54 protein-coding genes and 26 tRNA genes are annotated in these 55,930 nt (G+C 42.1%); 25 read left to right on the plus strand and 55 right to left on the minus strand.

Translation table 11 applies throughout. The annotated features are described in order from the left end of the window. Positions 1-157 precede the first annotated feature (157 nt). Positions 158-307: a hypothetical protein gene (locus V7K89_RS17460; RefSeq protein ID WP_335189260.1), complete on the plus strand. Its 150-nt coding sequence runs from the start codon at positions 158-160 to the stop codon at positions 305-307. A 94-nt stretch (positions 308-401) separates the two neighbouring features. On the opposite strand, the gene V7K89_RS17465 is transcribed toward V7K89_RS17460, so the two are convergent. Continuing rightward, positions 402-848 carry a Fur family transcriptional regulator gene (locus V7K89_RS17465; RefSeq protein ID WP_335189262.1) on the minus strand — a complete coding sequence of 149 codons (447 nt, stop codon included), beginning with the start codon at positions 846-848 and terminating at the stop codon, positions 402-404. 680 nt (positions 849-1,528) lie between these two features. Between V7K89_RS17465 and V7K89_RS17470 the strand changes: the two genes are divergently transcribed. Both V7K89_RS17470 and V7K89_RS17475 read left to right on the plus strand, forming a co-directional pair. Beyond that, the gene (locus V7K89_RS17470) at positions 1,529-1,999 is read left to right on the plus strand and encodes a CRR6 family NdhI maturation factor (protein ID WP_335189380.1); all 471 of its coding nucleotides are present in this window, start codon (positions 1,529-1,531) and stop codon (positions 1,997-1,999) included. A gap of 526 nt (positions 2,000-2,525) precedes the next feature. Beyond that, complete coding sequence (locus V7K89_RS17475) at positions 2,526-3,254, plus strand: class I SAM-dependent methyltransferase (RefSeq protein WP_335189264.1); 729 nt, start codon at positions 2,526-2,528, stop codon at positions 3,252-3,254. 505 nt (positions 3,255-3,759) lie between these two features. Here the strand turns inward: V7K89_RS17475 and V7K89_RS17480 are convergent. Continuing rightward, complete coding sequence (locus V7K89_RS17480) at positions 3,760-4,719, minus strand: glycosyltransferase family 9 protein (protein ID WP_335189266.1); 960 nt, start codon at positions 4,717-4,719, stop codon at positions 3,760-3,762. Positions 4,720-4,788: 69 nt separating this feature from the next. On the opposite strand from V7K89_RS17480, the gene ispD reads away from it, so the two are divergent. From ispD to V7K89_RS17495, 3 genes are all read left to right on the plus strand, one after another. Next, the gene (gene ispD / locus V7K89_RS17485) at positions 4,789-5,472 is read left to right on the plus strand and encodes a 2-C-methyl-D-erythritol 4-phosphate cytidylyltransferase (RefSeq protein ID WP_335189268.1); all 684 of its coding nucleotides are present in this window, start codon (positions 4,789-4,791) and stop codon (positions 5,470-5,472) included. A 305-nt stretch (positions 5,473-5,777) separates the two neighbouring features. Continuing rightward, positions 5,778-6,422 (plus strand): SMC-Scp complex subunit ScpB, encoded by a 645-nt coding sequence (scpB, locus tag V7K89_RS17490; protein WP_335189270.1) that lies wholly within the window; start codon positions 5,778-5,780, stop codon positions 6,420-6,422. Between the two features lie 183 nt (positions 6,423-6,605). Beyond that, positions 6,606-6,953 carry a DUF760 domain-containing protein gene (locus V7K89_RS17495; RefSeq protein WP_104908394.1) on the plus strand — a complete coding sequence of 116 codons (348 nt, stop codon included), beginning with the start codon at positions 6,606-6,608 and terminating at the stop codon, positions 6,951-6,953. A 231-nt stretch (positions 6,954-7,184) separates the two neighbouring features. On the opposite strand, the gene V7K89_RS17500 is transcribed toward V7K89_RS17495, so the two are convergent. Continuing rightward, positions 7,185-8,393 carry an HhoA/HhoB/HtrA family serine endopeptidase gene (locus V7K89_RS17500; RefSeq protein ID WP_335189382.1) on the minus strand — a complete coding sequence of 403 codons (1,209 nt, stop codon included), beginning with the start codon at positions 8,391-8,393 and terminating at the stop codon, positions 7,185-7,187. A gap of 247 nt (positions 8,394-8,640) precedes the next feature. On the opposite strand from V7K89_RS17500, the gene V7K89_RS17505 reads away from it, so the two are divergent. Then, positions 8,641-9,534: a LysM peptidoglycan-binding domain-containing M23 family metallopeptidase gene (locus V7K89_RS17505; RefSeq protein WP_335189272.1), complete on the plus strand. Its 894-nt coding sequence runs from the start codon at positions 8,641-8,643 to the stop codon at positions 9,532-9,534. Between the two features lie 60 nt (positions 9,535-9,594). Here V7K89_RS17505 and V7K89_RS17510 read toward each other — a convergent pair whose 3' ends face one another. Next, positions 9,595-10,629 (minus strand): isochorismatase, encoded by a 1,035-nt coding sequence (locus V7K89_RS17510; protein ID WP_335189274.1) that lies wholly within the window; start codon positions 10,627-10,629, stop codon positions 9,595-9,597. A 361-nt stretch (positions 10,630-10,990) separates the two neighbouring features. Then, entirely contained in the window at positions 10,991-11,143 is a 153-nt protein-coding gene (locus tag V7K89_RS17515) for a hypothetical protein (RefSeq protein WP_335189276.1), read from the minus strand. A gap of 105 nt (positions 11,144-11,248) precedes the next feature. Between V7K89_RS17515 and ispG the strand changes: the two genes are divergently transcribed. Both ispG and ctpC read left to right on the plus strand, forming a co-directional pair. Next, the gene (gene ispG, locus V7K89_RS17520; protein ID WP_335189278.1) at positions 11,249-12,475 is read left to right on the plus strand and encodes a (E)-4-hydroxy-3-methylbut-2-enyl-diphosphate synthase; all 1,227 of its coding nucleotides are present in this window, start codon (positions 11,249-11,251) and stop codon (positions 12,473-12,475) included. Between the two features lie 239 nt (positions 12,476-12,714). Beyond that, positions 12,715-13,998 carry a carboxyl-terminal processing protease CtpC gene (gene ctpC, locus V7K89_RS17525; protein ID WP_335189280.1) on the plus strand — a complete coding sequence of 428 codons (1,284 nt, stop codon included), beginning with the start codon at positions 12,715-12,717 and terminating at the stop codon, positions 13,996-13,998. A gap of 79 nt (positions 13,999-14,077) precedes the next feature. Here the strand turns inward: ctpC and V7K89_RS17530 are convergent, their stop codons facing one another. Then, positions 14,078-14,263 (minus strand): DDE transposase family protein, encoded by a 186-nt coding sequence (locus tag V7K89_RS17530; RefSeq protein WP_335189283.1) that lies wholly within the window; start codon positions 14,261-14,263, stop codon positions 14,078-14,080. 105 nt (positions 14,264-14,368) lie between these two features. Here V7K89_RS17530 and V7K89_RS17535 point away from each other — a divergent pair, with 105 nt between their 5' ends. Further along, on the plus strand, positions 14,369-14,572 hold the full coding sequence (locus tag V7K89_RS17535) for a DUF6887 family protein (protein ID WP_335189285.1): 204 nt from the start codon (positions 14,369-14,371) through the stop codon (positions 14,570-14,572). A 126-nt stretch (positions 14,573-14,698) separates the two neighbouring features. On the opposite strand, the gene V7K89_RS17540 is transcribed toward V7K89_RS17535, so the two are convergent. The 3 genes from V7K89_RS17540 to V7K89_RS17550 form a co-directional block, all read right to left on the minus strand. Next, positions 14,699-15,109, minus strand: coding sequence for a YbjN domain-containing protein (locus tag V7K89_RS17540; RefSeq protein WP_335189287.1), 411 nt, complete (start codon positions 15,107-15,109; stop codon positions 14,699-14,701). Between the two features lie 163 nt (positions 15,110-15,272). Continuing rightward, on the minus strand, positions 15,273-17,000 hold the full coding sequence (locus V7K89_RS17545; protein WP_335189289.1) for a succinate dehydrogenase/fumarate reductase flavoprotein subunit: 1,728 nt from the start codon (positions 16,998-17,000) through the stop codon (positions 15,273-15,275). 219 nt (positions 17,001-17,219) lie between these two features. Further along, a complete protein-coding gene (locus tag V7K89_RS17550; RefSeq protein ID WP_099102821.1) occupies positions 17,220-17,537 on the minus strand; it encodes a hypothetical protein in 318 nt (105 codons plus the stop codon). A 545-nt stretch (positions 17,538-18,082) separates the two neighbouring features. On the opposite strand from V7K89_RS17550, the gene V7K89_RS17555 reads away from it, so the two are divergent. Beyond that, the gene (locus tag V7K89_RS17555; RefSeq protein ID WP_335189291.1) at positions 18,083-18,928 is read left to right on the plus strand and encodes a hypothetical protein; all 846 of its coding nucleotides are present in this window, start codon (positions 18,083-18,085) and stop codon (positions 18,926-18,928) included. Positions 18,929-18,984: 56 nt separating this feature from the next. Here the strand turns inward: V7K89_RS17555 and V7K89_RS17560 are convergent, their stop codons facing one another. The 4 genes from V7K89_RS17560 to pds all read right to left on the minus strand — a co-directional run bounded on the left by V7K89_RS17560 (position 18,985) and on the right by pds (position 23,079). Further along, positions 18,985-20,304 carry an ABC transporter substrate-binding protein gene (locus V7K89_RS17560; RefSeq protein WP_335189293.1) on the minus strand — a complete coding sequence of 440 codons (1,320 nt, stop codon included), beginning with the start codon at positions 20,302-20,304 and terminating at the stop codon, positions 18,985-18,987. Positions 20,305-20,498: 194 nt separating this feature from the next. Next, positions 20,499-20,590, minus strand: a tRNA-Ser gene (locus tag V7K89_RS17565). 133 nt (positions 20,591-20,723) lie between these two features. After that, positions 20,724-21,656 (minus strand): 15-cis-phytoene synthase CrtB, encoded by a 933-nt coding sequence (gene crtB, locus V7K89_RS17570; RefSeq protein ID WP_335189296.1) that lies wholly within the window; start codon positions 21,654-21,656, stop codon positions 20,724-20,726. Beyond that, entirely contained in the window at positions 21,640-23,079 is a 1,440-nt protein-coding gene (gene pds / locus V7K89_RS17575) for a 15-cis-phytoene desaturase (protein WP_335189298.1), read from the minus strand. Before pds ends, crtB begins: the two co-directional genes overlap by 17 nt. Before the next feature lie 409 nt (positions 23,080-23,488). On the opposite strand from pds, the gene V7K89_RS35930 reads away from it, so the two are divergent. From V7K89_RS35930 to V7K89_RS17585, 3 genes are all read left to right on the plus strand, one after another. Next, on the plus strand, positions 23,489-23,947 hold the full coding sequence (locus tag V7K89_RS35930; protein ID WP_442941702.1) for a transposase: 459 nt from the start codon (positions 23,489-23,491) through the stop codon (positions 23,945-23,947). A 16-nt stretch (positions 23,948-23,963) separates the two neighbouring features. Further along, the gene (locus V7K89_RS17580) at positions 23,964-24,113 is read left to right on the plus strand and encodes a hypothetical protein (RefSeq protein ID WP_335189300.1); all 150 of its coding nucleotides are present in this window, start codon (positions 23,964-23,966) and stop codon (positions 24,111-24,113) included. Positions 24,114-24,424: 311 nt separating this feature from the next. Further along, complete coding sequence (locus V7K89_RS17585; RefSeq protein ID WP_335189302.1) at positions 24,425-25,513, plus strand: glycoside hydrolase family 3 protein; 1,089 nt, start codon at positions 24,425-24,427, stop codon at positions 25,511-25,513. A gap of 131 nt (positions 25,514-25,644) precedes the next feature. On the opposite strand, the gene V7K89_RS17590 is transcribed toward V7K89_RS17585, so the two are convergent. From V7K89_RS17590 to V7K89_RS17705, 24 genes are all read right to left on the minus strand, one after another. Further along, a tRNA-Lys gene (locus V7K89_RS17590) sits at positions 25,645-25,715 on the minus strand. A gap of 365 nt (positions 25,716-26,080) precedes the next feature. Further along, a tRNA-His gene (locus V7K89_RS17595) sits at positions 26,081-26,154 on the minus strand. A 6-nt stretch (positions 26,155-26,160) separates the two neighbouring features. Next, positions 26,161-26,234 (minus strand) — tRNA-Ala (locus V7K89_RS17600). A 79-nt stretch (positions 26,235-26,313) separates the two neighbouring features. Beyond that, positions 26,314-26,387, minus strand: a tRNA-Arg gene (locus V7K89_RS17605). 6 nt (positions 26,388-26,393) lie between these two features. After that, a tRNA-Val gene (locus V7K89_RS17610) sits at positions 26,394-26,469 on the minus strand. A 5-nt stretch (positions 26,470-26,474) separates the two neighbouring features. Continuing rightward, a tRNA-Gly gene (locus V7K89_RS17615) sits at positions 26,475-26,546 on the minus strand. A gap of 4 nt (positions 26,547-26,550) precedes the next feature. Then, positions 26,551-26,670, minus strand: a tRNA-Thr gene (locus V7K89_RS17620). 8 nt (positions 26,671-26,678) lie between these two features. After that, positions 26,679-26,755 (minus strand) — tRNA-Met (locus tag V7K89_RS17625). A 10-nt stretch (positions 26,756-26,765) separates the two neighbouring features. Then, positions 26,766-26,838, minus strand: a tRNA-Leu gene (locus V7K89_RS17630). Positions 26,839-27,175: 337 nt separating this feature from the next. After that, a tRNA-Pro gene (locus V7K89_RS17635) sits at positions 27,176-27,248 on the minus strand. Position 27,249: 1 nt separating this feature from the next. Further along, positions 27,250-27,327 (minus strand) — tRNA-Leu (locus V7K89_RS17640). 6 nt (positions 27,328-27,333) lie between these two features. Beyond that, positions 27,334-27,410 (minus strand) — tRNA-Leu (locus V7K89_RS17645). 6 nt (positions 27,411-27,416) lie between these two features. Beyond that, a tRNA-Gln gene (locus V7K89_RS17650) sits at positions 27,417-27,492 on the minus strand. Positions 27,493-27,495: 3 nt separating this feature from the next. Next, a tRNA-Gln gene (locus V7K89_RS17655) sits at positions 27,496-27,568 on the minus strand. 5 nt (positions 27,569-27,573) lie between these two features. Further along, positions 27,574-27,648, minus strand: a tRNA-Asn gene (locus tag V7K89_RS17660). A gap of 6 nt (positions 27,649-27,654) precedes the next feature. Further along, positions 27,655-27,729: transfer RNA gene (locus tag V7K89_RS17665), tRNA-Phe, on the minus strand. An 81-nt stretch (positions 27,730-27,810) separates the two neighbouring features. Then, positions 27,811-27,885 (minus strand) — tRNA-Arg (locus tag V7K89_RS17670). A gap of 4 nt (positions 27,886-27,889) precedes the next feature. Then, positions 27,890-27,979, minus strand: a tRNA-Ser gene (locus V7K89_RS17675). 4 nt (positions 27,980-27,983) lie between these two features. Further along, positions 27,984-28,066, minus strand: a tRNA-Tyr gene (locus V7K89_RS17680). A gap of 7 nt (positions 28,067-28,073) precedes the next feature. Beyond that, positions 28,074-28,145: transfer RNA gene (locus V7K89_RS17685), tRNA-Glu, on the minus strand. Between the two features lie 9 nt (positions 28,146-28,154). After that, positions 28,155-28,226: transfer RNA gene (locus V7K89_RS17690), tRNA-Trp, on the minus strand. A gap of 3 nt (positions 28,227-28,229) precedes the next feature. Then, positions 28,230-28,305, minus strand: a tRNA-Met gene (locus V7K89_RS17695). Between the two features lie 10 nt (positions 28,306-28,315). Further along, a tRNA-Cys gene (locus V7K89_RS17700) sits at positions 28,316-28,389 on the minus strand. A 129-nt stretch (positions 28,390-28,518) separates the two neighbouring features. Then, a tRNA-Asp gene (locus V7K89_RS17705) sits at positions 28,519-28,592 on the minus strand. Between the two features lie 517 nt (positions 28,593-29,109). On the opposite strand from V7K89_RS17705, the gene V7K89_RS17710 reads away from it, so the two are divergent. Further along, on the plus strand, positions 29,110-29,949 hold the full coding sequence (locus tag V7K89_RS17710) for a polysaccharide deacetylase family protein (RefSeq protein WP_335189304.1): 840 nt from the start codon (positions 29,110-29,112) through the stop codon (positions 29,947-29,949). Positions 29,950-29,983: 34 nt separating this feature from the next. On the opposite strand, the gene V7K89_RS17715 is transcribed toward V7K89_RS17710, so the two are convergent. The 3 genes from V7K89_RS17715 to V7K89_RS17725 all read right to left on the minus strand — a co-directional run bounded on the left by V7K89_RS17715 (position 29,984) and on the right by V7K89_RS17725 (position 31,262). After that, positions 29,984-30,373 carry an alr0857 family protein gene (locus V7K89_RS17715; RefSeq protein WP_335189306.1) on the minus strand — a complete coding sequence of 130 codons (390 nt, stop codon included), beginning with the start codon at positions 30,371-30,373 and terminating at the stop codon, positions 29,984-29,986. Continuing rightward, a complete protein-coding gene (locus tag V7K89_RS17720) occupies positions 30,351-30,896 on the minus strand; it encodes an HNH endonuclease (protein WP_335189384.1) in 546 nt (181 codons plus the stop codon). Before V7K89_RS17720 ends, V7K89_RS17715 begins: the two co-directional genes overlap by 23 nt. 114 nt (positions 30,897-31,010) lie before the next feature. Further along, positions 31,011-31,262: a hypothetical protein gene (locus tag V7K89_RS17725; RefSeq protein ID WP_335189308.1), complete on the minus strand. Its 252-nt coding sequence runs from the start codon at positions 31,260-31,262 to the stop codon at positions 31,011-31,013. 71 nt (positions 31,263-31,333) lie between these two features. Here V7K89_RS17725 and V7K89_RS17730 point away from each other — a divergent pair, with 71 nt between their 5' ends. The 3 genes from V7K89_RS17730 (at position 31,334) to V7K89_RS17740 (ending at position 35,108) form a co-directional block, all read left to right on the plus strand. Then, positions 31,334-31,669, plus strand: coding sequence for a hypothetical protein (locus V7K89_RS17730; RefSeq protein WP_094347436.1), 336 nt, complete (start codon positions 31,334-31,336; stop codon positions 31,667-31,669). 794 nt (positions 31,670-32,463) lie between these two features. Next, complete coding sequence (locus tag V7K89_RS17735) at positions 32,464-34,512, plus strand: sensor histidine kinase (protein WP_335189310.1); 2,049 nt, start codon at positions 32,464-32,466, stop codon at positions 34,510-34,512. A gap of 8 nt (positions 34,513-34,520) precedes the next feature. Next, positions 34,521-35,108 (plus strand): SRPBCC family protein, encoded by a 588-nt coding sequence (locus tag V7K89_RS17740; protein WP_335189312.1) that lies wholly within the window; start codon positions 34,521-34,523, stop codon positions 35,106-35,108. A gap of 165 nt (positions 35,109-35,273) precedes the next feature. Here V7K89_RS17740 and V7K89_RS17745 read toward each other — a convergent pair. Beyond that, positions 35,274-35,346, minus strand: a tRNA-Glu gene (locus tag V7K89_RS17745). Between the two features lie 327 nt (positions 35,347-35,673). Here V7K89_RS17745 and V7K89_RS17750 point away from each other — a divergent pair. Then, positions 35,674-37,593: a cation:proton antiporter gene (locus V7K89_RS17750; protein WP_335189314.1), complete on the plus strand. Its 1,920-nt coding sequence runs from the start codon at positions 35,674-35,676 to the stop codon at positions 37,591-37,593. A 59-nt stretch (positions 37,594-37,652) separates the two neighbouring features. Here V7K89_RS17750 and V7K89_RS17755 read toward each other — a convergent pair whose 3' ends face one another. After that, positions 37,653-38,285: a cytochrome b N-terminal domain-containing protein gene (locus V7K89_RS17755; protein ID WP_335189316.1), complete on the minus strand. Its 633-nt coding sequence runs from the start codon at positions 38,283-38,285 to the stop codon at positions 37,653-37,655. 100 nt (positions 38,286-38,385) lie between these two features. Continuing rightward, a complete protein-coding gene (locus tag V7K89_RS17760; protein WP_335189318.1) occupies positions 38,386-39,081 on the minus strand; it encodes an esterase/lipase family protein in 696 nt (231 codons plus the stop codon). A 598-nt stretch (positions 39,082-39,679) separates the two neighbouring features. Between V7K89_RS17760 and V7K89_RS17765 the strand changes: the two genes are divergently transcribed. Then, the gene (locus V7K89_RS17765; protein ID WP_335189320.1) at positions 39,680-41,194 is read left to right on the plus strand and encodes a hypothetical protein; all 1,515 of its coding nucleotides are present in this window, start codon (positions 39,680-39,682) and stop codon (positions 41,192-41,194) included. 582 nt (positions 41,195-41,776) lie between these two features. On the opposite strand, the gene petJ is transcribed toward V7K89_RS17765, so the two are convergent. The 6 genes from petJ to V7K89_RS17795 form a co-directional block, all read right to left on the minus strand. Next, the gene (gene petJ, locus V7K89_RS17770; protein WP_335189322.1) at positions 41,777-42,121 is read right to left on the minus strand and encodes a cytochrome c6 PetJ; all 345 of its coding nucleotides are present in this window, start codon (positions 42,119-42,121) and stop codon (positions 41,777-41,779) included. 248 nt (positions 42,122-42,369) lie between these two features. Further along, the gene (gene petE, locus V7K89_RS17775; protein WP_335189324.1) at positions 42,370-42,786 is read right to left on the minus strand and encodes a plastocyanin; all 417 of its coding nucleotides are present in this window, start codon (positions 42,784-42,786) and stop codon (positions 42,370-42,372) included. 244 nt (positions 42,787-43,030) lie between these two features. Next, entirely contained in the window at positions 43,031-43,522 is a 492-nt protein-coding gene (psbV, locus tag V7K89_RS17780) for a photosystem II cytochrome c-550 (protein WP_104908421.1), read from the minus strand. Positions 43,523-43,656: 134 nt separating this feature from the next. Then, the gene (locus V7K89_RS17785; RefSeq protein ID WP_104908422.1) at positions 43,657-43,872 is read right to left on the minus strand and encodes a hypothetical protein; all 216 of its coding nucleotides are present in this window, start codon (positions 43,870-43,872) and stop codon (positions 43,657-43,659) included. A gap of 162 nt (positions 43,873-44,034) precedes the next feature. After that, the gene (locus V7K89_RS17790) at positions 44,035-44,871 is read right to left on the minus strand and encodes a carbohydrate ABC transporter permease (RefSeq protein WP_335189326.1); all 837 of its coding nucleotides are present in this window, start codon (positions 44,869-44,871) and stop codon (positions 44,035-44,037) included. Then, the gene (locus V7K89_RS17795; protein ID WP_335189328.1) at positions 44,868-45,776 is read right to left on the minus strand and encodes a carbohydrate ABC transporter permease; all 909 of its coding nucleotides are present in this window, start codon (positions 45,774-45,776) and stop codon (positions 44,868-44,870) included. The genes V7K89_RS17790 and V7K89_RS17795 overlap by 4 nt, the downstream gene beginning before the upstream one ends. A 344-nt stretch (positions 45,777-46,120) precedes the next feature. Here V7K89_RS17795 and V7K89_RS17800 point away from each other — a divergent pair, with 344 nt between their 5' ends. Then, a complete protein-coding gene (locus tag V7K89_RS17800; RefSeq protein WP_335189330.1) occupies positions 46,121-46,771 on the plus strand; it encodes a hypothetical protein in 651 nt (216 codons plus the stop codon). A 140-nt stretch (positions 46,772-46,911) separates the two neighbouring features. Here the strand turns inward: V7K89_RS17800 and V7K89_RS17805 are convergent, their stop codons facing one another. Continuing rightward, the gene (locus tag V7K89_RS17805; RefSeq protein WP_335189332.1) at positions 46,912-47,802 is read right to left on the minus strand and encodes a proline iminopeptidase-family hydrolase; all 891 of its coding nucleotides are present in this window, start codon (positions 47,800-47,802) and stop codon (positions 46,912-46,914) included. Positions 47,803-47,858: 56 nt separating this feature from the next. On the opposite strand from V7K89_RS17805, the gene V7K89_RS17810 reads away from it, so the two are divergent. From V7K89_RS17810 to V7K89_RS17820, 3 genes are all read left to right on the plus strand, one after another. Continuing rightward, positions 47,859-49,235: a hypothetical protein gene (locus V7K89_RS17810; RefSeq protein WP_335189334.1), complete on the plus strand. Its 1,377-nt coding sequence runs from the start codon at positions 47,859-47,861 to the stop codon at positions 49,233-49,235. Between the two features lie 12 nt (positions 49,236-49,247). Next, on the plus strand, positions 49,248-49,508 hold the full coding sequence (locus V7K89_RS17815) for a hypothetical protein (RefSeq protein ID WP_335189336.1): 261 nt from the start codon (positions 49,248-49,250) through the stop codon (positions 49,506-49,508). A gap of 155 nt (positions 49,509-49,663) precedes the next feature. After that, positions 49,664-50,017: a hypothetical protein gene (locus tag V7K89_RS17820; protein WP_335189338.1), complete on the plus strand. Its 354-nt coding sequence runs from the start codon at positions 49,664-49,666 to the stop codon at positions 50,015-50,017. A gap of 56 nt (positions 50,018-50,073) precedes the next feature. Here V7K89_RS17820 and V7K89_RS17825 read toward each other — a convergent pair whose 3' ends face one another. Next, positions 50,074-51,294, minus strand: coding sequence for an ABC transporter substrate-binding protein (locus V7K89_RS17825; protein WP_335189386.1), 1,221 nt, complete (start codon positions 51,292-51,294; stop codon positions 50,074-50,076). 222 nt (positions 51,295-51,516) lie between these two features. Between V7K89_RS17825 and V7K89_RS17830 the strand changes: the two genes are divergently transcribed. Beyond that, a complete protein-coding gene (locus V7K89_RS17830; RefSeq protein ID WP_335189340.1) occupies positions 51,517-52,941 on the plus strand; it encodes an MFS transporter in 1,425 nt (474 codons plus the stop codon). A gap of 170 nt (positions 52,942-53,111) precedes the next feature. On the opposite strand, the gene accD is transcribed toward V7K89_RS17830, so the two are convergent. The 4 genes from accD to V7K89_RS17850 form a co-directional block, all read right to left on the minus strand. Then, positions 53,112-54,062: an acetyl-CoA carboxylase, carboxyltransferase subunit beta gene (gene accD, locus V7K89_RS17835; RefSeq protein ID WP_335189342.1), complete on the minus strand. Its 951-nt coding sequence runs from the start codon at positions 54,060-54,062 to the stop codon at positions 53,112-53,114. A 213-nt stretch (positions 54,063-54,275) separates the two neighbouring features. Beyond that, positions 54,276-54,512 carry a hypothetical protein gene (locus V7K89_RS17840; protein WP_335189344.1) on the minus strand — a complete coding sequence of 79 codons (237 nt, stop codon included), beginning with the start codon at positions 54,510-54,512 and terminating at the stop codon, positions 54,276-54,278. 194 nt (positions 54,513-54,706) lie between these two features. Then, on the minus strand, positions 54,707-55,534 hold the full coding sequence (locus V7K89_RS17845) for a prepilin peptidase (RefSeq protein ID WP_335189346.1): 828 nt from the start codon (positions 55,532-55,534) through the stop codon (positions 54,707-54,709). 96 nt (positions 55,535-55,630) lie between these two features. Beyond that, positions 55,631-55,891 (minus strand): hypothetical protein, encoded by a 261-nt coding sequence (locus V7K89_RS17850; protein ID WP_104908437.1) that lies wholly within the window; start codon positions 55,889-55,891, stop codon positions 55,631-55,633. Positions 55,892-55,930: the final 39 nt, after the last annotated feature.

Here is a 55,930-nt window from a genome sequence, read left to right on the forward strand (position 1 = left end):
ATGCTGAAGTATTCAATTCGATTATTACTTCATTACTTGAAGTACGGGAAAATACCCGTGTTAACCTGATTCATCCCGCACTTATGCAACGCCGTTCTCTAAAGAGTCATTTAAAAGACTGAAACATTTGCGCTCGCAGCAACCCTTCTTAAACACCGTGAAAATCACGCCAAACACAAACGTTAATTGGAACAAAACCCCTGCGATTGGGCTAATTGAAAGCTGTGAAGGCGCAATTTTATCAGTAGATTTAGATGATGATACCGATGACGAGACAGTTTTTGGCAATAATTCAATTGGGGAATAGGGCATTGGGCACAAGAAGCAAAGGTGCAAAGGGACAGCAGAGGGGAAAAATTTACTGCAACTTCTCCCAATCCCTAATCCCTAGTCCCCAATCCCTAACCCTCCTGCGGATTGCGGTAGCCAAAAAAGTTAATACTGTACTCAGTAATCTGCACTCCTGTTTCTTCTTCAATTTTGCGGATCAAATCTTCTGGTAGTTCCACATGAACATCAAGAATTTGATTTGTATCCACACAGTTGATATGACTGTGAGAGTCACTAATGTTGCCGTACAAACGCCCATCACAGCGTTCAATACACTCAATGATGCCTTGACTGGATAATGCTTCTAGATTTTGATAAACAGAGGTATGACCGATTTCTTTACCTTCGTGGTTCAAGCGATCATAAATCTCTCTTGCAGCAAGATGTTCATTTGCTTGCCAAAGTAATTCCAGAATAAAGCGGCGCTGACGACTGACGCGCATACCCAGGATTTGACAGCGCTCAAGTGCATCTTCTAAGGAACGAATTGGTTTTGTAGTAATTGTTTGTTTTTGCATATTACAGCTTGTTAAATGTTGGGGGAATTTTCCTATCTAAACGTTTATTGGTTATTTAATATATGCAATGATATTGCACACCACTGTTTCACCCACACTTATATTTTGGCTTTTGATACTGTGAAAGTGACAGGATGACGATAATGATTTTTTTGCTTGTTGACGGCTACTTTGTCAGACCTTAATCTAAAACAAACTCATTACAACTTTAACTTAAAATTGCTGTAAATGTCCACCTTGGGGCAGGCATTACCTTACCCAAGTAGGTTGATTTTAATGGCGTATCATATTAATCGTGTAGTAATTATTTATAAGATGCGAGTAATTATAGCAATGATAAAAGTAACATTGAATTTTAGTAATCGGTGAAGTGAGTCGCGTAGGCGAGCATTTACCGCAGGCATCGCCAGTGGCTCATATCAAGGCTATTAATGGATGTATATTTGTTATAACCAGCGAAAATTAACTAAAAGTATCAAATAAATTTGAGCAAGGTCAGACTTGTGTTTAAACCTTGTACGGGTTGACGAAATTATCAGCAAAAAAGCATCAGTAAATACTAATTGATTTATGAAGAAGACTTTGTGCTAGCAAAAGTTAATCTAGCGTCAATCCCTGAAAGCTGCTACTGTATATTCTCGATCCTACAGTTGAGCATCAAGAAAGTGGCTGCTGAATCAATGACAATCGCGATCGCACTCAATAATGACTTCATTAACAATCTGGATCTGTCCCCTGCATCAACGGTGATTGAAAAACTGCTGCAAGATGGGGTTGTATCCCACGAACAGCAGCTACGCTTTGATGTCAATTACGATCTCGAACCTGGCGATCCACGGGAACTTTCAGAAATTCCAGAGGTGCGGCTGTGGTTTGTGCGTCTAGATGCCAAATATCCCTGGTTGCCATTTTTACTAGATTGGAAAACTGGAGAATTTGCCCGTTATGCTGCAATGCTTGTACCACATCAGTTTAGTCCCCAAGAAGGTATTCAGTATAATCCCGAAGCATTAGAGATATTTTTGATGCACAAAATCTTTATTTTAGGTGATTGGCTTAAACAGCAAGATATCCCCAGCCTCTCGCGGCTGAAGTCTATGGCGCAAATTCTAGGTTATGAATTAGATGATGCTTTTTTTGAAATATTTTAAATAGCTAATAGGTGATAGAATTTTGAGAAAATTTTCTTCGTCTTAGTGGACTGTGTGAGGTTATTCTTCTTAGATTGCAATATCGTTCAGTTAAGCCCTAAATCCTCTCTAGAGAAGTGTTAGCACATCGACACGAAGTATAATTTCGCGCCTCTATAGCAATCCTAAATGAGTCGTGAAAATCTCTGATTGCTCTCTCTGCGCCTCTGCGGTTAATTTATTTTTACAAATGATTTAGGACTTGCTATATTTGCCGAAATCAATACCAAAAACTTAACTGAATCGTATTGATATATACTATATTTTGCGATATTTCAAACATCCTCTAGGGATGAAATTTTTATCTATCTAAAAAGATATTTTTTAAATTAACTATAGCAAATATGCTGATATAGAAACCTATTTCTTATATACGAAAGAAAACAGGTTACATTTTATACTTTTTTCAGAGCGCTTTCAGTAGTTCGCAAGATCCTGAAAGAGCAATTTTGTAATCAAACAAGTTTGAGAAAATGAGGGTTTTGAAATGAAAAATTTAGTACCTGAGCGTGCAACATCTGAAGAAGAACGTTTCCAAGATGACTATTATTCTTACTTTGAATCCCCGGAGAATGTCACCCGATACACACCTACAGGTGGTTTTTTAAGTAACGCTTTTCCTGAAAAATCATTCTCTTTATTAGATTTAGGATGCGGTAATGGGGCTTTAAGCAAATATCTTCCAGCTCGATGTGACTATCTAGGAGTCGATCACAGTGAATTAGCTATTGAACAATGTTTAAAACTCTACCCAAATAGAAAGTTTGTTACCAAAGATTTATCGCTTTTCTTGTCTGAACTTGTTGAAGAGAATCAAAAATTTGATGCAGTTGTACTAGCGGGTTTGTTATTTCACAGCATTAACAAAGATACCCAAGAAAAAAAAGATGATCAAGAAATTATTCAATTTTGCCTGAATAAAATACTAAACGAGAAAGGATATCTTGTTCTCATTGTACCTTTTTGCTACGGCGATCATCCATCTCATACTTTGTTTGTTCGAGCAGAGTGGCTACAAAAGTCAATAGAGAAAATGCTAGAAATTGCTAATGCAAAAATTGTTCACGAGAATATATCTTTACAAATTGGTTTGGAAAAGAGGGTTCGACAGCAGAAAGCGACTCCTGACTGGTTTGTTTCCGATAGTAATGCTGATTATCCCAGTATATTTGTGGGAACATATATGGCAAGCTGGACATTTATTGCTTGCCTCTAATTAATACCATTTTGGATTTGAGATGGAGAATTTGACCTCGATCTGTGGAGATGCAAAATTGTACTTAATCTTGCTGGGCTAACGCATATCTAAGGATTTTGGGTTTAAATGAACGGTACTGGGCTAAGTAGGAGAGGTTCGTTGAACTCACGTTAAGTTAAGAGATTCCCAATTAAAAAATCCAACTTTTTAGGGTGTATTAGTGATGGGGTAATATCATTTCACGAAATATCTGATACAGATAAATAGGTAGGGGCGTACATCTGTATGCCCCTACAGCCAATTAATATGTTGCAAATATTTTTGCAAATGTTATAACGCACTAGAATAGCTCGATTTGTCTAAATAAAAACTGAAAGCCGTTCCCTACTTGTGACAACGGCTGAGTGATAAATTATAGAGCTTTTAATTTGTATGCAATATACATTCACCTCTCTCCTGTAAAGAGAGAGGTTTTGAGACTTACTCTCTGTTCTAGGTATCTAAGTTTGGGAAAACTACTGGTTTAGCCACCCCAAATTTTCTCTAAAACTGTGTTTGGTGAAATATCCGCTGTTTTTCCCGTGAGGGATTCAATAGCCAAGAATTTGTCGTTTTTTGGCAACAACTTAGCTGGATTGCTGGGGCCAAATACGGTAATGGTATAGGTTTGAACTGCAACACTCAGTTGTAGTGCCGCGCTATCAGTAGATAACATCAAATTTGCTCCAGCAATTATGGCAGTTAACTTACCAATATCATCTGGGGCAGTCACCTTGATTTCTGGAGAAGACTCCAGAAGCGATCGCACAAACAGCTCATCATCAAGTCCTTTAATAACCACCACAGGCAGATCGGGCTGCTTTTGTTGGAAGGCTTGAATAATTTGCTGCCAATTCTCGACAGGGTAGATTTTATCTAGTTCTTTAGCCTGTAATAACTGACCAGAACCGCCATGAATCAAGATATAGCCTGTTTCATGAACCCCTAAACGTTTTTGTTCCTTTTGTGCCCACTCAATATCTGGTTTTGGCACATTTGCTGCTAACTCTGGGACAGGGCTATTTATTTCCAACGGTTGCAGCAAGTCGTGATATACTGCTGCCACATATTGGGATGGTTTGAACGGCACAGTATGGGTAAGAAAACCCGATCCTTTGCCTTGGTAGCCAATACGTATAGGAATTCCCGTCAACCAGAGTAAAAGACCTACCAACCAATTTTGCCCAACAGCAATGGCAACGTCGTATTCGCGATCGCGAATTGTTCCTACTAAATTACCCCAATCTGCCAGACTGTTACGGTCATTAAAATCAAAGTACAGCACCTCGTGAACTGACTTGCTCACTCGGTAGGCAGCCTTTGACCGGGGTTCAACAACGACATCTATTTGAGCGTCAGGGTAATGGCGCTTCAGGTCATCTAGAGTCGGAAAGAAGAGAATTTGGTCGCCAATTCCGCCAGGTACAAGGGCTACTACTCGCATAATATTTATTGACGCTTACTCGCTCCCTATTTTAGGGGAAAATATATAGCTTAAAGATTGAGGAATTCTGTGTATTTACTAATTCCAGCTGCGGGAATCGGAAAAAGAATGGGTAGTAACCGCAATAAACTCCTGCTACTCGTGCGATCGCAACCAATTATTGCTTGGACTTTATTAGCCGCAGAAGCCGCCAGTACAATCAGTTGGATCGGGATTATTTCTCAGTCTAGCGATTGGCCAGAGTTAAAAGCTATTATTGCCGATCTGAAGCTGACTAAACCAGTAGAATTGATTCAAGGCGGCTCCACCCGCCAGGAATCTGTTTACAATGGCTTGCAATCTCTGCCAATAGCCGCAGAACAAGTGTTGATTCACGATGGTGCTAGATGCCTAGCCACACCAGATTTATTTAACTCTTGTGCCGAGGCCATTCGCCACTGTCCCGGTTTAATTGCTGGTGTACCCGTCAAAGACACTATCAAAGTTGTTGACGAGCAAGGCATAATTCAAGATACACCCGACAGACGACAACTATGGGCGGCACAAACTCCTCAAGGATTTGATGTCAAGTTGTTGAAACAGTGCCATGCTGAAGGAGTTCGTCAAGGTTGGGAAGTAACAGACGATGCTGCTTTATTTGAAAAGTGCGGCATCGAAGTCCGAATTGTTGAGGGAGAGGAGACAAATTTAAAACTGACCACTCCACAAGATTTAGCGATCGCAGAATTTATTCTTACAAATAGAGGCTTTTGAGGGAGCGTAGAAGGGAATAGGGTAAAGATTATTCCCTCTCACCTGTCACCTCTTTCCTAATCCCAATGCCTAATTTGAAAGTTTTAAAAAATACTTTGACAATTTACGATATAATGCCACACACTTGTTGATTGTTAGTTGTCATGTACTAATGACCAATGACTAATAACCCTTTGGGTGACGCTCCTACGTCGCTACCGCTTCGCTAACGCCAGTTGCTCATGGGGGAAACCCCCATCGCCTTTGGCGTCTCCCCTTGGGAGAAGACCGCACTGGCTCACCAATGACTAACGACTAATGACTAAATGATTACAGCCACAGCGACGAAGATAGAAGCAATTCTCTATTTAAAGGGTAAACCCTTGTCGCTCGGCGAAATCGCCGAGTATGCCGCGTGCGATCGCGCCACTGTCAAAGAAGGCATAATTGAACTTATGGACAACTATGCCCACCGAGATAGCGCCCTAGAGGTAATAGAAACTCCAGATGGTTACAGTTTGCAACTACGGTCTGACTTTCATGATTTAGTGCAAACGATGATACCAGTAGAATTGGGTGTAGGTGCATTGCGAACTTTGGCAGCGATCGCCCTCAATAGTCCCATACTCCAAAGCGACTTAATTAACCTGCGCGGTTCGGGAGTATATCAACACGTTCCAGAACTTGTTGAACTTGGTTTCATCCGCAAGCGCCGAGACAGCGATTCTCGCTCCTACTCACTCCAAGTAACACCGAAATTTCATCAGTATTTCCAAATTGAACAACTTCCGCAAATACTCTCTACCACTCAAAAGGAAGAACAACTAGAACTAGAACTAGAACTAAATGGAGTGGAGCATAGGGCATGGGACATAGGGCATGGGGAAAATGAGGGAAATGAGAAGACAAGGAAGCAACAAAGCAGGAGAGTAGAGGAACAGGGAGGACAAGGGAACAAGGTAACAAGGTGACTAAAGTTAGAACTTGCAACAAGTCTTTCCCTTGCCCTTGTCCCCAATTCTCCTTGTCCCCAGGTATCTTCCCAATGCCTAATTCCCAATTCCCCCTCCTCTTGACTTATACCTGTGGTGAATGCGCTACCCTTGTACTATGGTTTAGAGTAGAGTTAGCAATTAAGCTAAATAAAACTGCCAATGGTGTTTAATCCTGACTTTTTGAATGACAACTCCGAGGAACACCCTAATCAACTTCTTTCCGACCACTCTGAGGAATACCCTAATCAGTTACTCAAATATCTACAGCATCAGTCTCCTGATGTTTTAGCTAGGATTGCTCAGTCCGCCAGCCCCGAAATTAAACAAATCATCTCGCAAAATGTCCAAGGGCTAGTGGGAATGCTCCCGGCAGAAAATTTCAACGTGCAAATCACAACAGATCGGGAGAATTTAGCTGGACTTCTAGCGTCTGCTATGATGACGGGTTATTTTCTGCGCCAGATGGAACAGAGAATGCAGTTAGAACATTTGTCTAATGGTCAATAATTAATAGTCAGTAATCAAACATTCTAGTTCGTAATTCGTAATTAAAAAAGGTATAGCAACCGATACTGAATCAAAAATTCAGCGGTCAACAAGACATTGATGGAAAGTTCAATCTTCCACATATAGCGCAGCTTTAGCAAATCTGCGTACTCCTACGGAAAGGCAAGCTACGTGCAGCATCTCGTAGAGAGCATCTTGTAAGTAAGAATTACGAATTACGAATTATTTTGATTACTTCTTTTCAGGATAAACTCCTGATTGGACTTTAAAGGTTTGAATTTTACCACTGCGGTTGACTTCGATCGTTAAAACCTCTCCAACTTTGCTAGACTCTACCAGCCTTTGAACTTGGGCTGAAGTTTTGACTGGTTTACCGTTAAATTTTTGAATCACGTCTCCAGGAAGCAGTCCTCCACGCTTGGCTGGGGAATCATCTGTAACTCCTTTAATCACAATTCCAGCATTCTGCTGAATGTTCAGTTGATTTTCTTGATTAATCTGCTGCTTTCTGATGGGAGAAAGGTCTGCCATTTCAATACCCAAGAAAGGATGTTCCACACGCCCTTTAGTAAAAAGTTCATCGGCAATGCGGGCGGCGGTTTCAATGGGGATGGCAAAACCGAGTCCTTGAGCATCAGCGCGGATGGCAGTGTTAATACCAATCACTTCGCCTTGGGCGTTCAATAAGGGGCCACCAGAATTACCAGGATTAATTGCGGCATCAGTTTGGATAAAGCTGACTCGCTTATCTGGGACACCAACTTGAGTGCTAGTGCGATCAGTAGCGCTGATAATGCCTATAGTAACAGTATTATCTAAACCCAGAGGATTGCCAATAGCGATCGCCCATTGTCCTGGGATCAGGTTTTGCGAATTACCCAGTTTTACCGTCGGCAAATCATTCGCTTTTATTTTTACCACCGCCACATCTGTTACAGAATCAACTCCTACTACCTTCCCCTCTAGACTCCGACCATCCTTGAGGGTAACTTGTACTATATCTGTATCTGCCACTACATGAGCGTTAGTGAGTAATTCTCCATCTTCGCTCAAAATAAATCCCGATCCTGTACCGCGTTCAATGCGTTCTTGAGGAATTGGTTGATCGTCTTCTCCAAAGAATCGCCGCAATATGGGATTTTTCAAAGCATCAGAGATAGGATTGGCTACTTTGCGAGTGGCATTAATTCGCACTACAGCCGGACCAACTTTTTGCACTGCCGTCGCAATAAAATTCACGTTATCGCCACCAGTAGCCCCAATAGCTCCGTTAGGAGAATTCGGAACTACGGATTCTGGAGGCGAAGCCATTGTGACATTTTTTAGCTGTTGGAACGAGCGATTTTGTGGTATGAGATAGTGACTCCCAAACAAACCTGCACCACCGCCAATTACCAGTAAAAATACATAAACCGCCAGTTGCTTTAAGGATAACTTCATAATTGTTTTGCTCATGAACAGCAATGCAGTTGCTAATTTCTAAGTGTAGTCAAGCTAACGGCAAGTGGACAGATCAATTTACGAGAAATTGGGGATTGGGCATGGGGCATTTGTCATTTGTCATTGGGTATTGGGCATTGGGTATGAGTTATTAATTTTTGTCCCTTACTTCTCCTACCTCCCCTGCTCCCCAATTCCCATTCTTCCCATCTAAAATCTAAAGTTAATGCGCTATTGACCTGTATACATGACTTTACCCTTTCGTCAACTGTTTCTCTGTAGCTTAGTTAGCACCTTGGGTCTAGTAAGCATACTGCCATACTCAAACAGTGCTAAGGCTGCTGTGGGTGGTTGCTCAACTCCAGCCCTATCTCGCTTCCAACGCCATAAAGTTGTTCGTGGCGAAACTTTGGAGAGCATAGCGCAGCGCTATAATCTCATTTCGACAACTATCATCGGTATGAATCCAGCTTTGCAGAATGGTGCAGCTGCCGCCGTTGGTAGTGTGCTTCAAATTCCTCCTTACAATGGGATTGTAGTCGAAGTGCCTCGCGGTCAAACTTGGCGACAAGTGGCGGCACAATACAAAGTTCGTGCTGATAGCCTGTTTGAGGTGAATGGCTGCCAACAAAACCCCAGAATCGTGTTTGTTCCGGGGGTAAATTGGTCGCCCAATGGTGTTGTAACTAAGTCCCCTTTGCCTAGTGATGCAGGTACACCAAACCGTGGATCCTTGTCTGGATATCCCTTAGCACAAGTGGCAACTGTGGGATTAGCTTATGGCTGGCAAATTAATCCTGCAACAGGTGAAGTTTTCTTCCACAGTGGTGTTGACTTATTATCATCAGTTGGCACTAATGTGCTGGCGATCGCACCTGGAACTGTAGCTTTTGCTAACGATCAAGGTTCTTATGGCAAATTAGTCATTATTAACCACAGTGGCGGGCTTCAAAGCCGCTACGCCCAGCTTGACAGTATCAAGGTTACTGTCGGTCAACAAGTGAAAAAAGGAGACTTACTAGGAACAGTAGGTACTAGTGGAAAACCAACATCCACTCAACCGCATCTCCATTTTGAAGTGCGTTCTAGCTCATCCCTGGGTTGGGTAGCAGAAGATCCAAAGGGTTATTTAAAAAAATGAGGAAATGGGGAATAGCGAATAAGGGACAAGGCAGACTACTAAACACCAATGCCCCATACCCTATGCCCAATTCCCAATTTCGCTAGATTTGACGATGTGCATTCCTGCCTCTGCAAATCTTGTAAATGCTGCATCTGCCTGTTCTGTATAGTCCACAACACCGGGGACAACAACAGGGGAAGTGCAATCTTCTAGTAGATAGATTTTTTTCGTCAGAGTAGCATCTACCTGTTTAATTTCTGTTAATAAATCGTCAATTGTCCAAGCGACGCAGTGACTTTTAGCTTGACCACCAATAATTACTGCATCATATTCTAAAAGTTGTTTAATCAGCAGCGTGTTCTTTTGAGCAAGTGGACGTTGTTCAAAATCTTCCAACACTTCTGGACGTAGGATGGAATAGTTTTCTGTTAAAGGATTTTCACCTTTGATTTCAAATTGCGTTTGACTCTGACGCGCAATGCCGTGAAAAAATATCGCTTCTTCTATCGATGAAACTAGAGCATGACCGATACCACCCAACATAGAATGATAAGGCCAAACAGTAAGGGGATACTTACCATCTTGACTGAGTTTTTTAAGGTAATGGTAAGCGTGTTTTTCTAATAATTCATAATCCCCATTAGTAACACTGTTAGCAACTGCTGGATTGACTTTCCAGATACCTTGTTGAATATCTGCTGGTGTGATGCTAGTTGCTGCTGGAGTGGGATGTTCTCCCGCAGCGTTCACCCAAAAGATTGGATGGAAAATTTGCGTTGCGGTGTGAGTATCTAGAGTTGGTACAATTTTCGTAATTATTCCCAAGTTTCGATAGATAAACTCAGATAATCTGACGTTATCATCCACCGCTGCATTCCTGGATTTTCCACCTACAAATAATTCAAATCCGGGAATGCAGAAGGTATTTTGGACATCAATTAATAGTAGGCAAATACGAGTTTTATCTAAAGATGCTGGTTTTATATCGTGTTGTTTTGCCCAAATTTCAGCTTCAGCGGCACGTTCTTGATAAGGTACGCGCCAGACTTTTCCCACTCCTTCAGGGTTAAAGTGTGGGGGAATTAGTAGTTGGGGTGTTATTTGGGTGTTCATAATTACAGTCGCTTTTATTCTGTAATAACATCTACAATTTCAATGCCCAAATTTTCTCAAGTCTAAACTCAATAGTATATTTGTATTATAAGAACATAAATTTAGCGATCGCTCTTATCCCTCTTCTATCACTTTGGGGAAAGAAAAATAAATGTAGCTTGGGTTGAACAAAGTAAAACCCAACTTTTCTAAGGTCTTTGGGTGTTAGGTTTCGTTCCTCAACTCAACCTACGTCTAAATTGATAAAAGTCGTGAGAAATAAGGGTTTTAGATTTTTCTCTATTAATAGTGATTAAAGAGGGATTACAGATATTGCAGTTAGGTCATATAATTATAAACCACTGGTAGTATTTATAACTCATTAATAAGGCATTGCTTCCTTAAGCTTTCCTGTAGAACCTGCGCGATCGCTACTCAAGCTAATCATTATAAAAGAATTTTTCAGCAATATATCTTTATAAATGAGCAAAACCTTTGAATTGCTCTTTATTTCTTTGCCTGTCTCATTCTCCATTTTTTTCTATAGAATCACCAAAAGAGCCACCACCTGTGGCAATCTGGGAAACAGAGATTTATCAAATCTGATATTTTAACGACAACAAATTTACCTAATTAGGTTATGCAAACTCTGCCCATAATAGATACTTCAAACACTACAGCTAGTCAACCTACCTTTGATACAACTATCAAGCGACGTAAAACCCGCCCTGTAAAGGTAGGAAATGTCACCATTGGCGGTGGCTACCCCGTTGTAGTACAGTCAATGATTAACGAAGACACTCTTGATATTGATGGTTCCGTAGCTGCTATTCGTCGTCTGCACCAAATAGGCTGCGAAATTGTCCGCGTCACAGTGCCGAGTATGGCTCATGCTAAAGCTTTAGGGGAAATTAAACAGAAATTAATAAAAACATACCAAGACGTGCCCATTGTGGCTGATGTCCATCACAACGGGCTAAAAATTGCTGTGGAAGTCGCCAAGCACATAGAGAAAGTACGAATTAATCCAGGCTTGTATGTGTTTGAAAAACCAAACATTAATCGCACTGAATACACTAAAAGCGAATTTGACGAAATTGGCGATAAAATCCGCGAAACCTTAGAACCTCTAGTAGTTTCTTTGCGTGATCAAGGGAAATCGATGCGAATTGGGGTAAATCACGGTTCTCTCGCAGAAAGGATGCTATTTACCTACGGTGACACCCCCGAAGGAATGGTGGAATCTGCCATAGAATTTATCCGCATTTGTGAATCTTTGGATTTCCGCAACCTGGTAATTTCCATGAAAGCCTCACGAGTTCCGGTGATGGTAGCCGCCTATCGCCTCATCGCCAAGCGCATGGATGAACTGGGTATGGATTATCCGCTACATTTAGGCGTTACAGAAGCTGGTGATGGCGAATATGGGCGAATTAAATCCACGGCTGGGATTGCTACGTTACTTGCTGATGGCATTGGCGATACAATTCGCGTCTCACTTACAGAAGCACCAGAAAAAGAAATCCCTGTCTGCTATAGCATTCTCCAAGCTTTGGGATTGCGAAAAACGATGGTGGAATACGTCGCTTGTCCTTCCTGTGGACGCACTTTGTTTAATCTAGAGGAAGTGCTGCACAAAGTCCGGGAAGCTACTAAACATTTAACTGGGCTAGACATTGCAGTTATGGGTTGTATTGTCAACGGCCCCGGAGAAATGGCAGATGCTGACTATGGCTATGTTGGCAAAACACCTGGTTATATTTCTTTGTATCGTGGTCGAGAAGAAATAAAAAAAGTCCCAGAAGATAAAGGTGTAGAGGAATTAATTAACCTCATTAAGGCAGATGAACGTTGGGTAGAACCTTAAACGGAGCAGAGGGGCAGAGGGGCAGAGGAAGCAGTGGGGAGATGAAGAAGACAAAGAGAATAACCAATGCCCAATGCCCAATGCCCAATGCCCAAAAACTTTATAGCTCTTAATCACTAAGGTTGTCTGATTGTCAAGTATTTTGTTTAAATTAAGAATACATAGTTGGTCTGTAAGTGGTAGCCTGTGTTAGATTGAGCATACTGACTATAAATTTTCCCTCTGACGCAGCTGTCATTATGGTGATTACAAAAAGTAGGCTTGTTTTGGGTGCTACGGCAGTTACACTCTCCACGATCGCTGTTACTAGCCTTGGCATTCACTCACGAGGTCAGGCTTTATTTAAAGCAAGTCCCAAAGAATTAGTAGATGAAGTTTGGCAAATTGTTCAGCGCCAATATGTAGACGGTACTTTTAATCAAGTAGATTGGCAGGCTGTTCGTAAGGAATACTTAAGCAAGTCCTACAATAATCCGCAGGATGCCTATAAGTCCATTCGGGAAATGCTGAAAAAGCTAGATGACCCTTATACGCGATTTATGGATCCATCGGAATTCAAGAATATGCAGGTGGATACCTCTGGAGAATTGACAGGGATTGGGATCACCATTAGTCAAGATGAAAAAACCAAGCAATTGGTTGTAATTGCGCCAATCGAGGATACACCAGCCTTTAAAGCTGGTGTTTTGGCAAAAGATATCATCCTCAAAATCAACGGCAAAGATACCAAGGGGATGGATACCAATCAGGCAGTATCCTTAATTAGGGGTGAAGCAGGATCGAAAGTCAGCTTGACTATTCAGCGCGACAAGCAGATAAAACAATTTGATATTACACGGGCGCGAATTGAAATCCATCCAGTTAAGTTTTCTGAAAAGAAAACCCCAGCAGGCAATCTTGGTTACATTCGCTTGAACCAGTTTAGTGCCAATGCTGGTAAAGAAATGCAAACCGCGATCAAAAATTTAGAAAGCAAAAAGGTAGCTGGATATATTCTCGATCTGCGTGGTAATCCAGGCGGCTTACTTTTCTCCAGCGTAGATATTGCCCGGATGTGGATAGATAAAGGTAAGATTGTCTCCACTGTTGAACGTCAAGGAGAGGCAGAAAAAGAAGAAGCAAACGGACGAGCCTTGACCAATAAACCATTGGTAGTGTTGGTAGATAAAGGTTCAGCTAGTGCCAGTGAAATCCTTTCAGGGGCTTTGCAGGATAATAAGCGTGCTACTTTGGTCGGTACTCAAACCTTTGGTAAGGGACTAGTACAATCGGTGCGTCCCCTGGAAGATGGTTCAGGACTGGCGGTGACAATTGCTCATTACTATACCCCCAATGGTACAGATATCAATCACAAAGGCATTTCACCAGATGTGAAGGTGGATTTGAGCAAGAAACAAATGGAGGATTTGTGGCTCCATGAACGTGACAAACTAGCTACTTTAGCAGACCCTCAATTTGCTAAAGCGGTGGAAGAAATAGGTAAAAAAATTGCTGTTAAAGGAACACCTACAGCAGAAAAATGAAGAATTAGGAATGAAAGTTAGGAGTGAATCGTAAGGAGTTAGGAATAAAGAGCGTCACTGTCAACTCCTAACTCCTAGCTTAAACTGGTTGACACTTCCCAGCCCTAATAAGTCCGATACGTCGAGCGATCGCTTCTTCTTGCGAACTAAAAGGGCCCCACTGTTCTATAATTTCTAAATTATCGTCGCCAACTTGGTCGCTAGGGATAATTTCACAGTTTTCACTAGAACGCTTGACAATATACCAAGTTTGTGGGTCGCTCATATTTAAATAAAAATTTTGTTTTTATAGTAAGAATTTTACGGTATACAGAAAATATCTTCGCACTTACTGCTAAAACCTACATTCTGTAGGTGCGATAGTAAAACTATGAATAAGGTAAACTATGCAGCAATGAGCGACCAAGAGCTAAAGAGTTACTTTATCACTCACAAGGATGATAAGGAAGCCTTTTATGCCTACATGGATAGACGAAAATATCGTCATCGTGATGCTCCAATAAAATTAAACGATCCGGCTTGGGAAGAAAAGATAATAGCTATGATTCAGAAACAATTAGGTTCTGATTGTTGAAGAAGTCAGAATTCAGGAGTCAGAATCAAGACGCTTGATTAATTTTTCTTTTAGAGCTTAACCTACTTGAGAGCTAGTTAAAGGTGGGTGATACCCACCTTCTGCTTACCAAATCCAATATCTCTCTTACTGCAAATATTCTCGTGTTAACTTGTTATTACCAAAAATTTCCATGTCGTATTCAATATTATCTAGAAGAATTGAGAAGTTTGTTCTGTCATAGTCTCCTTCACAGAAAGTTTCGATGCACAGATCATTGTCTTCATCAATATATACCTTCATAAATAAGAACTCCGAATTCAATTGGTTCATATATTCCAAGAGGTCTATTCTCTTAACATTTGGCTCAAGAGAATAAATAATTCTAACTAATACTCCTCTACCTGAAATAAATTTAACAAATAAATTTTGCTTTCTAGGATGACGGCATACAAGTAAATCATCCCCTTCTTCAATATGATATCCATTAAACTCCAAATGATTACGATATCTTGCTAAGGAATGGGCTACAGAATCACTTATACTGATTTCTGACATGGTTTTAAGCCTCACAAATTTTTTAGAATAATAGGTGAACTAAACTTATTATTCCCACCCAATCTATAATTTGATCAGCACTAACACCAAAACTCATATTTTCCTTGTGTCTTTGTATCTTAGGGATTAAGAAAAGCATTTTTTAACCCCTAAGTCCCAATAATTAATACTTCCGCTCTTTTGGCTCAAACATAGTAATCGCCACCGGTCGATACTGAATCTCAATTCCGGCTGGTGAGTAGTAAACCATTGTGTGTTTGAGAAAGTTTGTATCATCTCGCTGGGAATAATCTTCGCGGAAATGAGCGCCACGACTTTCTTGACGATTTAGGGCTGATGCTAAAATGGTCTGCCCTACTACCATCAAACTTCGCAATTCTAAGGCTTCTACGAGTTCCGTATTCCAGCAACTACCTTTGTCATCTAAATAAATTTGAGAATATTGCTGTTGTATTTCTTCTAGTTTCTGCAAACCTTCAGTCATTAGTGCCTCAGTGCGGAAAACACCGCAGTACTCAGTCATACAATCCTGAAAAGCTTCACGGACTTGGTGAATACGGTACTGTCCTGGTTGTTCTAGCAAAGCTTGAATTTGTTGCTGGGCTTCTGTTACATACCGTTGCTCATCTACAGAGGGTAACTTACGTTTTTGCACAAATTTGGCGATCGCAGCTCCAGTTCTCTTGCCATAAACGACACATTCCAGCAGAGAATTACTGCCCAAACGATTCGCCCCATGTACGGAAACACAAGATGTTTCACCAGCAGCAAAGAAAGCATCAACAAAACCATCGCCACTACTACGAACTTGACCATCAGTGTCCACTGGGATACCACCCATACAATAGTGAATTGTCGGGCGGACTGGCATCGGTTGAGTTACTGCGTCAACACCTACTAAACGATGGGCTTCTTCCCAACAGAAGGGAACGCGACTCATAATTTTTTCTTTGCCTAAATGGCGTAGATCCAGATAGACAAAGGGGCCTCCAGCACTTCCATTGAGATGAACACCACGTCCAGCGCGAATTTCGTAAGCGATCGCTCGTGAGGTAATATCACGAGGAGCTAGTTCCATGCGACTGGGTGCATAATTCGCCATAAAGCGATCGCCTTCACTATTAATCAAATACGCCCCTTCTCCCCGTACCGCTTCTGAAATTAGTACACCTACCGGATATAAACCAGTGGGATGAAACTGGACAAATTCCATATCTTCCAGGGGTAAACCTGCGATCGCAGTCATTGCCAAACCATCGCCTGAAGAAGCGTAATCATTAGAGGTAGTATTATAAACGCGACCATAACCCCCGGTGGCAAACATTACCGCCTTAGCCCGTACCACCTCAATATGTCCATCCAAAAGATGGAACATTACCACACCCTTCGCCTCATTTTCTTCTAAAATAAGACGCATTACGTACCACTCTTCGTAAACTTGCACCCCATAACGCCGCAAATTGTTAACCAATTCGTGCAAAATCGCATGACCTGTTTTGTCAGCAGCGTAACAAGTGCGGTTATGAGAATGTCCGCCAAAAGCCCTTTGGGCAATGCGCCCATCCGGTAAGCGAGAGAACAAAACGCCGAGATGTTCCAAGTCAATCACCACATCTGGCGCTTCTTGGGCGAGAATCGCCACAGCATCTTGGTCTGCCAAGTAGTCAGAACCCTTGACAGTATCAAAAGCATGTGCTTGCCAACTATCTTCGGAATCAACATTTTTCAGCGACGCAGCCATACCACCTTGAGCCGCAACTGAGTGAGAACGAATTGGGTGGGTTTTTGCAACCACAGCAATATTTAAACTAGGGTCAGTGCGGGCAATTTCTACAGCAGCACGACATCCCGCTAATCCACCCCCAACAATAATCACATCGTGTTTTAGCATAATTAGCCCTCTGATTGCAAACCACTGCTGTTCTATTGTAGAGACGTGATTAATCAGCTAGTTCATTGTAACAATCGCATTTTTACAAAAAAATCCCTGCTTATGGACAGGGACGTTATAAAAATTTTGAAATTAGGAGTGAAAAGTTAAAAACAAAGAGTTATGGCACAGATAAAGTGACTTATAACTCATAACTCATAACTTATGACTCCTAACTCTTTAGCTAGTTGCTTGTACAGGTTGTTGCTGAGACACATTACCTGGTATAGGTTCCATTTTGGTTCCCGGCCCTACGGGACTGACTTCAATATGATTTAACAAGGTAGTGACAAACGCAAACAACAAGAAAGGTAGCGATAGCAGAACGACAAGACCCGCTGTTGCTAAAGCGTACACGGGCCGCTTGGCACCCATCAGCGCTAAAGCTGATGCCAAACTTAGGGTAATTGTAATCAACCAAACAATTATTTGACCGTAGATATCACCGAAAGTCAGGGTACAGACAAACCGATACTTTTGAATATTATTTTCGCTCATCACATTTGCCTCAAGTCTCTCCTAATAGGTTCTACGTTAGAACTATGTTTGACTTGTAGGCAATTTCTAAATATTTTTGCAAGCTTTGTAATATCACTTCACAATTTAACTGCTTTTGGCAGCAAAGCAGTTATACTAAAAAACTTCTTCTTTTCATACGAGAGGTCGCAATTGCGTTGGCGCAGCCCGCCGTAGGCATCGCCTCCTTAAAAAATACTATCTTAGTTTTAGGCAAAGAGGCTATTTGTCATCTGTCAAATTCAGTATATTCAAAATAAATATATAGCAATTCTATTTAATTTCTGAAAATTGCAACCCACAAATTCACAACTGAGTAAAAGTTGTCGGGCGTCTTGTTTCTCATGAATGATTCAAGATTGCTATAGTATTTAGTTTTTTGCTAGTAAATATTAACTAGAGAAATCAAGTAAAGTGCTTGATGTCAAACCGATTTTTTGATGTTAAATTTTGAGTATTGCCCGAACTTGTTGACTAAATCAACAAAAACCTTTATTTTTCGTGGCAACATTGTTTTAGGAGTGAATGTGAATACTATTTTTCTTCGTAAAGGTGTTTTTTGGTTGCCAAGTTTAGCTGCTCTTGCATTCCTAAGTAGCGGTTTATCTGCTGCAAGTGCCCAGACAGTACACAAGGTGAGTAGTCAGCCATTAACTGAACCTTCTGCAACCGTAACGTCTCCCAACGAGTTTAATCCAGAAATAGACACTGAAAGCCAAAATCTCTCTACAGAAATAACTAAAACTTTTACTGTCACAAATTTAACTAAGGTAGAGCAGTTGCCCAACACTGCGATACAAGAAAACGCTAGTGTCACACCGACACCTGTTCCAGGCACAGTGGCGACTTCATCTGCGACACTTACCTCTGAATTTGTACAACCGACTTCTAAAGCTACTGCTCAACCATCTGCTACCAAAGTGGCGCAATCGGATATTGATTTAGGTAGAACTACGAATGGTGGTAGTAGCTATCTTGGGATCGCTGCTAACATTGGTTTGAGCGGTGGTGATACGTCTCTGGGCGACGGTAACTTTGCAGTAGTTAGCAAAATCGGACTGACAAATTCTATATCAGTACGACCCTCAGCCATATTTGGGGATAACACCACAATTTTACTTCCGATCACCTATGATTTTACTTTCAAACCAGCAGATGCTTTTAGCGAACCATTAGCGATCGCACCTTACGTCGGAGTAGGTGCAGCTTACAAAACTGGTGATGATTCGCAATTTGCCTTTTTGGCATCTGCTGGCATTGATGTGCCTTTAACTTCTCAATTTACAGCAACGGCTGCTATAAATGCCGGATTTTTCGATGAAACTGATGTGGGCTTATTGTTAGGAGTTGGTTACAACTTCAGTGGGCTTTAAGAATTAGGAGTTAGGAGTTATTAAGATTAAATTCATAACTTATAACTCCTTAGTTTTTATTTAGGGGTAACTTTGTCAATCACCTTGATTGTGCCATCATCTCCTACTGTCCAAACATCGTATACACCAACGACATCGCCATTAGCATCGACATCTACGTTGCCGCTAGCTCCTTGGTAGTTAATCTTTTTACCATCTTTAAGTAACTTCAGTCCCTCGCAGACATCAGTAACTTCTATGCCAGGTCCATCAGCAACTTCCCGGATTTTGCTAGCTATGCCAACGCCTGTATTTTGTTTAGCAGCTTGTGCTGCCAATGTCAATAAAGCAGTCGCATCCCAAGCTTGAGGAGCGTATTCCCCTGGCGCACCACCCTTTTTATCCTTCCACAGTTTGTTGAAAGCTTCTAATGCTTTACCATCGGAACCTGGTACTGTACCGATCGCTCCAGTTAAAATAAATTTATCACCATCTTTGCCAACTTGTTCTGGGAAAGTAGGTGATTTGACGCCATCTGTCAGCAGAATCTGTACTCCCTTCGTCACACCTTGCTGATAGGCAGCTTTTAAGAACAGACTGCCAGTTTCGGCGTAGAGTACAGCTAGGACTGCATCTGGCTTACCAGCAAAAGCAGCAGCCGCCTCTGTATCAAATGTCTGGGCTTTCGGGTCGTAACGCACAGGCTTATCTTTATTAACTATCGTTCCACCTGATTTTTCAAAAGTTTGCACAAATGCTTTTTCAAAGCCTACACCATAGTCGTTATTAATTACGACTGTAGAAACTCGCTTAAAACCTTTTTTTCTGGCAAGTTGGGCTAAAGCTAGCGCTTGATATGTATCAGGGGGGGCTGTACGTGCCCAAAAGCCTTTATAGTCGCCTTTTTGAGCTTTTTCGGTAAATACGGGACTGGTACTACCAGGGGAAACTAGCATGACTTTATTTGGCGTAGCAATGGAGACTGCTGCACTAGAAACGCTACTGGCAAAGGAACCAACTACACCTGCAACTTTATCTAAAGTTGCTAGTTTAGTCATACCGGCAGCTCCAGCTCTTGGGTCGGTTTGGTCGTCTACTTGCACCAAGGTAACAGGTTCGCCATTCACCCCACCGCAAGCGTTGACCGTATCGATCAGTAAAGGAACAGAACCTAGCATCTGCTGTCCTACAGAAGCCAAGTCGCCTGTTGTCGGTAGCAGGGAACCAATTTTTAGTCCTTTAGCACTGCTTGTTGTAGTTGAGTTTGCTGCTGGAGTAGCAGTACTTCCGTTATTCGCTGTACTGTTGGGAGTACTGTTATCACCACAAGCCCCAACTAGAAATCCAGTTGCTAAGGTAGCTATACTCAAGGCTAAGGCGGTACTAATTTTTTTCATAAATTACTCTTACTCCTCAAAATATTTAGGAGCTTAAAAACAAAATCCAAACTATATTTGTAACTTAGCTGGATCTTATCAAGACTCCAAAGGATAAATCATATCATCCATTTTTGAGAGTAGAAGTACTTACTCTGATCATTAATATTTATTTTTTTACACAGAATATACTCCGTGTATCAAAGACTGAAAAACGGAGAGGGAGGGATTCGAACCCTCGGTACGGAGTTGCCTGCCGTACAACAGATTAGCAATCTGCCGCTTTCGACCACTCAGCCACCTCTCCTGACTCACGAATAATAAGGATAGCAGGTTTGTTGGCAAGAGTCAATAGTCATTTGTTATTTGTCATTGGTCATTGCTTATTGGTTATTTATAAAATACTGAGGACCAAGGACTAGGAAGTAATGACTAATTTTTTAAAGGACTTGCGATCGCATCCAAGCTATGGGCAAGGTGCGTAACTTTTTCCACTGGGGAACAAAAGCCCTCTGACTGAATACATCGTAAGCGTTGCGTTCAATCGCCTCCAAAATTTGACCGTACAGCATTGATGCTGCCCAAACCGGCCAACGGGCATCGGCTGCTAAATAAGTAATTCCCCGGTCAGATGTAGTGTAAAATTGGCGGGCGCGGTCAATTTGAAACCGCATCAATGCCTGCCAGCGCTCATCTACCACACCATTAAAGAAGTCTTGCTCAGTATAGTTGAATTTTGCCAAGTCCTCAAGAGGAATGTAGATCCGCCCCCGTTTGGCATCTTCTCCCACATCCCGCAGGATGTTGGTGAGTTGATTGGCAATTCCCAGAGCGATCGCTTCTTCTGTGGGAATATAAGGTTGGATGTTTTGCTGCCACGGTGCTGCATATATGGTGTTATCCACACCCATAACTGATGTTGACATTAAGCCAACAGTGCCAGCAACACGGTAACAGTAAAGGTATAACTCCTCAAAGGTTTCATAACGACTGCGATATAAGTCCATGCGCTGACCGGCAATCATATCCCGAAATGGCTGAATGTCCATCGGAAAGCGCTGGAGAGTATCAACTAAAGCTACATCGTAATTTTCTAATGGGCGTCCCGCAAAAATCGATTCCAGCTGCTGTTCCCATAGGTCTAGGGTTTCTGGCGTGGTAATAGCAGATGCGGGGCCATCCACCAATTCATCTGTACGGCGACACCAAGCGTAAATTGACCAAATAGATTGACGTTTTACCGGACTCATCAGCAAAGTACCCAGATAAAAAGTCTTGGCATACTTTGCTGTGAGATGCCGACAAAGTTTGTATGACTCGTCTACAGAGACCAGCGTTTTCATGCGCGGCGGGGAATCAGGCAGTTGCAGCATTCGTTGCGGGCGGTCGGGTGAGCGTTTGCAGGTTTGAGGAATTTACTACCGGGAGGGCCTCAGAAATCGCCTGCGCTGTCAGCTTACCAGAAAGTACGGCACCTTCCATACTGGCTAAGTAGCGTTGCATGGTGTAATCCCCGCTAAGATAGAAGTTACTAATGGGGGTTGTTTGCGAGGGACGATACTGTTGACGACCAGGGGTCGCTTTGTAAACTGAACGGGGCGTTTTCACCACATGAGATTTCAGCAATGTTGCTGGATTGTCTCCCCCAAAGTGGTCGGGGAAGAGTTTTTCTAACTCGGCAATAGTTGCAGCCACAATCTCCTCATCGGATTTGGCAATCCAATCTTTTGCCGGGGCTAGAACTAATTCCAACATCGAGCGTTCGGGGTTGGCGTATTCACGGCAGGTATTGCTCATATCAGCATAAACGCTTAGGAGGGGCGATCGCGAGAATAGCAAGTGATCAATTTGCGTAAGTTTACGATCAAACCACAAATGCACGTTAATCACAGGCACGCCTTCCAACCCTTGTAGCTTTTGGAAAAACTCCATTTCTTTCCAAGGTGCTGGCAAAATCACCTTCAAAGGGTCAACTGATATGGCAGATACATATAAATCCGCCGTGAAGACTTCATCTTCCTCTCCATTCAACCCCCGAATCAAGTATCCTTTGACGCTACCATCGGCGTTTAGCAAAATCTCTTTTAAAGGGGCATTTAAGCGGACTTCTCCACCGCGTTCGGTGATGTAATCCACTAGGGGCTGACACAATCGTTCTGTTGGCGAACCATCCAGAAAGGCCATTTTCGAGCCTTTTTTTTCTTGAAGGAAACGATTGAGGGCAGTTAAAAGAATGGTTGCCGAAATTTCATCTGGACCAATGAAGTTCAGCGACTTGGCCATGGCAATAAAAACTTCTTTATTGACCCGTTCTGGAATGTTGTGTTTACGCAGCCAATCTGTCCAGGAGTATTTGTCCATTTCTTCAACGTACTTTTGCCCCTGAATCATGGCCGGCAATAATCCGATGCCAAAGCGGATTTTTTCTGGCCATGTCAGCATGTCGTTGTTTCGCAGAATTGCCACTATACCATTAATCGGTGCTGGCAAATCTGGGAAATCAAAGCGACTGTAAGTACCTGGTGCATCCGGCTGGTTAAAGATCATTGTGTGTTCTTTCCACTGCAATCGATCTTCAATATCCAGCTCTTTGAATAACTGCAACATATTAGGATATGCGCCAAAAAAGATGTGCAGACCTGTTTCGTACCAGTCTCCATCAGCATCTTTCCACGCAGCCACTTTACCGCCTAGAACGTCTTGACGTTCCAAGACAATGGGTGTGTGACCTGCGTCTGTAAGATATTTCGCGCAGGAAAGTCCTGCTAGTCCCGCTCCCGCGATCGCTACTCGCATGTAACCCTACTGCTCTTCAATATTTCTTAACCGTTTTATCGTTTTCATTATACGTTGCAATCCGTTACATTTAGCAGTTGTTGTGCGATCGCTTCCCCAAAAAACTTTTGCCAAAGGGAATTTTACCTACGCGCACCTGCCTAAATAAATTGCTAATACCATTATTGGCAATAGCATTGCGGCGTGCACTTTCTCTATATTTACATGCAAGTGATTTCGGGAAACAAAAGTATTTCCTTTGAGTGAAAATAGCTAATTCCAAAAGTTATCTTCAAGTAGTTGATTTCTTGGCTAATTTGTGTATTTATGATGAAATATCTAGAGTATTGTTTAAGGACTACTTTGAAAACTTTCCTCTCTCTATAGAACCTATTTGGGATCTTGGATGAAGAGCTAAAACCAATAATAAATGCCATACTCCAGTAGCTTAACGGACAAAGAGTGGGAAATCATTGAGCCACTCCTGCCTCAAAAGAAGAAAACTAGACACCCATTGTGGACAAAGCGTCAAATCTTGAATGGCATGGTTTATCAACTAAAGAATAGTTGCAACTGGGGCGATTTACGAAAGATTTACCCCCCAACTCCACCGTATTCTGGCACTACAAGCAGTGGAAGTCACAACAAGTGCCAGAGCAAATCAGGGATGCTTTACACACTCAGGTTCGAGAACAAGTCAAAAAAACCAAAGTGGACAACCTTACTCCTGATAGACTCGCAAGCGGTGAAAAACACCTGTAACGTCGGTGTGGAATCGAAAGGGTTTTGTTTTTACAAGTCAACTAATGGCATTAAGAGGCATTTGGCTGTAGATAGTTTGGGATTGCCCTTGTCCACCGACTGCAGTTTCATCCAACGTGTCGGATGACCAAGGATTGATTGAGATGCTGGCGAAACACATAGATTACTTTAAGGATAAACCCGACTACCTTCCCAAAACGACCATTATGCTTGACAACGGGTGTCATCCAGCCGTGCTGACAAAGGCGCTAGAGGCGATTTATTCTCAGGTTCATAACCAAAATTCACTTTGAACTAGCCCCCAAGCCCACCCCAGCCCAAAAGCAGGAGCAAGGGAAGAGAGGATTTGTTGTGCTAGCAACTCGATGGGTAATTCAACCGTCAAACGCTTGGATGGAACTTTGTAAAAGCCTGGTCAAGAACTTTGAGAGAACATTGGACAATGCCACAGCTAAGATCAATCTTTAGCTTCATCCGACTGATGCTCAAACGGTTGACGAAGGTATAGAACCCAAATGGGTTCTATAAGGGTGTAGGATAAATGTTTATATCCTCTAGGTTGAACAATCAAGTTGTTTACCTGACAACTTATAGGTAAAAGATTATGAGTGTATCGCAAAAGCTAAGGCGCTTCGGAAATCATCTGATTCTAGGTGTTTCCGGCACTACATTAAGCGATGACGATAAACGTGCACTCAATGAATTAAAACCGATTGGGGCGATATTTTTTGCTAAGAACTTTTTGGATGGCACCCCATATCAGATTTGGCTGGAAAGCTTCAAAGATTTAAACAGACAAATCCGAGAATACACTGAACGTGATTCCATGTTCATCACTCTCGATCATGAAGGAGGTCGTGTAATTCGTACACCACTGCCAATTACTCGCTTTCCTCATGCCTTATTGCTGCGATCGCACGCTTATGAAGTAGCAAAAGCCACAGCAGTAGAACTAAAATCACTGGGAATCAATTTATCTTGGGCACCTGTAGCTGATATTTTTTCCCATCCCGATAACCCCGTGATTGGGCCTCGCGCCTTTGGTAACACTCCCGAAACTGCTACTCAAGGTGCGCGTGACTATTACTTTGGACTTCGAGATTCAGGAATTTTGGGATGCGCCAAACACTTTCCTGGACATGGAGACACCAGCAAGGACTCTCACATTGAGCTACCAATACTGAATTTAACTCTAGAAGACCTGCGACTTCGAGAACTTATACCTTTCAAAGCTTTAATCGAAGTACAGATTCCTTTGATAATGACTGTCCATATCTTATTTCCCAAGATAGATCCTGATGTGCCAGGAACCCTTTCCCAGACTATCCTCAAAACCATACTTAGAGAGGAACTTGGCTTTGAGGGAGTGGTAGTATCTGATGATTTGGATATGAAAGCTATCTCAGATATGTTTATGAAAGCTGGTACTGTGGCGCAGTCATTTAATGCAGGTTGCGATTTGTTTATTGTGTCGCGTAATATTAATTCATCATCTCTTGAAAGAACTTATCGGATTGCTGAAGATTTTATTGATTCTCTGAATAACGGTAGCTTAGATGAAACAGTGGTAGAAGCCGCTAGAGAAAGAATTGAGAAACTACTGGCAGTAACACCGCAATATCCTATACATGCTTTGGATAAAGATGTATTATCGCAACATGCTCAACTAGCGATCGCGAGTTGCTATTCATAACCCAACGAGCATTCAAGTTGTACATTAGCAATTGCCAAAAAGCTAACTAAGATTGCATTTCTTAATTTTGAATTTTGTTAGCGCAGCTTTAGCGAGTCCGCGAGCGTCATTTTGAATTTTGAATTGTTTAGTGGGTGATATAGGAGTCGAACCTATTTCTGAGGGTTAAAGGCCCCCTGCACAGCCGGTATGCCAACCACCCTAGTTAATTTGAAAACGAAATGAGCAAGTGCGATCGTATACTTGCATCGCAAACGTTGTTAACACCAACACTAGTAGGACTTACGCACACTCTACAAATTCTTAGCGCTCTTGGCGTCTTAGCGGTTCAATAAATTAAGCTTTTTAGCAATTTTTGCGTAAGTCCTAACTAGATATAAATCCACCAGGGAGGTACTGCCCCTCCTATTTCTGTGTTATCAGCACAGCACCTCACTTTTCGGCTTCAGGTGGATAAGTGGAAGATGGAGGAATCGTAGCTTGCTTCCCGTAGTGTACCCCTACAGTTGCCCATACCCTGGTTTTCAAGACCAGTTGCCGTCCATTCAGCGGCATCTTCCATTCAGGGACGTCTGACGGGACTTGAACCCGCTCTGACTGGTTCCACAAACCAGCGCCTCGACCACTTTGGCTTCAGACACCATCAGTGGAATCAATGGGACTTGAACCCATAACCTCCTGCTTGCAAGGCAGGTGCTCTTGCCATTTGAGCTATGACCCCATCAAACAAGTAAAAAGAGCAAAGTAAAAAGAAACAGAAATAATTAAATTCATTCTTTTAACTTTTGACTTGCTTCAGGCGGGAGTGGTGGGACTTGAACCCACAACTTTCGAGGTAGAAGCTCGAAGCTCTATTCCATTGAGCTACACTCCCAAAATTTGGTAGTCCTGGCAGGAATTGAACCTGCGACATTCTTCTTGTAAGGAAGACACTCTACCAACTGAGTTACAGGACTATGCAAGCGAGTGGAGGGACTTGAACCCACGCACTAAGTATGGCGTACTCAGATGCTACCGATTACATCACACCCGCATCAAGCTGGTAACAGGCATTGAACCTGCAACCTACTGATTACAAGTCAGTTGACGGACACTCGCCTCAACGGGGAGAACCCCCGCACGGCGGTGTCCTCCTCTGCCAATTGAGCTACACCAGCACTAATTTTGGTGACGGAGGCAGGAGTCGAACCTGCTGATGTTCAGGTTATGAGCCTGACGAGCCACCGTTGCTCTATCCCCGCATATTCACCAATACCCCTGACTGGATTTGAACCAGCAACCTCTTCGTTCTAAGCGAAGCGCCTCTTCCGTTGGGCTACAAGGGCAAAATCTAAGTGATAGTGATAGAATTCAGGCACACTCTACGAATTCTCAGCGCTCTTGGCGTCTTGGCGGTTCGAGAAATTAAGCTTTTCAGCATTGCGTAAGTCCTAAGGGATTGAACCCCGCGCTCCTGACTGCACTACACCCATATATTTTGGTACTCCCCACAGGATTTGTAAACGCAAAGCGGCTTTCCAAAGGATACCTACAAAAAACTAGATCCTTGGTAAGCGTGCGTCTTCCGTTTTGCCACGAGAGCATTAGTACTTCTGAAAGGATTTGAACCTACAAAATGGACTCTGATTCGAGCACGTATGCCAGTTGTGTCACAGGGGCATATCGGGATGGCAGGACTCGAACCTGCGACTCCATGCTCCCAAAGCATGGCTTCTGACCACTGAATTACATCCCGTTGGTACTCCTGGTGGGAGTCGAACCCACAACCAAACAGATTTTAAGTCTGCCACCTCTTCCAGTTGGGCTACAGGAGCAAGTTTTGGTACTCTTGGTAGGAATCGAACCCACAACATACCGTTTTTGAGACGGCAGCCTCTTCCAGTTGGACTACAAGAGCAAAGTTTGGCAGCCCCACCAGGACTCGAACCTGGAATCTTCGCCTTCAAAGGGCGCTATGTTGCCAATTACACCACAGGGCTTTATTGCCAGGGCAGGGTTTGAACCTGCAACCTCATCGTTCAGAGCAATGCGACTTACCAATTCGTCCACCCGGCAATGAATGGCTGCCTCAGTAGGACTCGAACCTACAACCGCGCGGTTAACAGCCGCTTGCTCCGCCATTAAGCTATGAGGCAACGAAGCCCCCCAGGTCGGAATTGAACCGACGACCTCCTGTTTTTCAAACAGGCGCTAACTACCAACTGAGCTACCGAGGGATAAGGAGGAAAGATGGGTTTTATCCAGTGGACTGGTTTAATTCAACTCGAATCAGCCACTCCATCATCTCTCCCATGTAACGAGAGCGGAGGGATTTGAACCCTCATGTCTTCAGTTTCGTAGACTGAGATGTTATCCAGTTACACCACACTCTCAAGGCGGAGAGAACAGGATTTGAACCTGCGACGGGTATTAACTACCCGCTTCCTCTTAGCAGGAGGACGCTTTTAGCCACTCAGCCACCTCTCCACAGTGGGTCGAGCAGGATTTGAACCTGCGTGCAAAAAAGAACAGTTTTACAGACTGTCGCCTTCAACCAGACTCGGCCATCGACCCATAATGATTCCCCTGACGGGACTTGAACCCGCAATTTCTGCTTTGAAAGAACAGCGACTTAACCATTCGTCCACAGGGGCATGATTGACGCAGGGACTAGGATTTGAACCTAGAACATCGGATTTGGAGTCACGAGGTGTTACCGTTACACCATCCCTGCATTTGGTGGCAGCGGCGGGATTTGCACCCGCATATACCAGGGTATGAACCTGGGGCTTTGCTGATTAAGCTACGCTGCGATCGCACCAGAGGTCAGGACGGGATTTGAACCCGCGCTAATCGGTTTTGCAGACCAACGCCTTCGACCACTTGGCTACCTGACCTTTTGGGAATCCCGACGAAATTCGCATTCGCAATCTTCAGTTTGAGGAGGCAGCGCGTTGCGGAGGTTCCTTCCGTTGTAGCGACTGCCGTAAACTGACGGCTTAAACTATTCGCCTACAGGACTACAACCAGGGTAACGGGATTTGAACCCGCAACATTTCCGCAGACAACGGAACGCTCTAGCCAGTTGAGCTACACCCCGATTTTTTGGAATCTGTACCTAAATTAGGCTTTTAGGCACAGGTTTTTGGTGAACTTGCCCATTTCTTATTTAGTTTTCAAGGTTCAGAAAATTTACTTTTAACTGTTAGAAACTATTAGGAAAACAACCGAAACTCTAAGTAGCAAGCCTGTTGTGTCTTACGGATGTATTCAGTAGTTTTAATGAGTGCAAATTTAGAACTTTTTTCGTTTATTACTTCTACTTCCGATGGTTTGCAAGTAAAAACAACTTTGTTGATTGGGGACTCTGGTTTATTCCAACGCCAGTCCTTTAGTTGTATTATATAGAACATAACTTTGACCCTTGAGAAGCTTTGTCTCTCGCTTCACTACATTTATACTACAAAATACTACAAAAGGTGTCAAGGGGTTTCAGAAAAATTTTTTGGAATTGTCTAGAAAAGCTTCTGCACTTATATTTGAGCGTGCTAAACCCTTTGAAAAGTCAAACTACAGCTTATGATTGGGTGAATCTTTAAAAACCTGAAAAGCCCAACGTGACAAACAACTACCTAAAGCGACGACAGATAATTAGTTTTGTCGCGCTCACCTCTACAATTACAGCTTGTAGTATCTCTCTCAAATTGGGGTTGAACCAGCCAATAAGCAAAATCCATATTGCACAAGTTCAAGCTCATCCAGCAAAGGACCATATTAATGTCCAATTACCGCCATCAGCCAAAGTAGAAAACCGTACTTTTACAGTCCCAACTAAATTTCAGGGAAAAACAGTTTATCAGGTGCATCCCAGGAACAACGAGAAGGTTATTGCTCTAGGCATTGATGATGGTCCCTGGCCAAAGACAACCTTAGAAATGCTGGATATCTTAAAACAAAATGATGTTAAGGCGACATTCTTTTGGGTAGGACAAGCCTTGCAAGCAAATCCTGACTTAGCCAAGCGTGAGGTAGCCGAAGGATACGCCATTGGCAACCATACTTGGCATCATTGGTATCGGCGAATGGATGAAGCTACAGCCAAGAGTGAAATTGATCGCACTTCTGACCTGATATACAAAATTACAGGAGTCAAAACTGCTCTGTTTCGTCCTCCAGGAGGCTTTTTAAACAATGGACTAGTCGCTTACGCCAAAAGCGAGAAAGATACTGTCATTATGTGGTCGCTAACTTCCGCTGATACCGATCCTCACGCCAAACCCCAGGCATTTGTAAATAATGTCCTGAAAGGCGCGAAACCTGGTTCCATTGTTTTAATGCATGATGGTGGTGGCGATCGCCACAGAACTGTAGAAGCTTTGCCACAAATCATCAGTGGACTCAAACAGCAAGGCTACCGATTTGTGACAATTCCTGAATTACTAAAAATGGCGCAATAAAGGGTGAGAAATTCTCCTCACCCGACTATTTCGTTTATTCACTCATCACAGAAGCACAAAATTGAGCTTCCTGCCAAAGTTTTTGCAAAAAGAACTCAGCGCGATCGCTCATAGTGGTGACAAACACACCGACAGAATCCTTAGAACTAACTGATAGCCAAGAACCCCGTAGGGTAACTTCCATATATTCGGCATCACACGCACAGAGGGCAATGATTTCTCTGTCATCTCTTTTTACCTCAGCCCTGAGTACTTCTAGTCCTGGTAAATCAACAGGAAGCAAAAAGGAAGCGGTAGTAGGTTCAATGCACAAACCTTGCCCAACTCGCAGGGCTAAAATCACTCGTTGCGCTACCCATTCTTCTAGCGACAGAGTGATACATTCCAAATCAAAACTGCTTTCAGTGTAAGTTAATTTCAGCATTCCTTATGCTCTCCTGTGATTCCAGGTTTGCTTGCATATCTATCCAAAACTGTTCAGCAAAAGAAATCGCGGGGTGGATTGGCGCTTTTGGTTTGGTACGCAGTTGCATACCAGCTTCAAACAAGGTGCGATCGCCTTTACGGGAGTTACATCTTTCACAAGCTGCGACTACGTTATCCCAAGTGTGAGAACCGCCTTTAGAACGTGGCATCACATGGTCTAGCGTTAGATGTTTGCTGCTGCCGCAATATTGGCAACTGTGATGGTCTCGTCGCAATACTTCCCGCCGATTGACTGGCGGAACTTTCCACATCCGCTCATTAGAAGTGATTGTCAAGCGAATATGTTTTGGCACATCAATTACCAAACTGGGTGAGTGAACTTGCCATCCGCTTTCTGTGGTAAAACCCAGCGGTTGAGCTTTGTTGGTTACTAATAGCACAATCGCCCGCTTGATATTGACCCGACATAGTGGCAAGTAATTTTGAGAAAACACCACCACAGATTGCTCTAACACTTGCATTGCGTTCGCGCCGCGCATGGAAGATATCGTCACAGCTTAACTCCTTATAAAAAAACCCCCGCTTCAAGTTTTCGGTGAAGCGGGGGTTAGAATTGACCGGAAAATTTTCTGGTTTCATATCGGTACAAGATTCCTTTGCCTGTACCCCCCGCTTTTTTGATCTAGTTGTGGTTTTGCAATTAGTGCACTAATGGCTACATACTTATAATCATCATTACCTTCTGTGAATTGCCCATGATTTTGGCTACCATCGCCCATAAATAAATACTCCACTTCCATAGCAGCTGATTCCCAATTGGTTCGGCAATTGGTGGCACACAAAATTGAAGTAGAGATGGGGTAGATTGATTTCACAGAAAATTTCACCTATTGAACATTCCTTTAAACATACTACACTTGTATTACTATCCTGTCTATACCTTGAAGGAGAAAAACTGATGCATACGATCGCTCGCACCCCAACCACCGATATGGAAGTTACCAGCATTCGCCTAGAGCGGGAACTCAAAGATAAGCTCAAAGAAATAGCTGGGAATCAGGGATATCAAGCTCTGATACGAGATATCCTTTGGAATTATGTCCAGCAGAAATCAGGTGAGTGGAAGCCTCGATTTTCGCGATCCGACATTCGAGCTAGCATAGCTGCCACAGCTCAACAAGAAGAACGCTGTGTACTTACAGGTCAACTAATTCAACCCCAAGAACCGATGTTGCTAGGACTGACGAGGAATGGCGATATGGTTCCTCTGAGTGTCGAGAGCTTGGCTGGATAAACCTCGTACATTTTAAAACCTGGAGTAGGGCGGGCCGAAAAGCCCGCTACTACCAGCAGGGAGGACAAAATGCTCTTACTACTTTAAAAAATATAGTTTTTAAAGACGAATGCAGCCTAGTTATTTTTACTAATAACTGGGCTGCATTCAAAATTTAGCAATAACTGCCGCAACCCCTGGTGAGCAAGAATTTAAGCTCTATTCCAAATTTATGCTATGTATTGGAAGCAAGACCTTACAAACTAGGTATTACCGTTACGCTATCAGTGTAAGTCTGAACGCGAGTGTGTCTCGTTGGCACAGTCTCTCCTAGACAAGATAAGCCTACACTGCAAGAGCAATCTCCTGCTTTTTGTCTCCTTCACCTTCATTGAATTTTACTGAGAGTTACGGAGATTAAAGGGTAGCTTGTTAAACCTACTAGTTTTTTCAAAAATTGTAATAAAGCTTTATAAAGTAAGTTCAGTGATTTTACGCCATATAGAAGGCAATTTTCCTATAATTCCAGAGGAATTACGGTTTATGTATACTTACAGACAAGATAAAGTTAGTGAATTATTTCAAGATAGAGCAGTTAAAAATAAGCTAACTTAAGCATTTATAGGATATCTTAAGTATTCTATTACTTATGTAACAATGTAGCAATTTGCTTGACTATAGGGAAATTTGGCCATCTGAGATAGAAAAGGGCTATAACAGGTGAGAGAAAGTATTCATACAAAATTTGTTAATTATCAAGGTGTAGCAACACAACTAACGGTGAAGAATATGCCAAGAGGTTGGGTGCAAGAACAATGGGGTTATTATCCGAGGGCGTGCCAGAAATGAAAAAACCTTTATCATCGCCGCCACATTACGTAGATGACATAGACCGACTACAACCTTACCAAGTCAAGCTGATGCAGCATCAGGAAGAACCTGCCCGCGAGTTGGTACAAAAGATTAACCAAATCATTGCTAATAACTCTGCTACGGCTTTGATGCTGCAAGAGATTGCCCAATTGCTAGGAGTTGCTTTTCAAGTAGATTGCTGCTGCTTGGTTTCAGTGGCAGATGAAACATCAGACGAAGTAACTACTACTAATTGGTGTGCTGATGAGTATCTAGGGTTACCACATCCAGAAGAAATGTTTTCGATGGAACAGTTGCTTATGCACTCGCCAGTGCTGCAATGTGCTGCTCAACCATTGACTATTGAAGACATTTCCATAATTCAGAACAGTCTAGTAGTTGGGTGTCAATATTTACCACTACCGATAAAAGCGGTTTTGGCAATTCCCACTCGGTTTGGTGGCAATAATAATGGAGTGATTAATCTGATTAAATTCCAACCTTATGAATGGAGTGAATCAGAAAAACAATTGCTCAAAGAAGTGGAGTCGGCTTGCGCGATCGCTTTTTCTGGAGTGGCACAAGCTCAACAAATCACTCATCAAGAGCAGTCCCTGGAAAAAAGCAAGCAACATCAAAGTTTGATCAAGCAATTAACCCTATTGAGTCGTAGCAACTTGGAGCTCAATCAAATGCTCCAGTTAGTTATCACCTCGACTGCCGAATCTCTACAGGCAGATCGGGGTTTACTCATATCACTGAAATATACAGATCCACTATTTAAGACTCAAGCTAAAAAACAAATCCCCAAAGCGAAAGCTACCGTGATTGCTGAATGGGCTAGAGAAACACAAAATTCTAGCACTAGTAAACTAGACACCTTAGCTGAGTCTTTCTTGATTTCAGACTGTAGTTTATGCCAGCGTGCCTTCATAGATTCTGGAAAACCAGTAATCTTCGATGACTATACAGACCAAAACGATACCTTGACAGCCGCTTCATTATTTGCCATAGAGAAACTGCCTGCGGTACTTTTAGTGCCATTGGAAAGTCAAGGTAAAATTTTAGGATTCTTGGTGCTACAGCAATCTGTGATTCGCAGTTGGCAACCAGCAGAATTAAATCTTGTAGAAATGGTTTGTGCTCAAGTGAGTAACGCCATAATTCAGTCACAGACATTGCGCCAAGTGCAAACTTTGGTAGATGAACGGACGGCGAAACTCCAGAGTAGTCTGGAACTCCAGGCAAAATTGCATGAAAGAACCCGGCAATATGTCGAGCAGCTGCGAAAACTTAACGAACTCAAAGATGAATTTTTGAGTAACATGAGCGATCGCCTACGCTACCCCTTGACAAATATGCTGATGTCAATAAAAAACTTGCGTCTCCCAGGAATAGCACCAGAGCGTCAGAGTAAATATCTAGATATTCTTGAGCAGGAATGTTCAAAGGAAATCAACTTGATTAATGACTTGTTGACCCTCCAAAAGCTAGAGTCGCCTCACGAAGCTCCGCAATTAGAATCTATAAATTTAAATACTAGAATTCAGGATATAGCAGCATCTTTTGAGAAAAAACTTGGCGAAAAAGGATTAAATATTTCTGTAGATTTGCCAGAGGAATCGCTCAAATTGCAAACTGAACTGGAAAGCTTTGACCGCATCCTGCAAGAATTACTAACGAATGCCTATAAATACTCAGAGCCTGATACAGTAGTCCACCTTGAAGCTGCTCACCGAGTTGATCAACAAATCGATCAAGTTATCATAAAGGTGACGAATACAGGACGTGCCATCTCTGAAGAAGAAGCGACCTACATTTTTGATAAGTTCCGTCGTGGAAAAGGGCGTTGGACTCCAGGGACTGGCTTGGGACTTGCTTTAGTCAAGTCTTTAGTGCAGCATCTGAATGGAGCGATCGCTGTTGAAAGTCTGCCAATTTCGGATTCTGAACAGAGCGAAATTTGCTTCACCTTGACTTTGCCCCAATTTTCTGACGAAAGCAAACCATAATTCTGAAAGTGACTAAAAAACAGAACACGACAGAGAACCCTGATTTGCAGTCTTCCACTGATGACATTAACCTAGAAGGGGATTTGCCTGCTAAGGTAGAAGTTCAAATTGAGAAAATAGCAGAGCGACAGCGGCAAATCAGTGCTAAAGTCCAAATTCCCCAACCAGTGGAGCAAATCTGGAAGGTTCTGACAAATTATGAAGCCTTAGCTGACTTCATCCCCAACCTCGCTAAGAGTCGTCTAATTGAGCATCCCAATGGTGGGATTCGACTAGAGCAAGTAGGTTCCCAACGCTTACTAAATTTCAACTTTTGTGCGCGAGTAGTTCTAGATTTGGAAGAATGCTTCCCGAAAGCAATTAATTTCCGTATGGTAGAGGGAGATTTTAAAGGTTTTTCTGGTAGCTGGTGCTTAGAACCTTATTCTCTCGGTGAGTATATAGGAACAAATTTGTCCTACACAATTCAAGTTTGGCCTAAACTCACTATGCCAGTGGGAATTATTGAAAATCGCTTGAGCAAAGATTTGCGGTTAAATCTTTTGGCTATTCAGCAACGTGTAGAAGAGCTAGCCAGCAAAGAACCGTATGTATAACAACGGTTAAACCATCATTCGGGAAGACTCCGGATGATGGTTTTTATCACTAGACATTTCCGAAAAAGAGGATACAAGCCTTGCACAGCAAGAGTCGATAACTAATTCCTGGAGATGCCTACAAAATTTCAAACTAAAAAGCAAAAGCTTTTTATTGTTTTTAAGTACCCCCAGGGGAATTCGAATCCCCGTTACCTCCGTGAAAGGGAGGTGTCCTAGGCCTCTAGACGATGGGGGCATCAGACTCAGACCTTTTATAAGTTAACCAATTTCCTTACTGTTGTCAACAGGTTTTGCCTAAAAAAGTTTGTGGCAGCTAAACTGGGTGGAAGCAAAAGCTTAAATAGGATACAAAGATATGGAGATAGATAAAAAAGTCCCTAGATGCTTCTGCGGTCAGCCGCAGGGTGCGTCAGCATTGGGCGCTGGGAAATTTGGGGTATACACAGAGATAAAAAACGCTGAAAATAGCAAGGAACAAAGGGTATGATGTTGTACCCTGTAAAGTTAATATCTACGGTTTTTTTACAAGAGATTTTGAAATAAATCGCTCAAAATCCACAACATGGAAGCATCTTTTGAAATCACCATACAGATGGCGATCGCTGTCTTTGCAGGCATTAGTGCCCAAGTGCTAGCTGCATACCTTCGTGTACCTAGCATCGTCTTGTTATTGCTATTGGGCATCTTGTTTGGCTCTGATGGCATAGGGCTATTGCATCCCCACGTGCTAGGCACTGGACTGGAAGTTATAGTCGCACTCGCAACGGCAATAATTTTGTTTGAAGGCGGACTTAACTTGGATCTGCGTGAGTTAGGTAAAGTTTCACTCAGCCTACAATTGCTCGTCACTCAAGGAACGCTAATCACCCTGCTTGGCGGGAGTATGGCTGCTCACTGGCTGGGTGAATTTCCTTGGAACATAGCTTTTCTCTATGCTTCCATAGTCGTGGTGACAGGCCCAACCGTCGTTGGCCCATTGCTCAAACAAATCAATGTAGATCGACAAGTAGCAACACTTTTGGAAGGAGAAGGGGTTTTAATTGACCCTGTAGGAGCTATCCTCGCCTTCGTTGTCCTCGATACGATTTTGAACGGTTATGCTGACCCGATCAATGCGATCGTCGGTTTACTTATACGCCTGGGTGTTGGTGCAGCAATTGGTGGTGCTGGCGGTTATCTGATGAGTTTAATTTTCAAACGCGCCAGTTTTCTGTCATTTGAGCTAAAAAACTTAGTGGTGTTGGCGATACTTTGGAGCTTGTTTACCTTATCGCAAATAATCCGCAGTGAATCGGGAGTCATGACAACAGTAGTTGCAGGAGCAGTCTTTGCTAACTCCTCAGTCCCGGAAGAACGTCTGTTACGCAGCTTTAAAGGTCAGCTGACAATTCTCAGCGTCTCGGTGCTATTTATCTTATTAGCTGCTGATTTATCGATTGCGAGTGTGTTGGCTTTGGGTTGGGGTAGTTTATTCACTGTTTTGGTACTAATGTTTGTCGTTCGCCCGATTAATATCCTCTTGTGTACCTGGAACAGTGACCTAAACTGGCGACAGAAACTATTTTTAAGCTGGGTTGCTCCCAGAGGAATTGTTGCTGCCTCTGTAGCTTCTTTTTTTGCGATTTCGTTGACACAGCGCGGTATTAACGGCGGTGATTCGATCAAAGCTCTAGTATTCCTGACAATTATCATGACTGTTGTCTGCCAAGGGCTAACAGCTGGCTGGGTTGCTAAATGGCTGCAAATCACCTCCAAGGATGTAACTGGAGCAGTGATTGTGGGTTGTAATCCTTTGAGTCTTTTGATTGCCCGCTTCTTTCAAGAACGGGGAGAAAACGTGGTGATGATTGATACTGACCCTGAATGTCTTGTCCAAGCTGAAATGCAAAATCTCCGGGTGATTGCCAGTAGTGCACTGGATGCTGCTGTTTTGGAAGAGGCAGGACTTGGCTCTATGGGCACTTTTTTGGCGATGACAAGTAATGGTGAGGTGAATTTTGTTTTGGCTCAACGAGCAGCTGAGGAGTTTAAACCCCCGCGCGTCTTAGCTGTTTTTCCCCGCGATCCGCAAGCGAGTATCTCGGCTAATAATAAAGTTAATCAAGCTTTTATTCCAGACTTAGCAATTAAAACTTGGAATGAATATTTGAATGATGGGCGAGTGAAGTTGGGAACAACCACGCTAGATGAGTTGGAGTTTTCGACTCAATGCGATCGTATCCAAGAAAAGATTCAGACTGGGGTGTTGATACCGCTATTGTTAGAACGAGCAGAACGCTTACAGGTAATACCAGCTAACCAAGATTGGGAAATTGGCGATCGCATTATTTATCTGTTGCATGACCCCAGACCTAGCCTTTTAAAACGCTTATCTGGTGCTACCCAATCTACTCCCCTTTCTCTAGAAAAGCTACCAGAGGTTGAAGACCTATCTCTTACCCAATTATCTCAACTTTCTACTAGTGAGGCTCCTGGGGGATGAGGGGGATGGGGCAGGGGAGCAGAGGAGCAGGGGAGGAATTCCTAACTCTTGACTGTTTATTAGCTTTGGGAAGGAATAAATTCGCTTTCTGGTTTTGGTGCTTCTTGATACATTTGCCATTCTTGCCAGAGTAAAGCAGACAAATGTACTATGGCGAGAATTAGCGTTACTACCGAAATCAGATAACTGTGGATTGTGTAAAGGTGTTCGACGGTAATTGTGTTAATGGCTCCACCACCAGTCAGGATTTCGCGCAGTTGCCCACCAATCAAAGGAATGGCTTCAATAGTTCCTAGCTCAATGCTAAAACGCCAGTATCCTTCCTGAGTCCAATCTAAAATCATCGCTGTCCAATCCAGCCCGATCGCACTTAGGGTTAACAAAATCACACTAATCCAAGCAGCTAACCAACTCTTGCGAAATTGCCGACCTAAAAACATCACTACAATTTGAATGAGAGCGATCGCAATTACCGCATTACCAGCAATATCATGCGTTCTCCAAAACAACCAGCCGTATGGCAGTTGTGTATTAATCATCTTCAATGAGTTATAAGCTCCGCCTGCTGTCGGTTCATAGTAAAAAGAAAGCATTACTCCGGTGGAGATATAAATTAAACACAGAGTCAAAATCACGACTGATAATGTCGTCGCTATTCGTCGCAAAATCTTATCGAACTGGGTGCTTTGCATGGCTCACCCCTCCTGTTCTTAACTAAGTATTTATTCTTATTACGATTCTAGCTAAGAAATTTTAATAAATTTTACTTTTCTTATATAAAAATAAAGTTTTTTAAATCAAATATTGTACCCAAGCTTTTAAGGGTTCTGGTGATCCATACCAAATTCCAGGACTTCTGGGAGAATGCTTGACACCTTCAATCACCAGATTTTTTGCTCCCTCTAAATGAGCAGCTTCAATGGGTGTGATGCCATCTCCCCAAGTATTGCCCTTTCCACAGGTTAATTGATAACTACTGTAAGCTAACCAACTACCAGGCTGCCTTTTCCCAAAGATAGTTTTGCCAGCCACACAAACGTAACGAACGTTTTTGTAAAAAGCTCCTGGATAGTTATTGGTGACAAAATCTAGATTGGAGCGTGTCCAGCGTTCTTGGCTAATATGAGGTGTACCTAAGGTGATGAGAGTAGCAACCAAAGGATGCCCTTGCCAGAGAAATGGCTTGAGATTACCGCGTGCCAAATAGGGCTTTTCTCCCATGTAGATCCGGGATATCCAACCTCCAGCTGAGTGACCAATTAAGTTAATTTGAGTAGCATTATGTTGCTCTAATGTATGCTTGATCGTGTAATCGAGTTGTTGCAGAATCAAAGTTACAGGTCTTCCTCCCAAAGTGGGGAGCCAGTCGCGTCTTCGCAGTGGTACTGTAACTGTAGGAAAATCTAACTTTTGTAAGGATTGTTCTAGCTGACGATAAGCAATCGCACTTTCCAGATATCCTGGCAAAATAACTGTCGGTAACGGCATTAAAAATTTTGGGGATGCAATGATCGAGGAGTTTGAACTTGATTCAGGAGATAGAATTGCGCTCGTCTAGACTCACTTCTTGCAGAAAAACCAATAGCTTTGATGGGTTTTAGGCTAGGATGTCAATAAAATTGTACAACTTGCAACAGTTTGAGTGGGTGTTGATGTGGTACCATTTTTTTAAATAGGTTCCAGTATAAAACTAACACGTGTGTCATCTGTTACAGAAGTGTAGTTGACTGAAAAACAGTTGAAAAAACAAGGCAACTTCGGCAGATGTTTTGATGTATTTAAGCTGGTGCGTTTACTTAAACTTTATAAAACTTCTAGATATTAATTTTAACTGTGTGCGTCATAACAATAAAAAATCAAAAGTAGTAATTTTTCAAATATCTCTTTAGCAAGCTCGAATTTTGAAGATATGATACAACATCATTAGTTAATTAAAAACTTGAATAAATGGCAATTTTAGCGTTTTAATTGCCAGCAGAGGAAGTTATCATTTTCTTATGAAGAACGCATATCTTGCAAGATATTGCAATATCGGAAAGAAAAAATCGCTAGTCAACTGCAACTGAGTGAGTGAACGATAAAAGCTATGTCTTACGTCTCCCTGCTGAAAAATATACCAGAAATCTTAAGCCAGCCAATTGGGATAGCAGCTATAGCCTCCCTTGGTCTCCACGGTGCGATCGCTATGATCGTACCATTGATGCCAATGGAGTCTAACAAGCCCAAAGAAACAGCATCATCTAAAACAGTTGGACTTTTGGAATTGAGCCAAGCAGACCAAAACCGTTTGCCGCAAAGCACACCCAAAATTGGTTTACAACAATTACCTCCAGTCGCCCCACTTGCTGCTCCAAACTTTAGCCTCCAACCAGGATTAACCTCATTAGCGCCATCACCATCAAGTCAGCTGGTACTGCCTCCGTTACCCCCATCATCGAATAACTATCGAGTCTCTTCCTTGCCTACAAGGCAGTCTTTGCGGATGATTCCTAGTGATAATTTGCGGTTTGACGCGTCTAAATTTGATAGTTCTAAATTTAATACCAGCGCCAGATTCTCTCGACCAGTTCCTCGCGTGAATGTGAATGAGAACGTCGCCAAATATGAGCCACCTAAGCCGCTGGCTGTAAATAGGTTGCCAGAATTGCAATCGCAGCAAATACCTGCTGATATTCTGCGGAATGCCCAACCTCCAATCTTATCTGACAGTACACCTGTTGAAACAGCACAGGTAAATACGACTTCTGTGCCATTTCAGCCAATGACGCAACCAATTGCGAATGCATCGTCTGCAATTGCTCAAAACCCGCTGAGAAATTCTCTAAACCAAGCTCCAACGAATGGGGGTACTTTAATTGGAACTAGGGGAAGCACGCTACAAACAGCTGATTTATCGACGAAGGGAACTCAACAGGCAATTGCACAGCTAGATTCCTACGCCAACCTAAGAAAGGAAGTCCAGCAACAATACCCTAACGCTGAACAAAAACCAGTCATCCGCCAAACATTATCCACGAATAAGTCAAATCTTGAAGGTGCTGTCTTAGGTGTATTGGTTGTAGATCCTGATGGTAAGGTCTTAGATATTAAATTTCAGGACAAGCTAATTTCCCCGGAATTGCAATTAAAAGCAAGGCAATACTTCAATAAGCAATCCCCCAAGGGAGATAAACAAATTAGTTCCTATCCATTCAACTTACGTTTCCAAAGCAGTACGAGCAATCTTTCTGGAATTAATCAAGAGCAAAAGCCCTCGTCATTATCTGCACCGGGAATCAACAACAGTCTGATTACCCCCTCACCAGCAGCTACTTTTAAACCATTACCTAATTTACAAATCAGAAATAACCCGCCTACATCCTCACCAACGGGTACTCTTAAACCATTAACTGCACCAGCAGCTACTCCCAAACCATTATCTGAACTGCAAATTAAAAATAACCAGCCTACGCCTTCATCGGCAGTTACTACTTCTGAACCGTTATTGTTGCCGAAAATCAATCAGAGTCAGTCTACATCTGCTGCTGAATCGGATAAAAAATTAGTAGAACGATTGCGCGAAGTCAAGGAAAGCAGACAAAAGTCTAATTCAGAAAAATAATCACCGGCTAATGATTTTGGATTCAGGTAGGAGTAATTGATCTAGATGTATTCCCAGCTTCTCATAAAGAAGCGGCTACTCTAAAAGTTTTCCCCCAGGATACCTTCAAGGCGTTTTACCTACCTGAAAATCATTCTTTTCGACTATTGTTTGTGTAAGTCCTGTTTAAAATACAATACGCTTAGGTTAAAAGTTATTAGACTTATTGCATGAATCAATGAGCTTTCACCCTAAATCCTTCTCCCAATTTTGGGAGAAGGGGTTGGAGAATAAGAGCTAGTTTTGTATTCGTGTAAGAAATATTATTTGTGTAGATAATTGGTCTTTTAAGACGCAATTTATCGCGTCTTTACATCAGGGTTTTGGGCTTAAAATATTGTTTTTAATAGTTGACGAATAAGCGATCGCTAGTTCGTCATACATAATACTTAATTTAGAAGTTCGTTAAAAGCTTCTAAGAAGGAAATGCACTGAGGGATTTCCAACAAATAAATTCTCCAATGTTTTGGGATGAGCACCTAGCTGGCTAGTAATTAAAGATAAGCAAACGTTCACCCCACAAAAACGAGATGATAAGGCATTTTACCAGCCTTGTTCTGCATTGTGAAAAACGTAAGCAGCTACCTCCAGAATCTCCTCAGAACTTAACTTGCTTTTAAAGGCAGGCATGGCATTTTTACCATTTTGCACTTGGTGGATAATCGCCTGGATTGAGTCTTGATTGTAATTTTCTAGGTACTTTGACAATGCTTCCTTTTTCAAGGTTTTCTGGTTAATAAGGATGTTACCGCCACCTATATGGCAAGAAGCGCAGTTAGCCTCGAAAATTTTAGCACCGTTGGATGTTTCGGTGGCTAGTGCTGGACTAATGAATGTAAATTTGAATAGGGCGATCGCCGACAGTAGAATTAATAAAAGTATTCTCAACAGAATTTCCTCGCAACAAGCCTCCAGCAAGAGTATAAACGCGATTGATCCCTGACTAAGTCAAATTTGATCAAAATTGGCGGTAACGAGTTCACTCCTTGATCGCTACAGATAGTTTAGCGTCTTAAGGAAGGATAGGACTCATTACCGCCATTTGTGTATTTTGTGCGTCACTCTACGAGTGTAGCGTGTGGCGATGAGCTAATTTCACTGAGTAATCATCTCGTGTCAAACGCTGGTGTTTCTAGCTATTGGACAGTGATTGTACCAGCCATACCAGCACCACGATGGGGTTCACAGTAGAAGGTGTAGTCACCAGCAGGTGCGTCTGCTGCAAAGGTGGTTGTTTCCTTTTGACCGGGACTCATGAGCAACTTCTTATGAGACAGAGATTTAGCTAAATCAGCGCTCTTAGAGGGATTTTTAACAGGATCAAACACTACATTATGGGGAGGAACTTTATTGTTCACCCATTCAATTGTGTCACCTGCTTTAACAGTCACTTTTTTCGGGTCAAATACTAGCAGTCCTTTATCGCTACCCAATTTCACCTTGTAGGTTTCAGCCGAAGCACTGGGAGTAAAAACAGCAAAGCTGCTAACAACTAAAAGGATTGTCAACACGGCTAAACTAAGGCGTCGCCAGCTTGCCGAAATTAATTTCATAGCTCTCTCCTAACAAACAATTTTTTTCCCTTTCTCATTTTAAATAAAATCAACACCAAATTATGACAATCTGTCATAGATCAATTTTTTTTAAGAATGGAGAGCAATTTATGATTGCAAAAAGCTGTCCAATAAGTAGTAAATGGGGAATAGGGAATGGAGAATGGGGAATAGAGACTAAATTCTTTCCAATGCCCTATTCCCAATGCCCAATGCCCTATTCCCAATGACTCAACTTTGGGATTTAGTAATAGATTTTCCCGCCTCCCCACTTAGTACCAACGATTTTGGGTTGTAAGAGAATATGACCAGCGATCGCTTCCAAGTCATCATCCGTCAGATTTCGCACTGCTGTGAAAATATCTGCGCTTTTGAGACTGGGGTGTATTTCGGAAATCTCTTCTTCCCCGTCGTAAGTAGTAGGATTTTTCAGGTAATCTACTAAACCTTCAATGTTGTTACGGTTAGGTGTTGCTAGTGCCAAGTCCTCTGGAGTGAGTCCCACGTTTTGGTTTGTCTTGGTAACTCCACCAGCATGACATTGGGCGCAAGCGTAATTAAATAAGCGTTTGCCTTCTTTGACTTGTTTAAGGCTGAGTACAACGGTATCACCCTGAGTATTTAATGGCACTGTTCGGGTAGCTTTGTCCAGTTCCACTGCTGTCGCGCTACCGACAATCAACTGAAACGAAAGTAAAACAGTAGCCACAACAACGCCAATTAGTCTTATAAACATGTTTCCCCTTAAAGATTTTGACGCTCAACACAGCTAAGAACGCGATTCTCAATCTCCAAGCTGCTAATTGCTAATGACTCATTGTTTTATTGTCATTAGCTATCAGTTATTAGCGAAAGTTTTGAGATAACCCTTCAGGGGACTTCGTGATCACCCACCAAGTCGTTAGTACCTTTGGGGCATATTTCAGACGATATTTGGGAAATAATTGCCTTTGCATCTTCTAACGCCAAACGGGTCTTTTGGTGTTTGTAGGCGATTCCCAGTTGGTTGCACAGAGAAAACACTTGTTCTACAGGAATGCTGTAGTCGGCTGCTATCTCTGCGATCGATAGGTCTGCAAAACCCATAATGCTTGTTTACTGATAGATAGAGATTGAGTCGCTGTAATACCAATATCACGTTAGGAGTGCAATTTGTTGCCCAAAATACTGTTTAGGGAATGGGGCATGGGGAATGGGGCATGGGAGACAAGGAATAACCCATGCCCAATGCCCAATGCCCGATGACTATTAACCTTTTCCTCCTGTAAAGGTGACGCTTTGAATAAAGTAACGGTTAAAAAATGCGTAAATACCTAAAACTGGTAGGGTGAAGACCATAGAAGCCGCCATAATGTAGTTCCAATAGCTGATGTATTGACCTTTGAAGGTGTTCAGCCCCAAAGGAAGGGTAAACATTTCTGGGTCGAATAGGATAACTATAGGCAGTAAAAAATTATTCCAACTCCCCATAAACACAAAAACTGCCTGTGCTGCTAGTGCTGGTTTTGCCAAAGGTAAGACAATGTGTCGAAAAATTCCAAAAGTATTTAAGCCATCGAGTTGCGCTGCTTCTTCTAGTTCTTTAGGAAAATTAACGAAAAACTGCCGCATCATGAAGATAAAAGTGGCATTAATCATGCTAGGTACAATCATGCCTTGATAAGAATTCAGCCAGCCGATCGCTTTCAAAATCAAAAATGTGGGAATCAGGGTGATTTGCGTCGGTACTGCTAGTACTGCCAATATTAGGAAGAACCAAAAGCGCTTGCCCACAAAGCGCAGTCTTGCCAAAGCATAACCAGCCATTGAATTTAACAACAAGTTTAAAAGCGTAACGCTGACGGCGATCGCTACACTGTTGAATAACCAGCGCCAAAATAGCGGTTCTTGGAGAAGGATTTGCCTGTAGTTGTCAAGAGTAAAATTCTTGGGGAGAAAGTTGGGTTCACCACTGACAATCTCTGTTAGTGGCTTAAATGATGCTGAAAGTGCCCAGAGAAAGGGAATTAGGGTAATAATGGCATAGAGTGTCAGTAAGACGTACAACAGGGCTTTGAGCCAGGGTAAGCCAGAGGTGTTAGTCAAATTCGTTCGCCTCCGAAAAGTCGCCGCTGAATCAAAGTGATGGCAATGATGACTACTGTTAACAAAAATGCGATCGCACCTGCATATCCCATTTGTAAATTCCGAAATACAGCTTGATAAATCAGCAGCACTACAGTTAAGGTAGCGTTGTTTGGCCCGCCAGTACCGCCAGAGAAGATGTAAGACTGGTCAAAAAGTTGAAAAGTGCCAATTACCCCTACTGTCGCCACAAAGAAGGTTACAGGCTTAAGCAAGGGAAGAGTAATGTGGATAAATTGTTGCCATCCATTTGCGCCATCAAGTTCCGCAGCCTCATAAAGTGTTTGAGGTATATCTTGCAACGCCGCCAGATAAATCACCATAAAAAACGGCGCGGTTGACCAAATGTTCATGATTGTGATGCCTTTGAGTGCAACTGCTGGATCGCCCAACCAGTTATAAGTAGGTAGCCCCACAAAAGCAAGAAAATCGTTTAGTAGCCCATCAGTGTTATAAATCCACATAAAGATGAGTGTCAGCACTGCTGAAGAAGTGACTGTTGGCAAAAAATAAAGAATGCGCCACCAGTTTTTACCGCGAATCCCAGAATTCAGAGTTACTGCCAGAATTAAAGCCAGGATAGTTTGAGTTGGCACAACAATAGCTACATATTCGGCTGTGTTTCTCAAAGCGATCCAAACTCTTTCATCTTCAGCTAATCGCGTGAAGTTCCGAAAACCAATGAACTCGTACTCAATACCGCCAAGAAGTTGGACTTTTTGTAAGGAAAGAAAAACGGCGTAGAGAATAGGTAAGACTACGAAAGTCCCCAGAACTAGAATGGAGGGCATCATGAACATATACCCAGCCAAGTCTTCGGTGATGTTCCACCTGGAGTTTCTGCGCCGCCTGTTGATTTCAAACACTATTGAACCTCCGCTTAATCCCGCATTAACCCGACTGTAGCGATGGGTTGTGCATGATTATTTATCGTACTCCTGTCACAAAAGCATTCAATCCTCATTTTGTAAGGAAAAGATTATTCTGCTTTGGGAAAAGGTTAGAAAATTGTTGAAAAAACTGCTTAACTTAGCTCTTGTTTTCTTTATGGGCTATGCACTGGAGTGGAATTTTTATCTTTAGAGAAGGTTTCTGTATATCATCTGATAAAAAATTACCAATTTTATCAAAGGATTATTCATTGTAACTGAACCTTAGGTATTGTAAACTTCCTGTGAAAATAGGTACTATTTAAAAATAGAGATTTTAAATGATGCTTCATTCACTCAGAATGTGGATTGTTCCACTAGTTTTGACCTCAATTAGTCTTTGCTCAAATGTAAGCAGAGCAACAGCAAAGACCATTTATCCATTTATTGGCAATTATCGGACAACAGTTAATATTACGCCTATATCAGGCAACGTTTCGCAGGTATTTGAGGTTGGTTTGAGTGATGATGCCCCCTATGATTTAGGATTATACAAAGGTTTGACATACTCCGTAATTGATGACAAGGGAAATCTCACTTTTAACAATAATCCAGAAGTATTTGGTGTCCAAGGTTTCCCATTAGGCTACATCGTGTTTGGCGACGGTGATAACAAGTTATTTGGAACTAGTGATGCCAGTGCCTCAGTTAATTTTGATAATCTGACAGCCAAAGGTTCTGGCATTGTGAATATCACTGGCGGTAAGGGCATATTCCAAAATGCTATAAGCACACTATTGTTCTCCGAAGAGGACATTGTTAATTTAGGAGCAACTACTACCTTGAATGGTCTAGCTCTAGTCAGCGGCTCTATCGAAGTTCCTCAAGAAATTCCAGAACCAACAACCATCATGGGGGTAGTAGTAGCGTTTGGTGGATTAGCTATTGGTTCGTTTGCAAAGCGAAAGAGAACTGCTAGAAAACAATATTAGTGGCAAACATTAAAGTATTTATAAACGCTTTAATTCTGATTATGGATGCTTTAATGTTTACAAGATCGGAACTTCGAGAATTTGAGAATAAATGAATACTTAGGTTCAAGGAATATGAGACTTAACTTACAATCTCACCTTTACAGGGCTGTTTCGACACGATTCAAAAATTCGCTCAAGACTTGTAAGAATCGTTCCGTCTCTTCCAGATGAGGCATGTGTGAACTATTTTCAAACATTACCCACTCAGAGCCAGAAATACCCTGGTGAACTGTTTCGATACAAGTAGGCGTAACCTCATCATAGCGACCGGAAAGCAGCAGTGTAGGCACGAGAATTTCACCAAGGCGGTCTTGAATATTCCAGTCGATGATTTTGCCAGCACCCCGAAACTCTGTACCAACTTTGCTGTAGGCTCTAGTTAAGCTGCTGGGCCAAGGGTCTACTCGGCAAAGAAAAGAATGATTGAATACTTCCATTGCCTGTTTGTATTCGGGGTTTTGAGTAGTACCATCGGCTTCGTGTTTACGAATGATTTCTTGTACTTCCATTGGTAGCTCATTCATCAGGTTATAAGCTTCAGTTACAAATTGTCGAATGTTAGAAGGCGTACTAGATAGAACGAGACTGACTAACCCAGTCGGTTGAGAAAGAGCATGTTCCAGCGCTAAACAACCGCCCCATGATTGTCCAAAAAGATGAATTTGGTCTAAATTTAAGGCACTGCGGACGGTGAAGAGTTCTTCTTTAAACAAATCAATGGAATATAAGTCGGGGTCTGTGGGGCGATCGCTATTACCACACCCTAATTGATCGTAAAAAATCACCCGCCTTCCAGTTGCGGCGATGCCTGCGGCGGGAGAAGCCAACGCTTCTAATGGTTCTAAGTAGTCGTGGGGTACTCCTGGGCCTCCGTGAAGACACAGCAACGGTAGCTTCCCAGAATCTTCTTGGTCTGGTTTGATAATTCGATACCATACCTGATGACCACGAAATGAGATAAAACCTTCAAGGGCAGAAGTGTTAGACATGGCACAAAAATTATTTGACATTATAATAGTCGACTATACGTAGATAAAAATAGCAAATGGCGATCGTCCGCCCAAGAATAATTGATTACCACGGCATTTCAGCTACCCAAGCACAGCTAGATTTTGCCATAGCATTTCTAGATGAAGATATTCCCCTTTACGTTGACCCTTTTCTTTTATGGAAGTCTCCCTCACAACAAGACCAATCACTTCATACCTCTATAATTAATTCCTTTAATAACCTAAACTTTCTTGTTCATAAAGGCAAAGCAGATCAGGCTCGTGACAACCTCATTCTTGCATCTGAATGCCAAGAGGTTGGACTTGGATTGTCAAAAAAACGAAAAGGTATAAAAATTAGCCGTAATAAAGCAGACGAAATTCTCTCTCTATTTAAGAAAATTCCTGAGTATGGAAAATATGGATTTGTTCACTTTGAAGAAATCCAGTTTTATGTAGATGGAATTGCGAGAGATCGGAGCAGTGATATTTGTTGTAATTTTATTAAATCATTTTTAATAGACTTTACAATACAACAATGCGAACAACTAGAGATACCAATTGATAAAGCTGTTATTTTGGGACTTTATGACTACCGTCAAAACTTATTTATCTTAGATAAGGAAATTACATTGCCTGTAAATCCTGAAACTAAAGAGCCTTTAATATTTGTTCCTAAAAGATGGCTAAAATTTTCTCCTTGGATCAACTTTGAAGACTACTTTAAGGATTACTGTCCTCGTGATGAAATCTTTAATCCTGGTGAACCAGAAGAACGTGTTAAGGTTCTAAACTTCAATAGAGAGAATTATGGCATTGTTCAGGAATATATCAAGGTAAAAGAGCGAACTCAGGACAACTGTAAAAACGATCCGCTCTTTAAACAGATTCCCGTCTTGTCCGCTAAACGGAAATTAGGTGAAATACAAAAGCTACCAACAGGAAAAACGGATGAAGCAGACATTAAATACGAAGATTACATCTGTCAACTTCTTGCATCGCTTTTCTATCCAGACCTTGACTTTGCAGCAAAGCAGAGTCGTACAGAATCTGGAAGACTGATTCGAGACCTCATTTTTTACAATAATAGGTCAATTGATTTTCTCCAATATATTCATCAAGACTATGGTAATAGACAGCTTGTTTTTGAGTTGAAGAACGTCAAGTCAATCGAGCGTGAACACATTAACCAACTTAATAGATATCTTGATTCTGGTCTTGGTAAGTTTGGTGTTATCGTGACCAGAAACCCTCTTTCAAAAGCAATGTTCGGCAATACTATTGATTTATGGTCTGGACCAAGACGATGTATCATTACGCTTACAGATGAGGATATCTCGTTAATGGTTAATATTTTTGAGAGTAAACAACGTTCACCAATTGATGTTATTAAAAAGAAGTATGTGGAATTTCGTCGAGCTTGTCCCTCATGAAAATAATAATATATGAAGCGTAAAGATGTTGACGAATTTGAAAAACTATCGGGACAAGTTCAGAGTATTTATGAGGAACTTTCTGTATTGTCTAAGAAATCTCCTAATGATGCCGTAAATAAATTTAAACTCAACTTTATTAATAAATTGCTTAATACCTCAAATGAATTTCTTAGTAAAAAGTATCGAGCTTTTGAAGATTTTTCAGAGTTTGACACAGATAATATACCACAAAATAGTGATGTAGTTTTAATTCTCTCACAATATTTATAATGTTTTGAAAAGCTGCGTGCAGACAATGTAAAGTTCCAGAGTGGAAAATGGCATTGGGTAGTAGATGCTGAAAGAGATGAAACGGGAGATGAATTAGGCAAAGTTTATATTAGAACAACTTGCCCAAAACGATTAAGAGAGTAAATAAAATATTTATGAATCCAAAACTTCAAAAGCAGACAAGTAGTGAAAATGTTGAACTGTACGAAATCATAATTCCTCTATTACGTGCTATGCAATCAGAGTTCAAAGAACTGAGCAAGAAGAAGCCAGAGGCTGTGCTTAATAAGAGTAAAATGAAAATTGTTAACCGACTTCTACAAAGCAGTCGTAAAATACTTGCATCAGAGGCATCGTTTGACTATCTTGATCTAATTGATGAAGATGATGTTCCTCAGAATAGTGATGTAGTACTGATGCTATCTCAATACGTTGCTGCCATGAGTCAGTTTAAATCGACTTATTATGGTTCTGATGGTGAAAAGTATCGTTGGTTTATTGATAAATAATGCTCTCAAACTTGATCGATAGCATTTAAGTATAGTTGACAGTGGATACTCTTAAGTTACTCCATCGCCTTAATCTGCTGATTAGCATCATTCTCTGCCTTCAGCATCGCTTGCTTTAATGGTTGTTGTCCCAACAAGGCGCTGACAAACTGGTTATCAAAGTTATTCACGATCGCACTTGGATACTGACCTACCTGCCACGATGTAGCATAATTTACACCCGCTACTAATGGCGATCGCAACGGATCTTGGTCATAGCCTAAGTTCTTTGCTACTGATTTACGTGTTGGCAAAGCAAAACCTGTTCCTGTCCACTTTTGCATTCCTTGTTTACCCGTGAGATAAGAAATCAACTCCCAAGCTTCGGCTTTGTGTTGTGCTTGCTTATTCATCACGTAGGCAACGGTAAACACCATTGTACCTTTTTTGCCATTAATAGTAGGCACTTGTGCGGTAGCAAAATCTACTTGGGGGAAGGTTTCAGTTAGATAGGGAATTGCCCAGTTACCTTCAATCACCATCGCCACTTTATTCTGACCAAACATTTCACTACCTGAGTTTGTCCCTACATCAGATTTTTGGGCAGAGGAGCGGTCTTTTTGATACTGGTTTACTACCAACTCTAAACCCTGTAAACCTGCTGCACTGGCAAAGGTAGCATAACCATTTCGATTTACGAGTTGTCCACCAAAAGCTTTTATTTTATAAGCTTGACGTGCCAATTCTGAAATTTCGCCAAAACCGTATTTGTTAAGTTTGCCTGTCAATTGTTTCGAGTAGTTACGTAATTCATCCCAAGTCACTGGGGGACTACTTAAGCCTGCGGCGACAAATGCCTTTTTGTTATAAAACAGGGCTAGGGTGGAATAGTCTTTGGGAAGACCGTAAATCTGATTTTGGTATTTGAAACTGTCGAGTAGGGTATCCTCAAAATCTGCGAGGTCAAATTCGGGAGTAATGTAACTTTCTAACGGTTCTAAGACATTCTGACTCATTAAGAAAGGAGCTTCCAGTGCGTCTAGATAAAAAACATCAGGCGCAGCTTCTCCAACCAAACGAGTTTTGATTACATCCATGTATTGATCGGAAATTACCTCATATTTGACCTTAATAGTTGGATGTTGTGCTTCAAAGTCTTGCAGTACTTGTCTCAAGAGTTTTTGCTCAACAGGAGAACCTCCCCAACCACTAAGTTTAATGGTGACTGCGGTAGATACTAACGGTTTGCTTGGCAATTGTAGGCTTTGACAAGCAATAATAGCGATCGCGATCGCCATCACCAATGCCAAAAAATTAAATAATCCTTTATTGTTCACAAACAAATAATACGTCTCTTTCCTCGCTCATACCTTGTGTTATTAAGGAGTGATGTGTAAATTATTTGAAATTTTGGTTAAAATTTGCAAGCTAAAATAACGAAAAATTATCAGTGATGCTAATTAAAGCATACTGAAATCCTTTGCAATTTGATTTATCCGAGGATACTTCACCCATAATCTATGTTTACGGATTCTGTTCAGATTGAAACAACTGCGCCACTGATCCTGGAATATACCCAGACTGCCTCACCACCAATCGCAATTTCAAACTCTCGAATTTCCAAGGATACTATTCGCACTAGTTTAAAAGCTTCCACTGCGGATTCTGTCTTAGCATCGGTTTACTCTCTTGGAACTGGCGGGATTTTACTCAGCAATTTATTGGTGGAATTGGGTGCTAGTCCAGTGGTATTTGGAATGCTGTCCTCTATTCCCATGTTGGTCAATCTCATTCAGCCGTTGGGTGCTTACTTGTCTGAACACAGCACCAGCCGCTTTCAATATTCGCTTCGGACACACGGAATTGGTCGGTTGCTATGGTTGGTTTTAGTAATTGGTATTGCCAGTGTCAGTTGGGGAGTGCTTAATACTCACCAGCTAGTCATATTGACACTCTTGATTGTTCTATTTAGTAGTCTTTTGGGAGGACTAGGAACTGCATCGTGGCTAAGTTGGGTAGCAATGATAGTTCCCCGTCAATTGCGAGGCAGGTATTTTGGCACACGTAATAGTGCCGCTAGTCTAACTAATTTGGTTTGCGTACCAATGGCTGGTCTAGTTGTATCACATTGGTATGGGGGAACTCTACAAGGTTATGGAGTAGTTCTACTGACAAGCATTGTCTTTGGCATTGTGGGATTGGGGTGTCAGTATTTCCAAGTGGATATGAATCCGCAATCGCAAAACACTTATTATGGCAAGTCATCACAAATCAGTGAAATTCAATTAGAGGTTGTAAAAGATGAATCTTCTGAAGTACTTCAATCAATTCATCTGCCACAAGATCAGTCAGCTAACAGCATCTGGAAAAACTCTAACTTTTTGATATTTCTGGTGTATTTCAGCTTTTGGACGCTTGCTGTTAACCTTAGCAGTCCTTTTTTTAACCTTTATATGCTTGACACTTTGAATTTAGATGTCAGCTATGTCACTATCTACAACAGTCTTCAGGCGGGGGCAACTTTGCTGATGCTTATCCTGTGGGGAAAATTAGCAGACAAGATAGGTAATCGTCCCATCCTCATCTGTATTGGGATTTTGGTTGGAGTCACACCACTCTTGTGGCTAGGGATTGGTGTGAATCGCCTTGATATTTGGTTGTGGTTGCCACTACTACACATCTTGACTGGAGGTACTTGGGCGGCAATTGACTTGTGTAGCAACAATATACAATTGGGCATTGCACCAATTAAAAATCAGTCTATCTATTTTGCGATCGCAGCTGCCGTTGCTGGAGCTAGTGGTGCTTTGGGCACGACTATAGGCAGCTTTCTCGTCCAATTTGCTCAGTCTGGAGGCATATTAGGCTTGTTTGCTCTCTCAGGTATATTCCGACTAGTAGCCCTTGTTCCACTCATATTTCTTCAAGAGCCGGAGAGAGCGTGAAGAAGTAGGGAGGACAAGGGGGACAGGGGGACAAGGGGACAAGGTGACAAGGTGACTAAAGTTAGAACTTGCAACAAGTCTTTCCCTTTCCCTTGTCCCCAATTCTCTTTGTCTCCAAGTCTCTTCTTAATGCCCAATGCCCCATGCCCTCATGCCCTATGCCCTATGCTCTATTCTGCGGCAGTAGAAGTCAAGGACATAGTTTCCCACAAAACCATGTGAGGTGTTGTTAATACAGGCTGGTGTAGGGCAATCAGCTGGGCTAAGGTGTTCTTTAATTGGGTACGGGGTACGATATCATCAACAAAACCATGCTGGAGCAAATCTTCAGCAGTCTGGAAATCTTCGGGTAGTTTTTCCCGTAGTGTTTGCTCAATCACTCGCCGACCTGCAAAACCAATTGTTGCCTTGGGTTCTGCCAAAATTATATCGCCCAACATTGCAAAACTAGCGGTAACGCCGCCCGTTGTCGGATTGGTCAAAACAGGAATATATAATAGTCGAGCATCTTTATGGCGCTGTAAGGCTGCGGAGATTTTTGCCATCTGCATCAAAGAGAGCATACCTTCTTGCATCCTCGCCCCACCGGAGGTGCAGACGATAACCACAGGATAGCGTCGTTGAGTGGCTTGCTCAATCATCCGAGTGAGTCTTTCTCCCACAACCGAACCCATACTACCACCCATGAAGCGGAAGTCCATAACCCCAAGGGCAATGGGCAAACCATTGATTTGACCTAAGCCAGTTTTAACTGCGTCTATTAAGCCAATTTTTTCCTGCATTTCCCGCAAGCGATCGCTGTAGGGTTTGCGATCGCGAAATTCCAGGGGATCGGTTGGACGCAAATGCTCATCCAGCGGTTTCCAGGTATTGTTATCTATCAATTGACGAATGCGCTCATCGCTATCTACGCGATTATGATGGCCACATTCGACACAAACCATCTGATTAGCTTTTAAATCTTTTGTATATGTCAACACGCCACACTTGGAACATTTATGCCATAAACCATCAGCAATTTCGCGCTCTTGGCGTTCCAGGCTGGTAGGTCCTGACTTCCGTCGATTTGCAAACCAATCAAATAGAGACTTTAAACCACGTGATTCTTCGTTGTTAGCCATTTTTTATTTTATTTTAAGTGGGTATGAGGTCAAAAACATGTCAAACCGTATTTGGTTATCCTTAGTCATTAGTCATTTTTCTTTATTAAGACCAATGGCTATATCGTCAAACTAAGCTTTTAAGCAATTGAGACCTTAATTTTCATCTTTGGTTGCCAGCTTAACGAAAATACTTATACCAATACAAGTCTCTTGCTCTTTTTTTCAGCAGACTTAATTATATGGACGTAGTGACAAAGCCATGAGAATACTAACCTCCAAAAAAGATGCTCTCCCCCTCCTACCCAAATCAATTATTCGTATTGCTAGGTTCTGAACAATCAGCATCTGTTGTACTAGTTGCGCTTGCCAACGGTTAATCGCCGTTAAGAGGGTAATACAAGTCACAAGCTGAATATTATCAAAATGGGAAAGGTAGATGGGGTAATGTTGGTTACAGTCACGAATCATAAATATTTCTTATGAAAGGGGATTGGGCATGGGGCATGGGGCATTGGGCATTGAGAAGAGACTTGGGGACAAGGAGAATTGGGGACAAGGGGAAGGAAAAGACTTGTTGCAAGTTCTACTTTAGTCACCTTGTCTCCTTGTCCCCCTTTCCCCCCAACTTCCCAGATCCCCTGCTCCCCCTTCCCCACTACAATTCATGAGGCTGGAAAGAATAACCGCAGGTAGCTAGACAAAATGGCTTCACCGCTAAATAAAGTAATCACAGATCCTAAAGCCAGAAAAGGACCAAAAGGTATCTTTTGTCCTAATTTTTGTCGTGATCGCTGCATAATCAAAACACCGATGCCAATTAATGCTCCTAGCGCACAGGCAATAAAACTAGCCAAGAGCAAATATTTCCAGCCTAACCAGGCTCCCATCATCGCTGCTAACTTGGCGTCACCTGCACCCATTGCAGTTTTACCAAAGGCAATTGAACTCAATAGGGCAATGACATCAAACAGCCATAATCCTAATACTGCACCAACGATAGCGATTATCAGGTGATTCACCAATGCCACAAAACTACCCTCTGGTAGAAAACCAACTACCATTTGAAACAAAATCCCCACCACTAAACCCGACTGAGTAAGTGGGTTGGGTAGGGTCATTGTATCTAAGTCAATAAGTGATAGCGCCAATAACCAACTGCAAAAAGCCCAATAGCCTATTGTTAAAGTCGAAACTTGAAATACCAAAAAAATTAGTAAAAAAATTATGCCCGTTACTCCTTCTACCACAGGATAACGGACAGAAATTTTGCTTTTGCAATATCGACACCTCCCTCTTAAGGAAATCCAGCCGAACACTGGTATATTGTCGTAAGCTTTTAGCTGGTTTAAGCATTTAGGACAACGAGAAGGTGGCCAAAGAATTGACAACCCAGTAGGTAGCCGATAAACAATAACATTGAGAAAACTACCGATAGATGCACCCAAAGCAAAGACGATTACACTCGCCGGGATGGCGAACAAAATGTCCATATAGTCATTTGTCCTGTGTCCTTTGTCCTTTGTCCTTTGTCCTTTGTCCTGTGTCCTTTGTCAATAACTAATGACCAATGACCAATGACCAATGGACTAATACATGTGTGATTCAATTTGACTTAAGGGCACAAAACACTCTTGAGGTAGAAGAACTGGTTGGTTAGTAAAAATAACCTTACCTCGATGAGTCACACGATTAATTGCTACACCGGAAGGTTGCCCAGCTATTTCGGGATGGACTTCACAGTGAGTATAGTATATCTGCCCAGCAGCTCTGATTACAGCAGGATCAATCAAAGGCGATTGGTTCTTTGGGGCGGTAAAGTTTACTTGACCTTGTCGTAATGCGTACACTATCGACTGTTATTTGATTGCTAGATTTCACTTTAGTCT

Source organism: Nostoc sp., assembly GCF_036917515.1.
Classification (GTDB): Bacteria; Cyanobacteriota; Cyanobacteriia; order Cyanobacteriales; family Nostocaceae; genus Nostoc.

Excerpts from the sequence above, each read along its gene's own strand:
- V7K89_RS17465 (WP_335189262.1), bottom strand. The coding sequence starts at position 848 with ATGCAAAAACAAACAATTACTACAAAACCAATTCGTTCCTTAGAAGAT.
- V7K89_RS17470 (WP_335189380.1), top strand. The coding sequence starts at position 1,529 with ATGACAATCGCGATCGCACTCAATAATGACTTCATTAACAATCTGGAT.
- V7K89_RS17475 (WP_335189264.1), top strand. The coding sequence starts at position 2,526 with ATGAAAAATTTAGTACCTGAGCGTGCAACATCTGAAGAAGAACGTTTC.
- V7K89_RS17480 (WP_335189266.1), bottom strand. The coding sequence starts at position 4,719 with ATGCGAGTAGTAGCCCTTGTACCTGGCGGAATTGGCGACCAAATTCTC.
- scpB (WP_335189270.1), top strand. The coding sequence starts at position 5,778 with ATGATTACAGCCACAGCGACGAAGATAGAAGCAATTCTCTATTTAAAG.
- V7K89_RS17495 (WP_104908394.1), top strand. The coding sequence starts at position 6,606 with ATGGTGTTTAATCCTGACTTTTTGAATGACAACTCCGAGGAACACCCT.
- V7K89_RS17500 (WP_335189382.1), bottom strand. The coding sequence starts at position 8,393 with ATGAAGTTATCCTTAAAGCAACTGGCGGTTTATGTATTTTTACTGGTA.
- V7K89_RS17505 (WP_335189272.1), top strand. The coding sequence starts at position 8,641 with ATGACTTTACCCTTTCGTCAACTGTTTCTCTGTAGCTTAGTTAGCACC.
- V7K89_RS17510 (WP_335189274.1), bottom strand. The coding sequence starts at position 10,629 with ATGAACACCCAAATAACACCCCAACTACTAATTCCCCCACACTTTAAC.
- V7K89_RS17515 (WP_335189276.1), bottom strand. The coding sequence starts at position 11,143 with ATGGAGAATGAGACAGGCAAAGAAATAAAGAGCAATTCAAAGGTTTTG.
- ispG (WP_335189278.1), top strand. The coding sequence starts at position 11,249 with ATGCAAACTCTGCCCATAATAGATACTTCAAACACTACAGCTAGTCAA.
- ctpC (WP_335189280.1), top strand. The coding sequence starts at position 12,715 with ATGGTGATTACAAAAAGTAGGCTTGTTTTGGGTGCTACGGCAGTTACA.
- V7K89_RS17530 (WP_335189283.1), bottom strand. The coding sequence starts at position 14,263 with ATGAGCGACCCACAAACTTGGTATATTGTCAAGCGTTCTAGTGAAAAC.
- V7K89_RS17535 (WP_335189285.1), top strand. The coding sequence starts at position 14,369 with ATGAATAAGGTAAACTATGCAGCAATGAGCGACCAAGAGCTAAAGAGT.
- V7K89_RS17540 (WP_335189287.1), bottom strand. The coding sequence starts at position 15,109 with ATGTCAGAAATCAGTATAAGTGATTCTGTAGCCCATTCCTTAGCAAGA.
- V7K89_RS17545 (WP_335189289.1), bottom strand. The coding sequence starts at position 17,000 with ATGCTAAAACACGATGTGATTATTGTTGGGGGTGGATTAGCGGGATGT.
- V7K89_RS17550 (WP_099102821.1), bottom strand. The coding sequence starts at position 17,537 with ATGAGCGAAAATAATATTCAAAAGTATCGGTTTGTCTGTACCCTGACT.
- V7K89_RS17560 (WP_335189293.1), bottom strand. The coding sequence starts at position 20,304 with ATGAAAAAAATTAGTACCGCCTTAGCCTTGAGTATAGCTACCTTAGCA.
- crtB (WP_335189296.1), bottom strand. The coding sequence starts at position 21,656 with ATGCTGCAACTGCCTGATTCCCCGCCGCGCATGAAAACGCTGGTCTCT.
- pds (WP_335189298.1), bottom strand. The coding sequence starts at position 23,079 with ATGCGAGTAGCGATCGCGGGAGCGGGACTAGCAGGACTTTCCTGCGCG.
- V7K89_RS35930 (WP_442941702.1), top strand. The coding sequence starts at position 23,489 with ATGCCATACTCCAGTAGCTTAACGGACAAAGAGTGGGAAATCATTGAG.
- V7K89_RS17580 (WP_335189300.1), top strand. The coding sequence starts at position 23,964 with ATGCTGGCGAAACACATAGATTACTTTAAGGATAAACCCGACTACCTT.
- V7K89_RS17585 (WP_335189302.1), top strand. The coding sequence starts at position 24,425 with ATGAGTGTATCGCAAAAGCTAAGGCGCTTCGGAAATCATCTGATTCTA.
- V7K89_RS17715 (WP_335189306.1), bottom strand. The coding sequence starts at position 30,373 with ATGCTGAAATTAACTTACACTGAAAGCAGTTTTGATTTGGAATGTATC.
- V7K89_RS17720 (WP_335189384.1), bottom strand. The coding sequence starts at position 30,896 with ATGCAAGTGTTAGAGCAATCTGTGGTGGTGTTTTCTCAAAATTACTTG.
- V7K89_RS17730 (WP_094347436.1), top strand. The coding sequence starts at position 31,334 with ATGCATACGATCGCTCGCACCCCAACCACCGATATGGAAGTTACCAGC.
- V7K89_RS17735 (WP_335189310.1), top strand. The coding sequence starts at position 32,464 with ATGGGGTTATTATCCGAGGGCGTGCCAGAAATGAAAAAACCTTTATCA.
- V7K89_RS17750 (WP_335189314.1), top strand. The coding sequence starts at position 35,674 with ATGGAAGCATCTTTTGAAATCACCATACAGATGGCGATCGCTGTCTTT.
- V7K89_RS17755 (WP_335189316.1), bottom strand. The coding sequence starts at position 38,285 with ATGCAAAGCACCCAGTTCGATAAGATTTTGCGACGAATAGCGACGACA.
- V7K89_RS17760 (WP_335189318.1), bottom strand. The coding sequence starts at position 39,081 with ATGCCGTTACCGACAGTTATTTTGCCAGGATATCTGGAAAGTGCGATT.
- V7K89_RS17765 (WP_335189320.1), top strand. The coding sequence starts at position 39,680 with ATGTCTTACGTCTCCCTGCTGAAAAATATACCAGAAATCTTAAGCCAG.
- petE (WP_335189324.1), bottom strand. The coding sequence starts at position 42,786 with ATGAAATTAATTTCGGCAAGCTGGCGACGCCTTAGTTTAGCCGTGTTG.
- psbV (WP_104908421.1), bottom strand. The coding sequence starts at position 43,522 with ATGTTTATAAGACTAATTGGCGTTGTTGTGGCTACTGTTTTACTTTCG.
- V7K89_RS17785 (WP_104908422.1), bottom strand. The coding sequence starts at position 43,872 with ATGGGTTTTGCAGACCTATCGATCGCAGAGATAGCAGCCGACTACAGC.
- V7K89_RS17800 (WP_335189330.1), top strand. The coding sequence starts at position 46,121 with ATGATGCTTCATTCACTCAGAATGTGGATTGTTCCACTAGTTTTGACC.
- V7K89_RS17805 (WP_335189332.1), bottom strand. The coding sequence starts at position 47,802 with ATGTCTAACACTTCTGCCCTTGAAGGTTTTATCTCATTTCGTGGTCAT.
- V7K89_RS17810 (WP_335189334.1), top strand. The coding sequence starts at position 47,859 with ATGGCGATCGTCCGCCCAAGAATAATTGATTACCACGGCATTTCAGCT.
- V7K89_RS17815 (WP_335189336.1), top strand. The coding sequence starts at position 49,248 with ATGAAGCGTAAAGATGTTGACGAATTTGAAAAACTATCGGGACAAGTT.
- V7K89_RS17820 (WP_335189338.1), top strand. The coding sequence starts at position 49,664 with ATGAATCCAAAACTTCAAAAGCAGACAAGTAGTGAAAATGTTGAACTG.
- V7K89_RS17825 (WP_335189386.1), bottom strand. The coding sequence starts at position 51,294 with ATGGCGATCGCGATCGCTATTATTGCTTGTCAAAGCCTACAATTGCCA.
- V7K89_RS17830 (WP_335189340.1), top strand. The coding sequence starts at position 51,517 with ATGTTTACGGATTCTGTTCAGATTGAAACAACTGCGCCACTGATCCTG.
- accD (WP_335189342.1), bottom strand. The coding sequence starts at position 54,062 with ATGGCTAACAACGAAGAATCACGTGGTTTAAAGTCTCTATTTGATTGG.
- V7K89_RS17840 (WP_335189344.1), bottom strand. The coding sequence starts at position 54,512 with ATGATTCGTGACTGTAACCAACATTACCCCATCTACCTTTCCCATTTT.
- V7K89_RS17845 (WP_335189346.1), bottom strand. The coding sequence starts at position 55,534 with ATGGACATTTTGTTCGCCATCCCGGCGAGTGTAATCGTCTTTGCTTTG.